38 protein-coding genes and 2 pseudogenes are annotated in these 43,503 nt (G+C 41.4%); 25 read left to right on the top strand and 15 right to left on the bottom strand.

Annotation, left to right across the window (positions count from 1 at the left end; all coding sequences use genetic code 11):
* The coding region (locus I8748_RS20765) for a transposase (RefSeq protein WP_198126454.1) at positions 1–810 on the top strand (810 nt) is incomplete at its 5' end.
* 200 nt (positions 811–1,010) lie between these two features.
* Here I8748_RS20765 and I8748_RS20770 read toward each other — a convergent pair.
* Positions 1,011–1,268, bottom strand: coding sequence for an AbrB/MazE/SpoVT family DNA-binding domain-containing protein (locus tag I8748_RS20770; protein ID WP_198126455.1), 258 nt, complete (start codon positions 1,266–1,268; stop codon positions 1,011–1,013).
* A gap of 236 nt (positions 1,269–1,504) precedes the next feature.
* Positions 1,505–4,765 carry an NACHT domain-containing protein gene (locus tag I8748_RS20775; RefSeq protein WP_214662684.1) on the bottom strand — a complete coding sequence of 1,087 codons (3,261 nt, stop codon included), beginning with the start codon at positions 4,763–4,765 and terminating at the stop codon, positions 1,505–1,507.
* 761 nt (positions 4,766–5,526) lie between these two features.
* Between I8748_RS20775 and bioU the strand changes: the two genes are divergently transcribed.
* Complete coding sequence (bioU, locus tag I8748_RS20780; protein WP_198126457.1) at positions 5,527–6,546, top strand: (S)-8-amino-7-oxononanoate synthase BioU; 1,020 nt, start codon at positions 5,527–5,529, stop codon at positions 6,544–6,546.
* A 233-nt stretch (positions 6,547–6,779) separates the two neighbouring features.
* Here the strand turns inward: bioU and I8748_RS20785 are convergent, their stop codons facing one another.
* The 4 genes from I8748_RS20785 to I8748_RS20800 form a co-directional block, all read right to left on the bottom strand.
* On the bottom strand, positions 6,780–7,340 hold the full coding sequence (locus I8748_RS20785; RefSeq protein ID WP_198126458.1) for a hypothetical protein: 561 nt from the start codon (positions 7,338–7,340) through the stop codon (positions 6,780–6,782).
* A 128-nt stretch (positions 7,341–7,468) separates the two neighbouring features.
* The gene (locus I8748_RS20790) at positions 7,469–8,692 is read right to left on the bottom strand and encodes a type II secretion system F family protein (RefSeq protein ID WP_198126459.1); all 1,224 of its coding nucleotides are present in this window, start codon (positions 8,690–8,692) and stop codon (positions 7,469–7,471) included.
* Between the two features lie 124 nt (positions 8,693–8,816).
* Positions 8,817–9,938: a type IV pilus twitching motility protein PilT gene (locus I8748_RS20795; RefSeq protein ID WP_198126460.1), complete on the bottom strand. Its 1,122-nt coding sequence runs from the start codon at positions 9,936–9,938 to the stop codon at positions 8,817–8,819.
* A gap of 86 nt (positions 9,939–10,024) precedes the next feature.
* Positions 10,025–12,040, bottom strand: coding sequence for a GspE/PulE family protein (locus I8748_RS20800; RefSeq protein WP_198126461.1), 2,016 nt, complete (start codon positions 12,038–12,040; stop codon positions 10,025–10,027).
* A 476-nt stretch (positions 12,041–12,516) separates the two neighbouring features.
* Between I8748_RS20800 and grpE the strand changes: the two genes are divergently transcribed.
* The 8 genes from grpE (at position 12,517) to I8748_RS20840 (ending at position 21,246) form a co-directional block, all read left to right on the top strand.
* Positions 12,517–13,263 (top strand): nucleotide exchange factor GrpE, encoded by a 747-nt coding sequence (gene grpE, locus I8748_RS20805; RefSeq protein WP_198126462.1) that lies wholly within the window; start codon positions 12,517–12,519, stop codon positions 13,261–13,263.
* 297 nt (positions 13,264–13,560) lie between these two features.
* Positions 13,561–15,522 (top strand): molecular chaperone DnaK, encoded by a 1,962-nt coding sequence (gene dnaK, locus I8748_RS20810; RefSeq protein WP_198126463.1) that lies wholly within the window; start codon positions 13,561–13,563, stop codon positions 15,520–15,522.
* 750 nt (positions 15,523–16,272) lie between these two features.
* Positions 16,273–17,403, top strand: coding sequence for a molecular chaperone DnaJ (gene dnaJ / locus I8748_RS20815; protein WP_198126464.1), 1,131 nt, complete (start codon positions 16,273–16,275; stop codon positions 17,401–17,403).
* Positions 17,403–17,657, top strand: coding sequence for a sulfurtransferase TusA family protein (locus tag I8748_RS20820; protein ID WP_198126465.1), 255 nt, complete (start codon positions 17,403–17,405; stop codon positions 17,655–17,657). The genes dnaJ and I8748_RS20820 overlap by 1 nt, the downstream gene beginning before the upstream one ends.
* Positions 17,657–18,796, top strand: a complete 1,140-nt coding sequence (gene rsgA, locus I8748_RS20825; RefSeq protein ID WP_198126466.1) for a small ribosomal subunit biogenesis GTPase RsgA — start codon at positions 17,657–17,659, stop codon at positions 18,794–18,796. Before I8748_RS20820 ends, rsgA begins: the two co-directional genes overlap by 1 nt.
* A gap of 257 nt (positions 18,797–19,053) precedes the next feature.
* Positions 19,054–20,643 carry a glycoside hydrolase family 57 protein gene (locus I8748_RS20830; protein ID WP_198126467.1) on the top strand — a complete coding sequence of 530 codons (1,590 nt, stop codon included), beginning with the start codon at positions 19,054–19,056 and terminating at the stop codon, positions 20,641–20,643.
* A 230-nt stretch (positions 20,644–20,873) separates the two neighbouring features.
* On the top strand, positions 20,874–21,065 hold the full coding sequence (locus tag I8748_RS20835; protein ID WP_404800341.1) for a DUF6888 family protein: 192 nt from the start codon (positions 20,874–20,876) through the stop codon (positions 21,063–21,065).
* Positions 21,049–21,246 (top strand): DUF6887 family protein, encoded by a 198-nt coding sequence (locus tag I8748_RS20840; RefSeq protein WP_198126469.1) that lies wholly within the window; start codon positions 21,049–21,051, stop codon positions 21,244–21,246. The genes I8748_RS20835 and I8748_RS20840 overlap by 17 nt, the downstream gene beginning before the upstream one ends.
* 98 nt (positions 21,247–21,344) lie before the next feature.
* Here I8748_RS20840 and I8748_RS20845 read toward each other — a convergent pair whose 3' ends face one another.
* The 6 genes from I8748_RS20845 to petC all read right to left on the bottom strand — a co-directional run bounded on the left by I8748_RS20845 (position 21,345) and on the right by petC (position 24,752).
* On the bottom strand, positions 21,345–21,572 hold the full coding sequence (locus I8748_RS20845) for a photosystem II protein, Psb35-related (protein WP_198126470.1): 228 nt from the start codon (positions 21,570–21,572) through the stop codon (positions 21,345–21,347).
* A 203-nt stretch (positions 21,573–21,775) separates the two neighbouring features.
* Positions 21,776–22,114, bottom strand: a complete 339-nt coding sequence (locus I8748_RS20850; RefSeq protein ID WP_198126471.1) for a cupin domain-containing protein — start codon at positions 22,112–22,114, stop codon at positions 21,776–21,778.
* Between the two features lie 46 nt (positions 22,115–22,160).
* Positions 22,161–22,628, bottom strand: a complete 468-nt coding sequence (locus I8748_RS20855; protein WP_198126472.1) for a type II toxin-antitoxin system YhaV family toxin — start codon at positions 22,626–22,628, stop codon at positions 22,161–22,163.
* A complete protein-coding gene (locus I8748_RS20860; RefSeq protein WP_198126473.1) occupies positions 22,625–22,948 on the bottom strand; it encodes a hypothetical protein in 324 nt (107 codons plus the stop codon). Before I8748_RS20860 ends, I8748_RS20855 begins: the two co-directional genes overlap by 4 nt.
* A 105-nt stretch (positions 22,949–23,053) precedes the next feature.
* Positions 23,054–24,055 carry a cytochrome f gene (gene petA / locus I8748_RS20865; RefSeq protein WP_198126474.1) on the bottom strand — a complete coding sequence of 334 codons (1,002 nt, stop codon included), beginning with the start codon at positions 24,053–24,055 and terminating at the stop codon, positions 23,054–23,056.
* A 157-nt stretch (positions 24,056–24,212) separates the two neighbouring features.
* Positions 24,213–24,752: a cytochrome b6-f complex iron-sulfur subunit gene (petC, locus tag I8748_RS20870; protein ID WP_198126475.1), complete on the bottom strand. Its 540-nt coding sequence runs from the start codon at positions 24,750–24,752 to the stop codon at positions 24,213–24,215.
* 228 nt (positions 24,753–24,980) lie between these two features.
* Between petC and I8748_RS20875 the strand changes: the two genes are divergently transcribed.
* From I8748_RS20875 to I8748_RS36485, 12 genes and pseudogenes are all read left to right on the top strand, one after another.
* A complete protein-coding gene (locus I8748_RS20875; protein ID WP_096557315.1) occupies positions 24,981–25,289 on the top strand; it encodes a DUF3067 family protein in 309 nt (102 codons plus the stop codon).
* Positions 25,290–25,597: 308 nt separating this feature from the next.
* Positions 25,598–26,027: pseudogene (locus I8748_RS36480) on the top strand (IS982 family transposase); the annotation flags it as partial.
* A 91-nt stretch (positions 26,028–26,118) separates the two neighbouring features.
* A complete protein-coding gene (locus I8748_RS20880) occupies positions 26,119–26,271 on the top strand; it encodes a hypothetical protein (RefSeq protein WP_198126476.1) in 153 nt (50 codons plus the stop codon).
* Positions 26,272–27,074: 803 nt separating this feature from the next.
* The gene (locus I8748_RS20885) at positions 27,075–27,656 is read left to right on the top strand and encodes a chorismate--pyruvate lyase family protein (protein WP_198126477.1); all 582 of its coding nucleotides are present in this window, start codon (positions 27,075–27,077) and stop codon (positions 27,654–27,656) included.
* Between the two features lie 24 nt (positions 27,657–27,680).
* On the top strand, positions 27,681–29,219 hold the full coding sequence (locus I8748_RS20890) for a class I adenylate-forming enzyme family protein (RefSeq protein WP_198126478.1): 1,539 nt from the start codon (positions 27,681–27,683) through the stop codon (positions 29,217–29,219).
* 38 nt (positions 29,220–29,257) lie between these two features.
* The gene (locus tag I8748_RS20895; RefSeq protein ID WP_198126479.1) at positions 29,258–29,509 is read left to right on the top strand and encodes an acyl carrier protein; all 252 of its coding nucleotides are present in this window, start codon (positions 29,258–29,260) and stop codon (positions 29,507–29,509) included.
* Positions 29,510–29,550: 41 nt separating this feature from the next.
* Positions 29,551–32,124 carry a condensation domain-containing protein gene (locus I8748_RS20900; RefSeq protein WP_198126480.1) on the top strand — a complete coding sequence of 858 codons (2,574 nt, stop codon included), beginning with the start codon at positions 29,551–29,553 and terminating at the stop codon, positions 32,122–32,124.
* Positions 32,125–32,152: 28 nt separating this feature from the next.
* Complete coding sequence (locus I8748_RS20905; protein ID WP_198126481.1) at positions 32,153–33,874, top strand: NAD(P)/FAD-dependent oxidoreductase; 1,722 nt, start codon at positions 32,153–32,155, stop codon at positions 33,872–33,874.
* A 557-nt stretch (positions 33,875–34,431) separates the two neighbouring features.
* The gene (locus I8748_RS20910; protein ID WP_198126482.1) at positions 34,432–35,514 is read left to right on the top strand and encodes an SGNH/GDSL hydrolase family protein; all 1,083 of its coding nucleotides are present in this window, start codon (positions 34,432–34,434) and stop codon (positions 35,512–35,514) included.
* Between the two features lie 23 nt (positions 35,515–35,537).
* Positions 35,538–36,740, top strand: coding sequence for a 4-hydroxybenzoate 3-monooxygenase (locus I8748_RS20915; RefSeq protein WP_198126483.1), 1,203 nt, complete (start codon positions 35,538–35,540; stop codon positions 36,738–36,740).
* 35 nt (positions 36,741–36,775) lie between these two features.
* Positions 36,776–37,765, top strand: coding sequence for a cupin domain-containing protein (locus tag I8748_RS20920; RefSeq protein ID WP_198126484.1), 990 nt, complete (start codon positions 36,776–36,778; stop codon positions 37,763–37,765).
* A 27-nt stretch (positions 37,766–37,792) separates the two neighbouring features.
* Positions 37,793–38,401 carry a glutathione S-transferase family protein gene (locus I8748_RS36485; RefSeq protein ID WP_198126485.1) on the top strand — a complete coding sequence of 203 codons (609 nt, stop codon included), beginning with the start codon at positions 37,793–37,795 and terminating at the stop codon, positions 38,399–38,401.
* Between the two features lie 169 nt (positions 38,402–38,570).
* Here the strand turns inward: I8748_RS36485 and I8748_RS20930 are convergent.
* The 3 genes and pseudogenes from I8748_RS20930 to I8748_RS20940 all read right to left on the bottom strand — a co-directional run.
* A pseudogene (locus tag I8748_RS20930) lies at positions 38,571–38,702 on the bottom strand (tRNA-binding protein); the annotation flags it as partial.
* Positions 38,699–39,493 carry a twin-arginine translocase subunit TatC gene (tatC, locus tag I8748_RS20935; protein WP_198126486.1) on the bottom strand — a complete coding sequence of 265 codons (795 nt, stop codon included), beginning with the start codon at positions 39,491–39,493 and terminating at the stop codon, positions 38,699–38,701. The gene tatC and the pseudogene I8748_RS20930, both read right to left, overlap by 4 nt.
* Positions 39,494–39,753: 260 nt before the next feature.
* Positions 39,754–39,891 carry a hypothetical protein gene (locus I8748_RS20940; protein WP_198126487.1) on the bottom strand — a complete coding sequence of 46 codons (138 nt, stop codon included), beginning with the start codon at positions 39,889–39,891 and terminating at the stop codon, positions 39,754–39,756.
* A 621-nt stretch (positions 39,892–40,512) separates the two neighbouring features.
* On the opposite strand from I8748_RS20940, the gene I8748_RS20945 reads away from it, so the two are divergent.
* The 3 genes from I8748_RS20945 to I8748_RS20955 all read left to right on the top strand — a co-directional run bounded on the left by I8748_RS20945 (position 40,513) and on the right by I8748_RS20955 (position 43,448).
* Positions 40,513–40,725, top strand: a complete 213-nt coding sequence (locus tag I8748_RS20945; protein ID WP_198126488.1) for a hypothetical protein — start codon at positions 40,513–40,515, stop codon at positions 40,723–40,725.
* Positions 40,726–41,334: 609 nt separating this feature from the next.
* A complete protein-coding gene (locus I8748_RS20950) occupies positions 41,335–42,672 on the top strand; it encodes a P-loop NTPase fold protein (protein ID WP_198126489.1) in 1,338 nt (445 codons plus the stop codon).
* A complete protein-coding gene (locus tag I8748_RS20955; protein ID WP_404800340.1) occupies positions 42,642–43,448 on the top strand; it encodes a hypothetical protein in 807 nt (268 codons plus the stop codon). The genes I8748_RS20950 and I8748_RS20955 overlap by 31 nt, the downstream gene beginning before the upstream one ends.
* The last annotated feature ends 55 nt before the right edge of the window (positions 43,449–43,503 follow it).

Raw genomic sequence — 43,503 nt, forward strand, 5'->3', positions numbered from 1 at the left:
CCTTTAGAAATTTGGTTTTGTGAAAATCCCCGAACTGCTGATACAAAATTTGAGACAAATATTTTAGAGTTAGTTCCACCTCAAACATTACTGTTATTAGATAGAGGGTTTTATCATTTTAACTTTTGGCTCCAATTAATTGCAAAAAAAGTTGATTTTATTACTCAATTAAAAAAGGGAGCAGCAATTCATGTAGAACAAGTATTTACAGATAGCTTTGCTCTGAAAGACTGTTTAATACATCTTGGTTCTGGCACAAAGAAGACTCCCTTTGTTACCCTACGTCTAGTTGAGATTCGTTCAGGCAAGACATGGCATTCTTATTTAACGAGTGTGCTTGACCCTACAGTTTTACCTCCTTATGTTGTAGCTGATTTATACCGCCGAAGATGGAGAATTGAAGATGCTTTTAATACTGTAAAGCGGCTCTTAGGTTTAAGTTATTTATGGACTGGTTCTGTTAATGGTGTTCAATTGCAGATTTGGGGTACTTGGTTATTTTATGCTGTATTAGTTGATTTAGGTGATGCTGTCGCCGACGAACTTTCTCTGCCTTTTGACTCCATTTCTTTAGAGATGATTTATCGCGGTCTTTATCATTTTTATGTTGCTCATCAAAAAGGTAAAGCAACTGACCCTATCAAGTATTTTGCTACACCAGAAAATCAAGATTTAGGTATTGTTAAACGACAACGAAAACCGAACATGAAATTAATCGTTGCGCCCTTCCCTGATCAACAACGAGGCACACCTGAATTTTTCTTTCAGCCATCTTCTCAAATCCCCTTGACAACTGCCTCACAACCTTAACTTGTGACCAATGATCGTTACCTAAGTTATCATCGCCAAAAAATTGTTTGTCTTCTTCTTTTTGGTTCATTTTTGACAAAAAGCCAACTTCATTACTAGTAAATATACAAACGACTACCGTATGATTACGAAGTCTGATTTACAAAAGTTAAAGCATAAACCGCAGTAATAGAAGCTAGTTTTTTGTGAAAAATTATCCGTCATTCCCATTCGACCTGATCCCAATCAGTTGTGCTAACGTCATCTAGCAAAACATCATCGTTTCGTTCTGTCATTGCTGCAAAAGCTTCCTCCCACCCAACCCGTAATTTTGGTGCAGCACTAATAATTAAATGATCGTTATGAACCTCTATTTCGACTTGTGTGTGGATACCGCTTTGTTCTAATAAGAGTTTGGGAATAAGAATACCTTGAGAATTACCAATTTGAACAACTCGGCTTTTAATAGCTGCGCTCATGTTTAAATAATTTTAGAAAGAGTTTGTAATTACAATGTAATTATGGACAGATAAATGGTCAAGTACAACAAAAAATAAATTTTGATTTTTAGAGAGCGATCACTTTATGCTTGATGTGATGCGATCGCTCTCTACACTACCACTTAGCAGTTACGATTTGAGGTGCTGAATCAGGTGATACTGGCTCGAAATGTAAGGCCATAAATTTTTCTGGACGTAAACCGACAGATTCGTGACTATGAGCGCTCAGAAACCTGTCTTTTAGCACGTAGTTGTTCTAAAAGAATATTAACTTCATCGAGGAACTCGCTACCAAGCTTTATAAATCGTCTTTTGTCTTTGAAAGTATATTGTTTCAACCAAGAATTGAAAAATTCTGAACCAGAATAAATATTTGCTGTTGTCATAGTCCGGGCTATTGGGGATTTTTTTGGCAATTGGTGGAATTTTATAAATAAAGCTTTAATGGCATAAATTGGATTTTTCAGAATCTTCTGCCACTTTTTCTGTCTTATATTTGCCTTCCGCTTCTCGAAGAATAGCGATCGTTCTAAGGCAAGAGCTAGTTCGTTTATTAAATCTTCTGATTCTTCTATTGCAGGCAACAGATTTCGTTCGTAGATTACAGTTGTCATGCGTTTACAGAATGCTGGATAGTGATATAGCTTGATTAGATTTAGTAGCTCTTGTCCTGTTATCTGCGATGGGCGATTTCTTATCCACTTTTGCCATTGAATTGAGTCTTTGACCCAGTAAAAAGAAGATTTACATCCTATATATAGTAAATATATACAGAAACAGGTTGTATAAATTATACTGAAATATAATCCTATTTGATTTATTGTAGATTCTGGATTATTAATCATAAAATCTCTGATTTTTATATATAAAATATAAAAAAAAGTAATTAAATATATCCAAATATTCTTTAAAATATAAATACAAATTTCTATAATTCTTTTGTAGTTATAAATAAGATATAGTAAAGGAAATATAACTAATAAAACCCAATATACTGGAGCAGTAAATTGCCCTGTATTAGCAGCTAATATAGCAAAAATAGACCAAAGCAGTGAAAAAACTAATATACAAATTATGGTCGACGTATTCCAAAACAATGTAAAAAACGCAAAACGAATAAACACAGATACAAAATTCAATTTAGAATCCCTTTTCTGTTGCGAAGGACGTTTTATTTGACCCCAAGGTAAGTTTAAATACAATATATTAGATTCGGCAAAATTTCCTAATGTAAGATGAGAAACAATCAAAACAGTAGCAATTAAAGTAGCGATGGTAATAGAAGGAACAAAGGTGATATTTCGCAACATTAAAATTCCAACCAGCCAGAGAAATAAAACAATGTGTAATATGAGATCAATAGGTTTAATCCATTGTAAAAGTCGCATGGTATTAATATACTTTCCCGCCTGATCCAACCGAGATAGATGTGCATGAGTAGCAAAACGCTCTTGGTACAAACGATTACGAGCAAATAGACTCAAAAGTGCCTTACGAATATCAGCAGCAACATCATCAGGAATCTTACCTAGTCGAGCTGTCTGCCGATAGGCAACTTCTTTCATCCATTGGCTTTCGCTAGCAAAGGCATGACGGAGTAGCCAAAGTAAAACTGGCTGAGGAGTAATTCCTGCCACTTCCAAACTCCATTTCTGATCAGAAAGAGTTCCTTGAGTGGTAGTTGATAATAGGAAACGTGCTACCTGTGTTTGAATGTCATCAGGTAAGTCTTTGATTCGACTTATAAAGCCATCTTGTAAAAGTCCTAACAAATGAAGTATGCCAAAAGGCCAAGAAAAAGGTTTAAGAATTGAGTTGTTTCTAGTGGGTGTCTTTCTATTAACGTATTCAACGGGGTCGTCAATAAGTCCTGAGAAGTTACCTAGTATTTCGTCAAGAAGAAGCCGTGCATCATCCAAAATGTGTGCAAAGACTTCTGGAGGCTGAGTGTGAAAGATGACGACAGTAGTTTCTCGCCATCGTCCATCAGTTAATAGCTGTCTAGGACTGATACGATGAGGCTCCCGAAGAACGACACAGGTTGCAAAATATTCCTGAAACCTACGATGAGCAAAAGTAAACAATTGAGCCTCACCTGGTATTGTTTCTGTCTCAGAGCGTGCTAGTTTGAGATACTCCAAAGCATTCAGAAGTTGCTCAAAATGCCCTGGTACTCTGAAGCCAAGGCGACCCATAGCACTCTGGATACTCTCACGAGTAGGACTTAGCCCCAAGCCTGGGTCTACCGACATACAAAAAGCAACCTTTTCTGCGTTAGCTCGCACCTCAGGAGGTTCGAGATTAAAACGCCTTTTTAGGCGCTCTTCGTCGCGTGTTAATCGCTTTTCTAAATAACTTTCAAATACGCTGTGGGTATTTTGAGGGAAAGGATTTCCACTTCGCATATTTTCGCATAAAATACCTAAAAACATCGGATTCCTAGACATTTCCAAGATTTCTTGGGGAGCAATTTCGAGTTGTCCGATGAGGTTCCTTTCTATGCTTTGTTCGAGTTCTGCTTTGTAAATCAGTTTTTTTAATCGGTCATTTTCTAATGGTAGAATGCGAAACCGAGGCCAACCCAAATGCTTGGGCCCACGAAATTGCCGAGAAGCGATAATTCCTCGGCATTGGTTAAATCCACTCAAAAAATCATCAATCGCTACAGCATAATTTCTGATCGCTTCATCTGCCTCAACAGAGCTTAATACTTCAGGCAATTCATCAAAGGAATCAAACAGAAATAACCAGGTTCCTTCCTTAATTCCTCGTTGAAATTCTTCTTCTAAAAATTCCTCAATATCCCGATCATTTACTCTGTTTAATTCTTGTTTTATAAAAGATTTTATTTGTTCACTGTCAATTTTGTCTTTAGAGGAACGTTCTAGTTTTTTGAGGTTAATATACAGGGGAATAATACTCTTGATACTCCGATTTTTCATGGCACGTTGAGCCATCTTCTCAGCAACATGTCGTAGAGCAACACTTTTTCCTGAACCTGGTTCACCTTCGGCCAAAATGAGTCTTTCTCTACTTAACTCAAGGGCTTTAGAAAGAGACTGTTCGCGACGTAATCCTTTCTGGGTTAGTTGAAAAAATGGCAATAGGGGAAATCCTTTTCGTTTTCCTTCTGCTTCGACCTCAGCTTCCAATTCAGTAAAGCGATAATCTTTCCACTCCTCACGATTGTTTAGCTGCCGAATCTCATGCTCTATGTATTGGGCAAATCGCTGTCGTTTACGACTGCGCCTTCTTTCCTCTTGGTTATAAAATATTGGCCAAAATTGTTCTACCCAAATTTTTTTGATTTGACTCAATATAAAAAGCAGTACCCAGACTACTATTAGAACAGATATAATAACTAAAAAATAGTCAGCTGTTCGAGATAGCCAGGTAGGTTCTTTTCCTTGAAAAAATCTTGTTGATATTAGCTTATTCAATTGATCAAAGAACTTTAGTATTTTTTCTGGATCCATACTTTTTTCTCTTTTTGCTTAGTTGAGTCTATATAAATTTATGGTTTTAGAGCTAGATGTGCTGTAATTTTTCAAATTAAGAATATAAATATTAACTAAATATTTTGAATTATTACAATTACTACCTTCCAGGTTCAAATTACCTATATTGATTCACTCCTCTCTCTGTGTCCTCTGCGCCTGAAGCGTTTAAAAATAGGTATTCTTCTGGCAGTAAGAGAGTAAATTTTTGTAACCTACTATTAAAAAATTTTCCATATAAATACTAAAAACTAGCTGTCAACCACTACATAAATTAATTAGAGGAATTATTGCAACTCTTGATTGTACAGAAAGTTTTTTATAATTACCAGGTATTGAAATAAACACTTTGGAAAGCGGAAGTTGAAAAACGGGTCTGTTATCATACATTTTGCTGACAGATTTGTAAATACACTTACAGCAAAACGGTTATGGTATCTTCATACTACAAGAGTTACTGTGATGCAACTATGTAAAAATAACAATAATTTACACCCATGTTCTGAACCACCGTACCCCTAGTGTTCGTAGTTCCATAGATTTTTGATGTGACGGTTCGTGAAAATTTGTCCAAGTCAAAGTACACTCAGTAAAAATTTCTGGTTAAAAACTGCTTGAAAAATGGAAGAACTCAGGATAATGAATCATAATTAACCTCTATAGATTTTCGCCATCAGCCATCAGTCATAATCTGAGATGCTGATTGCTGAAACCTTTTGATTCAACTTAACTAATTGACTATGAATTCAGAACAAGTCAAAGGTTCTCTCAATATTTCGCCAATACGTGTAGGTGTACTAGGCTTTGGCGGACTAGGACAAGCAGCCGCCAAGCTACTTGCTGGCAAACGGGAAATGATTTTAGTCGCAGTCGCAGATCAAAAAGGCTACGCTTACGCCGCAGAAGGTTTAAATATTCAACAATGCATTGCAACTTACCAGTCTCAAGGTTCAGTAGGTTATTTAGAACCAGTCGGGACATTAACAAATCGTAGTATTCAGGATTTACTCGATCGCACACAATCTGTAGACGGTTACTTTCTAGCTTTACCCAACCTACCTAACGACTTTATACCTTCTGTTGCCAAGCAATTTATCCAATCTGGTTGGCGTGGGGTGCTAGTGGATGCAATCAAGCGTACCAGCGCCGTAGAACAACTATTGGCAATGAAAAAGGAACTGGAAGCCGCAGGCATTACTTACATGACAGGATGCGGGGCGACACCTGGACTATTAACCGCCGCCGCCGCTTTAGCCGCCCAAAGCTACGCCGAAATTCATAAGGTTGAAATTACCTTTGGCGTGGGAATTGCCAATTGGGAAGCTTACCGGGCCACCGTCCGCGAAGACATTGGGCATATGCCTGGTTATACTGTGGAAACTGCCAGGGCAATGACTGATGCCGAAGTAGAAGCATTACTAGATAAAACAAATGGCGTGTTGACCTTGGAGAACATGGAACACGCCGATGATGTAATGTTAGAAGTAGCGGGAATAGTGGGGCGCGATCGCGTGACTGTTGGCGGCGTTGTTGATACCCGTAATCCTAAAAAGCCCCTCAGCACCAACGTTAAAGTCACTGGACGCACCTTTGAAGGTAAAATTTCCACCCATACCTTTACCTTGGGAGATGAAACCAGCATGGCGGCTAATGTTTGCGGCCCTGCCTTTGGCTATCTCAAAGCTGGTAGGCAATTGCACCAGCGCGGCATCTATGGCATATTCACTGCTGCTGAAATTATGCCCCAATTTGTTAAGTAATAGTTAGGAGTTTAGAGTTAGGAGTTGAGAGTTTGAATATCTTAAGTTGTCAAATTGCAATTTTTGATTTGACTCACAAATTCCAACTTCTAACTCTTCACTTTTAAACGGCAGTTGCTACCCTTCGGGTTCCGCGTTAGCGGTACAAGTCGGCAAAGCCTTTCGGCAGTCGCTCATGGGGGGAACCCCAAGACCGCGCTGCCTCACCAACGCACTGCCTCATCCTAACTATTCTAAACTTGGGGACTTTCTGAAGAACAAGAGTCAATTAAATTATCTTCAATTAACAATTGGGTTGTTTGCATAATAAATGGCAGTTCAGTACCCACAAGACCTCGTTGAATACGTTCTGATGTTTCAGGAAAAACTATAAACAAAGGATATATCGTATTAGCTCCCTCACTCAAAATATGACTGTGGCGGGGAGGCATTAGCCACTCATAATCTTGATCTAGACATACCTGGGTTTGTCGCCAGCGGCCCAACAAATCAGAAAAGTCTTCGTGGGGACGATGAATAAAAATCAAAATTTCAACACCCGTTTTGATTTTCCACTCTGGATCGCACATTAAAATTGCCACATCACAAGGTAGACAAGTCGCCTGTGGGGTTGTCGTCACAGTACTACGAAAGCGAACAATTGGCAAAGGGATAGTGATCACACTATCATCTGGACGGCGTAGACTGGGAATCATTTCCAAGTATGGTCGGTGTTGCTTGAGTAAAGCGATCGCGGCTAAATGATTGCTATACTCAGCCAAGCTCGCTTCGTAGTGAGATTTTTGTACAGGCATGGGTTATTAAATTAGTTAAGAGTGAAAAGTGAGTACTTAAAAATTAAATTTCATAATTGTTATAAATTAAGAGCTAGTAATTAACTATTTCAACTTCTAACTCCTAACTCATAACTCCTAACTTTTAATTATCCCAGCTTTTCAAATACCTTGAATAGAGGCAGATACATCGCTAGGATGATCGTACCAACCATGCCCCCTAGAACTATGATCATTATCGGTTCTAAAATACTAGTTAATGCTTTGACTGCTTGCTCAACTTCATCTTCATAAAAATCGGCAATTTTCATCAACATTGCATCTAATTCACCAGTTTCTTCACCGATACTAATCATCTGAATTGCCATAGCAGGAAAAACTTTATCTTTTTGCAAGGCAATACTAATCATGCCTCCTTGTTGAATTTCTGAACGCGCCCCATTTATAGCATTGGCAACGACTTGATTTCCCGATGTATCTCGCACAATTTCTAAAGAAGTAAGAATTGGTACACCTGAGCGAGTCAAAGCACCAAAAGTTCGGCTAAAGCGAGCTACTGAAGATTTTTGAATCAAGTCACCAAACAACGGCATCTTCAGAGAAAGACGGTCAATAGTTTCCTTACCAACGCGAGTCTTGTAATACTGTTTATAAGCAATTCCTGCACCTATGAGCGTAAAAACTATACCTACAGACCACCAACTTCTTAAGATTTCACTACAAGTCATCAAGAATTGAGTTAGAGCAGGCAATTCAGTTCCTAAATCTTTGAAAATACCAGCAAAAATCGGGATAAGAAAAACAGTCATACCGACAAAAATAGCGGTAGCTAAAAAACCAACAACAACTGGATAAGCTAGCGCTGATTTAATTTGGTTTTGTAATCGAGCAACATCTTCTAATAACTTGGCTAACCGAGCGAGTACTTCGTCAAGTACACCACCAACTTCGCCCGCTTGAATCATACTGACATACAAACCATCGAAGCAGTCGGGATGCTTACGCATAGCATCTGAAAGATTAACACCACTCTGTACATCATTACTAATATCGGTGAGAGCTTGTTTCAGTTTCGCATTAGTACACTGATCGGATAGCACCCCCAAACCTCTAACAATTGCTACTCCAGCATTTACCAAGGTAGCAAGTTGACGAGAAAAAACCGCTTTTTCCTTAACCGTAACCTTAACAAAAGAATTCTGGACTTTTTTCAAATCAAAGCTTGATTGAAAGCCTTGAAATTGTTTGAGTTCTTGGACTACAAAACCTTTATCCCTAAGATTAGTACGGGCTTGCGCTAAGGATTCGGCGCTAACTTTTTCTGTTCTAGTTTTTCCTTGTGAGTCCCGAACACGGGCAACAAATGTTGGCATGGATTCAGAAATTTAAAATTCAAATGTAGTAATTTAGCCCATAGTCCATAGTCTATAGTCCATAGTTATTACTAATAACTAGTGACCATTGACTATTAACTATTGACTCCGTTGATATTTAATGCTATCTGCTTGCTCCAACACCAGGTTTTGCACTTCCTGGCTGCGGTGCAGCACTACCAATAAGACGTTGAATTTCATCTGGTTTAGAAGTTTTAGACATCGCCGCTTCAAAGGAAATAGTTCCAGCTTTATATAAATCTGCTAAGACTTTCTCTAGAGTTTGCATCCCCAATTTGCCGCCTGTTTGAATAGCCGAGTAAATTTGAGATGTTTTGCCTTCTCGAATCAAGTTAGAAACAGCGGGAGTAACGATTAGAATTTCTTGAGCCATTATCCGACCATACTCGCCTGGTTTGGGATTTTTCTTCGGTACTAAAGTCTGGCTAAATACTGCTACTAGCGAGTTAGACAACTGTACCCGCACTTGGGTTTGTTTTTCATGGGGAAAAACATCGATAATCCGGTCAACAGTTTGTGCCGCAGAACTGGTGTGCAGTGTACCAAATACTAAGTGGCCTGTTTCTGCTGCTGAAATCGCCAAAGAAATCGTTTCCAAGTCCCGCATTTCCCCCACCAGAATAATATCTGGGTCTTCCCGCAAAGCTGCTTTCAAGGCATTAGCAAAACTCTTGGTATCTTCACCAAGTTGTCGTTGGTGAACTAAGCTTTTGATTGGTTCGTAAACAAATTCAATTGGGTCTTCCACCGTTAAGATATGCTCTGCCTTAGTGCGGTTAATCAAATCGATCATTGCCGCTAGAGTAGTTGTCTTTCCTGAACCTGTGGGGCCTGTCACCAGAATCAGTCCTCTAGGCTTGTCGGACATTTCCCGCACCACATCTGGCAAACCTAATTTTTCAAAGTTAGGAATTTTAGAACTTAATGCCCTTAAACAAGCAGCATAAGCACCACGTTCTTTATAGACATTGACCCGGAAACGAGCTAATCCCTTCACACCATAAGAACAATCTAATTCCCATGTCTGCTCTAAGGTTTTACGCTGGGTATTGTTCAGCATACTAAAAATCAGTCTTTGACACTGGTCAGCGGTCATTGGTTGGTCGCCGATAGGAGTGAGTTTGCCACTGATACGGAAGTAGGGAGGTAAACCAGCGGATAAATGCATATCCGAGCCACCCATTTCAATCAATTGTTCCATCAAGTCTTCAATCATCAATTCCATAGTTCTACTTCCTTGGTTAGTTGTTAGTTGTCAGTTGTCAGTAGTCAGTTGTTTAAAACCACTGACTACTGACCACTGACTATTGACTAATCTTGAAAACGAGGTGTCATACAGTAAGGACAATCTAGCCATTCCGGTTTTAATTCAGCACTACAAGTGCGACAGGTAAGACCACTCTTGCGTTTGGCTTTTAACTCTGCTTCCAAACCTGTGTCAGTAAAAGTCACCCGTTCTACTTCTTCGAGGGTGGTGGCTCCTTGGCTTACTAAGTCCAAACTATAGGCCAGTAAGGTTTTCATCCCCTCTTCAACAGCTACTTCTTTGATACGTTCTGTTGGTGCTTCTTCGTTAATTAGGGTTTGCAGGTTTTCGGTAACTCGCATGACTTCATAAACACCACAACGTCCTTTGTAGCCAACACCGTTACATGTTGGGCAAATCGAATGATTTTTGGCTTTGGCTTCATTTATAGCTTCTAATGTCAAAGTGTTAGCCTTGTAGAAAGTTATTCCTACATTTTGGGAAGCAGATAGACCATAGCGAGCTAGTTCTTCAGTAGTGGGAGTATAGGGAATGCGGCAATCCGAACATACACGCCGCACCAAGCGTTGGGCTAGAACACCAATCAAAGAACTAGAAACCATGAAAGGTTCAATACCCATTTCTCCCAAACGAGCGATCGCTCCTGGGGCATCATTGGTATGTAAGGTAGTTAATACTAAGTGACCAGTTAAAGCAGCTTCAATGGCTGTTTTTGCTGTTTCTTTATCCCGCGTTTCACCCACTAGCAGTACATCCGGGTCTTGTCGCAAGAAAGCTCGCAAAGCGGTGGCAAAATCTAGGCCTTTTTCCCGAATTACCTGTACTTGAGTAATCCCTGGCAAACTGTATTCAATTGGGTCTTCTACGGTACTAATATTAATTCCAGGAGAGTTCTTTTCTGCCAGTGCCGAATACAGCGAAGTTGTTTTACCAGAACCAGTAGGCCCAGTTACCAAAATCAACCCAAAGGGACGGCTTACCATCTCCTGAACAATCTGTAAAGTTTCCGGGTCAGTAATTAACTTATTCAATCCCAGTTGGGTGGAGGAGTTATCCAAAATCCGCAGTACTACCTTTTCCCCATAGCGACTGGGCAAGGTGTTCACACGGAAATCTACCTTCCGACCCTCAAATACCCGTCGAATACGACCGTCTTGAGGTAAACGTCGTTCGGCAATATCTAGATTAGAGATGATTTTGAATCGGGCTGTCACCGCCGGAATGATTTTTTTCGGGAGTTCAGGAAAAGCTTCCCGCAGTACCCCATCCTTACGAAAACGAATGCGTAAATTTTCTTCTTGCGGCTCAATGTGAATATCAGAAACCTTCTCGTGCAAAGCTTTTGCTAGAATTCTGTTGACAAGGCTGATGACTGGTGCATCCTCTGCACCCTTCATTGCTGCTCCTAAGTCAGCCTCCATATCATCAGGAGCATCTTCTAGGTCGAGATTCCCTAGATTTTCTAAATCCTGATTGATATCTGTAAATTTTTCTTGTTCTAGGTGCTTTTGGCGTACAGCCAATTCATCCAAATATTGGTTGATCAGCTGTTGATAATCTTCCTGTGTAATCACCATCCGCTGTAATGCTAAGCCTTGGGGGCGCAAAATGCGGTTCAAGTCGTCCGAAGCTTCTAGATTATCCGGATCGACCATTGCCACTAAAACACAGGGCGGATTTTGCTCTTCGTTTTTTGATAGTGGTACTAGGCGATGGCGACGACAAATATCTACGGGAATCAAGCTTTCAATCAGGTTCCCCACCATCGTGCTGCCAATGGTATTGACTTCCGGATCGAGGAATTCAACACCGTATAGTATCTTCAGTTCAAATAGCTGCTGTTTCTTGTATTGCCTGAGAAACTCAGGTGTTAGTTGTCGCCCAGTGATTGATTCCAGCACTTCTGTCAGGGGTCTGCCAGACTTGCGGCTTTCAATCAACGCCTGCCTCATCTGTTCGGTATTGACGTAGCCAGATTGTACTAGCTTGCTGCCAAAGGGTGAAAACTCTGTTCTAGTAGTTAGAGCGGTACTGCGCCGTTGTGGTGACGAGTAAGTCATAAATGAGCAATGAGTAGGGAAAACCTCTGGTTAAAGTATTCCCAGGCTGAAGCACAGAATTTTCATTTACACTGAGCAAATTCACTTTAGTGTTAGGACTTACGCAGCTAGATTATTTGTTGAGGTTGGGAATAGGGAATAGGGCATGGGGAGATGGGGAAACTAAGAGAATAATTTCTGTCTTGTGCCTCCTGTCTCCTGCCCCTGCCTCTTGTTATAACTAATGATAAGGGTGCGAAATATATCCAGCGCCACTCGTCTACAAGACCTATTCTTAAAGCTGTCCTGCTAGTTCGGCTTACCGTCCCTAGAGCGTTTACGCTAACGTGTTCACCATTTGTCACAATAAGAAGACGGTTACATCAGTTCCAGTCAAATTTTGGCAACAAAATCAGCTTTAGCTGCAAACCTTGTATAGCAATGGTTGCAAACTGGAGTTGCATACTGCCATCAACAGTATCTGGGATGAGTAAACAATGATCGACGACAATAAACAGGTAAACAATACAAGCCAGCAATTGGGTGAACCAACAGAGGTAAAGCAAGTAATTATGAGCGACTCCCCAACGCAAATAAACTCCAACGAATCTGGCAGCGAAGTTACTGAGCAAGTGGCAGCCCCAAAGAATGTATCGGGAGATACGACACTTACACCAGAAAATGGCGTCGCTGCACCTGAAAAGGCAGAAGTAGAAACAGCAGCTTTGGCAGCATTGACTCAACAAGTTGAGTTACTTAAAGCCCAACTAGAAGAACGTAGTACTCAATACATGCGGATTGCGGCAGATTTTGAGAATTACCGCAAACGCACCAGCAAAGAAAAAGAAGAACTAGACGCGCAAGTGAAGCGGAACACAATTCTGGAGTTACTGCCAGTGGTGGATAATTTTGAACGGGCGCGATCGCACCTGAAGCCGCAAACTGAAGGTGAGATGACTATCCACAAAAGTTATCAAGGCGTTTACAAACAATTAGTAGATTCCTTGAAGCGTTTAGGCGTATCACCAATGCGTCCTGAAGGTCAAGAATTTGATCCTAATCTCCATGAAGCAGTAATGCGGGAACCTACGGATGAACATCCGGAAGGAACAGTGTTAGAAGAGTTAGTACGCGGATATTATTTGGGCGATCGCGTGCTGCGCCATGCCATGGTCAAGGTGGCTGCTCCTAAGGAAGACACACCACCTGTACCGGAAGATCAGTCGAGTCCAACTGACAGTTAAGCTGTAGTTGCTCGCCTGATTCACCAAAAGTGCCTAGGTTCTAGCAAGGGCGAGCATCGCATATCTTCACAAAAATAGGGCTGTTGACGTTTTGCCGGACTTTAACAGCCCGTATTTTGATAGTAGCTAGTATGCGAAAAGCAGTTCTCTAACAATTAGCCTACCCTAGGGCAACAACGAAGTTTTTCTACTGTTCGCCACAGCAGATTCACTTTAGTTGCCGTACGCTTTAGCCCATACAAAAAAGATAACCCGCGAAACATCACGGCATTAGCACTCAGTAAAAATACTGTACGTATGGGAAAAGTTATTGGGATCGACTTAGGCACGACTAACAGTTGCGTCGCAGTTTTGGAAGGTGGTCAACCGATTGTGATCGCTAGTTCTGAAGGTGGACGAACCACTCCTAGTATTGTGGGATTTGGCAAGGGTGGCGATCGCTTGGTTGGTCAGCTGGCAAAGCGCCAAGCCGTAACTAATGCTGAGAACACAATCTACAGTATCAAGCGATTCATCGGTCGTCGCTGGGAAGATACTGACACCGAACGCGATCGTGTACCCTATAGCTGTGTCAAAGGTAGAGATGAGACTGTTGATGTCCACATTCGTGGACGTAACTACACACCCCAAGAAATATCGGCGATGATCCTGCAAAAACTCAAACAGGATGCTGAAAATTTCTTAGGTGAAACTGTTAGCCAGGCAGTAATTACCGTACCAGCATATTTCACAGACGCCCAAAGACAAGCAACTAAAGATGCTGGTACCATTGCAGGGTTAGAAGTCTTACGGATCATCAACGAACCAACTGCTGCTGCTTTAGCCTTCGGGTTGGATAAGCAAGACCAAGAGCAACTGATTTTAGTCTTTGACTTGGGAGGCGGTACTTTCGACGTATCCATCCTGCAACTAGGGGATGGAGTTTTTGAAGTTAAGGCAACTTGTGGTAATAACCAACTGGGTGGAGATGACTTTGATAACTGTATCGTTCGTTGGATGATTGAACGCTTCCAGCAAGAAGAGAAAATTGACCTTTCCCTAGATAAAATGGCACTGCAACGCCTGCGGGAAGCTGCGGAAAAGGCAAAAATTGAACTTTCCAACATGGCGAATACCTCCATTAACCTGCCGTTTATCACTGCCGATGAAACAGGCCCCAAGCACATGGAGATGGAACTCAGCCGCTCGAAATTTGAGGAACTGGCAGGACACTTAATCGAAGCTACCATTGAACCAATGATCCAGGCGCTGAAAGACGCGGATCTCAAACCACAAGATATAGACAGGATTATTTTAGTAGGTGGCTCTACTCGCATTCCCGCAGTTCAAAACGCCTTGATCAAGTTTTTCAATGGCAAAGCACCGGATCGCTCTGTCAATCCTGACGAAGCTGTAGCCCTAGGAGCTGCTATTCAAGCGGGAGTCCTAGGTGGCGAAGTTGATAATCTCCTTTTATTGGATGTCACGCCCTTGTCGTTAGGAATTGAAACTTTGGGAGAAGTGTTCACTAAAATCATTGAACGCAACACCACAATTCCTACCAGCAAGTCTCAAGTGTTTTCCACAGCAATTGATGGACAAACCTCAGTGGAAATTCACGTCCTCCAAGGTGAACGGGCAATGGCAAGGGATAATAAGAGTCTCGGCAAGTTCCTCTTGGCAGGAATTCCCCCAGCCCCTCGTGGCGTACCGCAAATCGAAGTATCTTTTGAAATCGATGTTAATGGTATTCTCAAGGTTGCTGCTCAAGATAAAGGCACGGGTAGGGAGCAAAGTATCCGCATTACTAACACCGGTGGCTTGAGTGCCAGTGAAGTAGAACGAATGCGGCAAGAGGCAGAAGTTTTTGCTGAAGAAGACAAAAAACGTAAAGAATTGGTTGAACTCAAAAACCAAGCTGATAATCTTTTGTCCAGCTATGAATCCACCATCAAGGATAATGGCAACTTGATTGGCGATCAGATCAAAGCCCTAGCCCAGGAAAAAGTTGCACAGCTCCAAGTTGTCAGGAATAATCCTGATATTTCTCTCCAAGAATTTCGACAGAACTTGGATGATTTCCAACAAACTCTGTTTGCCATTGGTGCTGATGTTTACAACAGAGCTAATGATCAAAACGGTGATCAAGGTGAAGAAGTTTCCGATAGTTCCTTGCCGTCAGACTTAGAGCATCCCATGAATGGAACCCTCATACCACAATTCAATTTTGATTTTGATGACGAAAGCACTGCACAGGTTGATTACGAGGCGATAGATTAGGAATTGGGCATTGGGAATTGGGAATTGGGCATTGGGAATTGGGAATTGGGAAAGATTTCCCCACTCCCTACTCCCCACTCCCTACTCCCCAGTACCCAAGTTTGCTAAATTGTAGAAGCAGATTGTCGTGGGCTAAACAGTGTCCAATACAAATACATGCAAATGCATATGGGGGGTTTTCCACACCTGATGGTGCGGCTAGCCCCTCTGGTTTATAAGTGGGGTTTTAGCATCCTACGTAGCACAATTGTAAAAGAGACAAGCTCAGGCGGTGAAAAATCCAAACGTCTATTTACTTTGCTCCTAGATTCGCTAGCTTTTTTCGGCTTCTACGAAGAAAGCATCTGTTGGTTAAAACTTATTAGTGATTTTTGTAAAGGCTAAAAGGTAAAATCAATTATTAATAAAAATTAACTTTTGCCTTCTATCTAGCCTCCGGCAAGCTGTCCTCCGAAACATACTGTCTTGTGAGAATTTCTCACTTTGTATGCGGAACCCCTTTGTGTAGGGTAGCAAGTATCCTTGGTGTCTACTACCCTACCCTGTGGTAACGCTGGAGAGCGAAAAAATGACGCTTAATTGCGTCAAAGATTGCCAGTCACTCATGGGAAAACCACGTTAATTGACGGCAGTCCGCTCAAGTCGGGAAACGCGCCCACACGGCTATTTCCTCTACTTGAGTAAGTGGCATCCCAAGACCCCCCTGGCTCACATAAGTGCCTTCTTCCTTCTAACTTTTACCTTTGTTATATGGCCCGCGACTACTACGAAATTCTGGGTGTCTCTCGTGACGCCGACAAAGAAGAAATTAAACAAGCCTATCGCCGTTTAGCCCGGAAGTATCACCCAGATGTCAACAAAGAACCGGGAGCGGAAGAACGCTTTAAGGAAATTAACCGCGCTTATGAAATACTTTCTGAGCCGGAAACCAGAGAGCGTTACAACCGTTTTGGTGAAGCAGGTGTCTCAGGTGGTGCTGGCGTCGGCTTTCAAGATATGGGTGACATGGGTGGCTTTGCCGATATCTTTGAAAGTATTTTCAGCGGCTTTGCTGGTGGCGGCGTCGGTGGTCAAACGCAAAGACGGCGCAGCGGCCCGGTACGCGGCGATGACTTACGGCTAGACCTGAAGTTAGATTTTCGAGAAGCAGTATTTGGTGGTGAAAAAGAAATTCGGATTTCACATTTAGAAACTTGTGAAGTCTGTAGCGGATCTGGCGCTAAACCAGGAACTCGCCCTCGCACTTGTGCAACTTGTAGCGGTTCGGGTCAAGTACGTCGTGTCACCAGAACGCCTTTTGGTAGCTTTACTCAAGTCTCGACTTGTCCCACCTGTAATGGTACAGGAATGGTAATTGAAGACAAATGTGAGTCTTGTGATGGTAAAGGTACAAATCAAGTCACCAAGAAACTGAAAATTACCATTCCAGCCGGGGTAGACAATGGTACGCGGTTGCGGATATCCCAAGAAGGAGATGCAGGTCAACGTGGTGGCCCTCCTGGGGATTTATACGTCTACTTGTTTGTGAATGAAGATGAAGAATTTCAACGGGATGGTATTAACGTTCTCTCAGAAATTAAAATAAGCTACTTACAAGCGGTTTTAGGTTGCCGTTTGGAAGTGGATACTGTAGATGGGCCAGTAGAATTAATTATTCCAGCGGGAACCCAACCAAATACGGTGATGAAGTTAGAAAATCGCGGTGTACCTCGCTTAGGAAATCCCGTGAGTCGGGGCGATCATCTGCTGACGGTGTTAATTGATATTCCTACTAAGGTGACCCCAGAGGAGAGAGAGTTGTTAGAAAAGCTAGCTAAAATTAAGGGAGACCGCACTGGTAAAGGTGGTCTAGAAGGATTCTTGGGTAATCTGTTTAAGTGATGAGTCTATCTTCCCTATCAACTCCCGATGCTCAACTAGATTTGCGCGGCACTCCTTGCCCGATTAATTTTGTACGGACAAAACTACGTCTGGAACAAATGCCACCAGGAAGTTTACTGGAAGTCTGGCTAGATGCTGGAGAGCCAATAGAGCAGGTACCTGATAGCCTGATAATGGCAGGTTATCAGGTAGAAAAAATTACAGACTGCGCTGGCTATTTTTCTTTGTTAATCCGCCGTCCTGCGATCGCCTAATGAAAGGGGAAGTTGATTATACTACTGAAGAGTTACTCGGTACGGTAGTAGCTGTACAAGCTAATTTTTACAAAGTACAGCTAGTTCAAGAGTATGGAAAGATGAGGGAGATGAGGGAGATGAGGGAGATAAGGGAGATGAGGGGGCAAAATCCTCCTCATCTTCCTCATCCTCCCCATCCCCCTATCCTTCTGTGTACTCGCAGAACACGGTTAAAAAAAATTGGACAACAGGTGATGGTGGGCGATCGCGTGGTGGTAGAAGAGCCAGATTGGGCTGGAGGGCGAGGAGCGATCGCTGATGTTCTCCCCCGTGAAACTCAGCTAGACCGCCCGCCAATCGCCAATACTAACCAAATCCTGTTGGTATTTGCTGTTGCTGACCCACCTTTAGAACCTTATCAACTCAGTCGATTTTTAGTGAAAGCTGAGTCTACTGATTTGGATGTAATTTTGTACCTCAATAAAAGCGATTTAGTCTCACCACAGGAACAACAACAAATTAGCGATCGCCTTTTGGCTTGGGGTTATCAACCGCTTTTTATCAGTGTCCAAAATCAAATAAATATTGACCAAGTAGCCAAATATCTCAACAACAAAATTACTGTGATTGCTGGGCCTTCCGGGGTGGGGAAATCTAGCCTGATTAATGCGCTGATTCCCAATGCCAACCTGCGAGTGGGGGAAGTTTCCGGCAAATTAGCTCGTGGTCGCCACACTACGCGCCATGTAGAATTATTTGAATTGCCAGGTGGTGGTTTACTGGCAGATACTCCCGGTTTTAATCAGCCTGACCTGGATTGCGCCCCAGAAGAATTAGTATATTATTTTCCAGAGGCTAGAAAGCGGTTAGTAGATGCTAGTTGTCGGTTCAGCGATTGTCTGCATCGAGATGAACCTGATTGTGTAGTGCGGGGAGACTGGGAGCGTTATCAACATTATTTGGAGTTTTTAGACGAAGCGATCGCCCGTCAAACTCAGCTTAATCAACAAGCCGATCCAGAATCTACCCTGAAGCTCAAAACTAAAGGCAAAGGGCAGAGTCAATACGAACCCAAACTTGAAAGTAAAAAATATCGTCGTGTTTCCCGACGGACTCAACTGCAAGCTTTACAAGATTTGTATAAGGACGAAGAATAGGGAATGGGTAATGGGTGATGGGTGATGGGTAATGGGTAATGGGTAATGGGTGATGGGTGATGGGTAATGGGTGATGGGTAAAGTAAAATCCAATCCCCAATTACCAATCCCCAATCCCCAGTACCCAATCCCCAGATATAGAATTGATTGTGAAAAAATTCCTAAACACTATAACAATTACGATTAAGTCTTAAAATATTGTTAATTTCTGCCACACTCCTCGACCTTCAACTCACAAGTACCACCCCAGAATTATTATGGCTATTGGCTACGTTGCGCTCGTACTCCATGCACATCTGCCCTTCGTCCGTCACCCAGAAAGTGATTATGTGCTGGAGGAAGAATGGCTCTATGAAGCTATCACTGAAACATACATTCCTTTATTAAAAGTATTTGAAGGCTTAAAGCGAGACGGCATCGACTTTAAAATCACGATGAGTATGACACCTCCTTTAGTGTCGATGCTCCGTGATCCGCTGCTGCAAGAACGCTATGACGCCCACTTAGCCAAATTAGAAGAACTTACAGAACTGGAAGTCGAGCATAATGCCCACAACGGTCATATTCGTTATTTAGCGGAACATTATGCTACTGAGTTTAATGAAGCACGTCAGATATGGGAAAGCTACCAAGGTGATTTGGTAACGGCTTTTAAGCAGTTCCAAGACACCAATAATCTGGAAATTATTACTTGCGGTGCTACCCACGGCTACTTACCGCTGATGAAAATGTATCCACAAGCTGTGTGGGCACAAATTCAAGTAGCTTGCGAACACTACGAGCAAACCTTTGGACAACCACCCAGAGGCATTTGGTTACCAGAATGCGCTTACTATGAAGGTTTAGAGCGGATGCTGGCGGATGCTGGGTTGCGCTACTTCCTCACTGATGGGCACGGAATCCTTTACGCCCGCCCTCGTCCACGCTTTGGTACTTATGCCCCAATTTTTACAGAAACAGGTGTTGCTGCTTTTGGTCGAGATCATGAATCTTCTCAGCAGGTGTGGTCTTCTGAAGTAGGCTATCCTGGCGCACCAGAATATCGGGAATTTTACAAAGATTTGGGCTGGGAAGCAGAATATGAGTATATCAAGCCCTACATCATGCCCAATGGTCAACGTAAAAATACGGGGATTAAGTATCACAAAATTACAGGGCGTGGTTTAGGACTTGCTGATAAGGCACTCTACGATCCTTATTGGGCAAGGGAAAAGGCAGCAGAACATGCTGCTAACTTTATGTATAATCGTGAGCGGCAATCTGAACACTTGTATGGTATAATGCAGCGTCGGCCGATTATTGTTTCGCCCTACGATGCAGAGTTATTCGGGCATTGGTGGTATGAAGGCCCTTGGTTTATTGATTACCTGTTCCGCAAATCATGGTATGACCAAGGAACTTATACAATGACCCATTTGGCTGATTATTTACGGGCAGAACCTACACAGCAAGTCTGCCATCCTTCTCAATCGAGTTGGGGTTACAAAGGTTTCCATGAGTATTGGTTGAATGAAACCAATGCTTGGATTTACCCACATTTGCACAAAGCCGCAGAACGCATGATTGAGATATCAACGCGGGAACCAGAGGATGAATTGCAGTTGCGATCGCTTAACCAAGCGGCGCGAGAATTACTGTTGGCGCAATCTTCTGACTGGGCGTTTATTATGCGGACAGGCACAATGGTACCTTATGCTGTTCGACGGACGCGATCGCACTTGATGCGTTTTAACAAGCTCTACGAAGACATTAAAATCGGTAAAGTCGATAGCGGCTGGCTAGAAAAAGTTGAATTGATGGATAATATCTTCCCCGAAATCAACTATCGGGTGTACCGTCCGTTGTAGTTGTAGGGTGGGCAATGCCCACCTGATATTTTAAAACTTAGGCATAAGTTATGGAATAACGAACCACTCCAGGCGCGGAGAACACAGTGAGACAGCGCTGCGGGAGGGTTTCCCTCCGCAGGCGACTGCGTTAGCGCAGCGTTAGCGAGCTTGCGAGCGTCACCCGAAGGGAGAAGTAAGAGTTTGAGAAATATTTGGCGTAAGTTCTATATTAGGAGTGAGGAGCATTTATTTTACCAACAACAGAGCAAGCCTTAAGCTGTGTACGGGTTTGTCAAATGTTGTCAAATCTATACAAAGACATCCGTTTATTTCGATTTGATGACAGAACAGGGGAAGTTTATATCCTTGCTGCGGATGAACTTCAAATTATTGTGTATCCCAATGGCGAATGGGAGTTTGTCAATGAACCCGAATTATGAGCAAATGAGTTTTACAGAATTAAGAGCTTATGTCATCGAAAACCGCGAAGATATTGAAGCTCTACGTTTTCTGATGAGTAAACGTGATCCTAACTCTCCAAAGTATCCCACTCCTTTAACAGAAGCCGATATGCAAGCACAGATGGAAATTATCAGGCGTAAGCTTAATGGTGAACTTTGAAGTGATTGTCTATTTCTGGATATTAAGCTCATACCCCCAAAAGCAAAACCCCCAGTAACGCTACTGGGGGTTATTTTTATCGACATGCTAGTAACCAGTTATTGGGGCAGAGTGCGGCTAGCATAAGCATCCATAGCATAGGCAGGAGTGCGATCGCTATAATCTATGTCTCTACCAGTAATGGACTTAGCCAATTTTTCAAAGGAATCAGAACGCCAGTTGCGCTCGTGGATAGGCTTGCTTTGCTCTCCCAGAAAGTAAGCTAGAGAACCTAAAACTGAAACAGCTACCCAACCTACAACTAATAATGCAATTAAGATAGTCATTGCAAACCTCGGTTTTAATTTTTATAACTTTATGTAAATAAATTTAACGTTTTTGCACTAAAACTTGCAAATCATCAGAAGGTGTGCATACCGATGGCATAGGTAGGGTATTCCACACTCAAGACAATTGAGTGATGATAACTGATGACTGATGACCCCTTCGGGGTGACGCTCCTTCTCCCCTTGGGAGAAGGGTAACAGAGCTAACTAATCAGAATCCGATCGCCATGACTAGGCGGTTGAGAAATCACCAAAAATTCTAAATCACAGTCCCCTTCATTGAATATCTGGTGAGGAACATTAGGCGAAACTTCTACGCCTTGGTGTTGAGAAAGCACTTGCCGCAAACCATTAATTTCTAATGTTGCTTTTCCAGATAAAATAAAAAAAAATTGGCGCGATCGCAGGTGATAATGTCTGACTTCAAATGTTCCTGGTGGCATCAGTTCTTGAATTACACTCAAATGTGGTTGTTTAACAAGATACCAACCATGACAATTATTACCCCATAGATAATGCTCGGCAGTCTCTTTATTAATCATTAAATTTATACTTATATTTGAGCTATCTTCGCAGTGTCTAATCTATTTAATCTTCGTTATTATCACCAGAATCATCTAACTCACATTCTGCACGCAGGTCATTTATACTATCAGGCAACTCTCCATTTTCAACTTTTTTTGTAAAAAATTGATAGCAATCTTTTTTATCGCCTTCTTTTCGAGGATAACCTAACCAAAGAATAATAATAATTTTTTGTTCTCTAAACGCTCTAAAAAATAATCGATATCGTTCAGTTAGCCCCATTTTTTTGAGACGACCGTACTTTTGCAAAGGTTTTTGTAAAACAAAGTAAGAAGTAAAGGGGTCTTGAGTAATCTTTTCTTTAATGCCAATATTCAAGGCTTTTAATAACTTTGCATCGGGATGTTGAATAAATTCTTGTTTTGGTAAATCGTTTTTTAAAATCCGAACTCTATTACGCAATTCTACCCATTGCTCATTAAACAATGGGTAGAAAAAAATTTGCCATCCATTACAATTGAATGCAGTCATTGGTCTATAACTACATCAGTCAGTAAATCATCCATTTCATCACTCATTTCTTGGGTATAAGCAACAAGCTCAGATGGATTTTGTATAGCATCTTTAATTAAAAAGTCAAGAAAAAGGCTCATCATAATACTTTCAGCTTCATCAGCTTCATCAGCATTATCAGTTTCTAGGCGAACTAAAAATGTATTCTCAGATAATACTTCAATGTAGCCTGAAGCATTGGCTAAATGAGGGTAGTCCTTGGAGAATGCACGGGGTAAGCGAAAGCCGTCTTGGTTCCCAACTTTTGCATGAGTTATAGGATAAATTTTGTCAGCCATTAGAATATCTAGATTTTATGTTATAACTATTGTTATAACATAATATAAAAATAAAAAAAGACAGGCGTCGCGCCTGTCTTATTAAGTAATAATTTGACAGAGATTTTAGAAATTCATTTCAGCAGCTTGAACTTTTTCAACTTGCTTTTTCTTCAGTACTAGCATTACTTGAGCCAGCATTACCAAGGCGATGAATGCAATCAACCATTGAACTCTAGATGGGTCTTGCAATACAATTTCTCCATCGTCTTGACCGAAACCGCCGACGTTGGGGTTATTGGTCAAAGCATCACCAGATTTTACTGCTTGTCCTTCAGAAACAATCAATTCTGGGCCTAAAGGAATTGTATCGGTGACTACTTCACCAGATTCGGTTTTGATGCTCAGGACATATTTAACGTTACCGTCTTCATCTTCCTCTTTGCCAATCTTGGTGATAGTGCCAGTTGCAGAAGCGGTGTAAACTGTGTTGTTGCTCTTTTCACCAGTTGGATAAACTTGTCCGCGTCCGCGGTTTCCACCTACGTGAACTGCATATTTGCCAAAGTGGATGTTTTTGTCAGTTGCGGGGTTAGGAGAAAGAACTGGAAAGACGATTTCCTGATATTGTTCACCAGGTAGAGGCCCGACGATGACGACGTTTTCTTTGTCTTCTCTGTAGGTTTGGAAGTAAGTGTCGCCGATTTCTTCTTTGAGTTCTTCAGGAATGCGGTCTTCTGGTGCAATCTTGAAGCCTTCTGGCAACATCAGCACAGCACCTACGTTCAAGCCAGTTTTTGAACCATCAGCACCAACCTGCTGCACGCTGGTATCGTAGGGAATTTTCACTACAGCTTTAAATACAGTGTCAGGCAGCACTGATTGGGGAACTTCCACTTCTGTAGGTTTGGCTGCTAGGTGGCAGTTCGCACAAACAATCCGTCCGGTAGGTTCACGGGGAGTTTCAGGGTAGGTTGCCTGTGCCCAAAAAGGATAGGCAGCAGCAGCTTGGGGAAGAGCTAGATCGCTGGTGAAGAAAAATGTCACGGTAGCGATCGCTACGAGCAATGTTTTTACCATCGCCCTAGCACTGCGAGTTAACCTCGCTGTTGTAAAAGCATTACTCATCTCAATAAGGACAACGATTCTCTGATGAATTGGTCATTAGTCATTAGTCATTAGTCATTAGTCATTAGTCATTAGTCAATGGTCATTTGTAAAGAGTCATTAGTTAACTCTGGATAAAGGACAAACGACAAAGGACAAATAACCAAGGACAAAATTATTAAGCCCACCAAGGTGCTTCGCCTGTACGAAAATCGGTTTCAGTCCAAGGAGTTAAGACGATTTTGTCGTCGTTGACATTGGCATGGGCTAAAGCCAAAGACAGTGGTGCTGGCCCCCTAACAACCTTACCAGTTGCATCGTATTGGGAACCGTGACAAGGGCATTTAAACTTGTTTTCAGCCACATTCCAAGGTACAACACAACCTAAGTGAGTACAGATAGCGTTAATGCCGTAATCGGCAATTGCCTCTTTGCTTTCTACCACAATGTAGGTTGGGTCGCCCTTTAGTCCTTGAACTAGGGAGCGATCGCCTGGGTTGTGGCTTTCTAGAAATTTACTGACGCTGACATCGTTGCCTAGCTCGTCTTTTGCTGTTGTCCCACCACCAGCGCCACCGCTAGCAGGTGGAATAAAGTAATTGACAACGGGATACAATGCACCCAGGGCTACTCCAGTCACAGTCCCAAAAGTGAGCAGATTCATGAACTGACGACGCCCCATATCGGGCACGTCTGCTGATTCAGAAAATTGAGCCATAATCTACGCGCTTTTTGTGTATTTTGTTAAGCATTCTGACAAGAGTAGCAATACTTGATCAACTCCTGTCGAGTCGAAATGCTAACGCCTGTAACGATGCTAAACTTCTCTGTTCCAAGATTCTTTTAGCATCCTTTCTGTTAGCATTACATTTCTTTATATCCCTATCATACTTGAGTTACGGAACTTAACATCATAACTAAATGTAAAATCTAATCGAGAAAAGCTATGACAGGACAGGAATTACGCAAGCTATTACTTGACAAATGGGGATATTCATACGATGTGCAGTTTAGGCGTACACAAGGCAAGATATTTTTACAAATCATGTGGAAGTATCTAGAGCAAGCTTCTTTTCCCTTAAGTGAGGAGGAGTACCAAGCCCATCTTGACAGCGTTGCTAACTATCTTCATGCGTTGGGTGGGGCAGTCCAGGTACAAACATTTATTACACAAACGCGCGATCGCCCCCGACTCGGCAAAGCTGTCAGCATACCTTTAGACTTAGGTGAACGCTCTTCTGAATGGATATTATGACTTGCCTGTACTGAAGTTACGTTTAATGTGAATTAAGTGTTGAAATCCTTGCAATTTCGTTGGTCATTCCAAAACTATGATTTTGGGCAGTTATCAAAATCCTTACGGTATGAGAGGTTTTTTAATTCACATCAGGCGTAAGTAAACGTGAGTTCGACGGGAGCGAAAAAGGCAAAAAGCTTGCTATCTGCGGATTTGCATAACTGGGCTTGAGCAGCGCGATCGGACTCGATTGATGGAAAATCGGTAAAATAGTCACAAAAAAAGCCGAGACTTACGAATATCTAACAAAAATGAGGGTCTCGGTCATGTCTAAAATTTTATCTCGCCTGGACATTACACAAATTTTATGCGACGTAGATGATTTCTGTAAGCGATGGCAGAAGATCTGGGAACAAGTACCTCAGCTGCCATCAATGAGCGGTGAACGCCGTAGTAGCTCCAGGATGCACATGAGCGAGGTTATAACTATCGCCATCGCTTTTCATGGCTCAGGCTACCGGACATTTAAGGAGTTCTATAAGCTGCACGTACTGCTCTCGTTGGCATAGTGCATTTCCAAATTTAGTCAGCTACACGCGATTTGTCAAGTTGATGCCGTGGTGCTTGATGCTATTGTGTTGTTTTTTGCATACGCGCACAGTATAAATTACTGGGATTAGTTTTATTGATTCTACTTCCATCAACGTTAATATAAACAGCTGTTATTATTGTCTAGTAAGGGTTTCAAGCTTATTTACATACATATTTAGCATAATAAGTAATGAAGAGCCAAAATTTTTAACTTAGTTATTAAGTTTGTTAAGTTCCTTAATTTGGGTTGTATAAGTTGAGTGAAACTTGCAAACTAACTTCAGTAGGAGAACGCAACTATGAGTTAGTTTACGAAGTTTGTTTGCAGTCTAGCTATTGTCAAGGAAGAAGAACGCCTAGCATTGGCAGCATATGCTTCCACAAAGTAGCGATCGCTTTACTGTATTAGCAATCAGTACCGTATACCAATTGGTAGTTTAGATGAACTACTACAAGCTTATGTTGCACGACGCAATTTGAAAAATACTGTCCTCCATCGTTGTTTAAGTTGTTTTCGTCGTTAATTTTTGTGACTCAGGCTGCTGTTCTGAATCCTCTTCTATTACCCCAAGGTAGTTTTTACCGCTTGCATTGGTCGAGCTTCACTTTACAATATCATGTCTCTCAAATTATCCTCTCTACTGCCTGATTTTTGAATATCTAGGCTTAAAAACCCCCTACTCCCCAGCCCTGATCTAGTTTCAGTACTTTCCGTGAAAATTCAAAATAAATTTCCTGAACAGTATTAACTTCAAGTTCAACTGACACAGCAAAAATCAGCTTTTTTGCGTTTTCTTTGGTTGAAATCACAATTTTTTTACTGTTACAACCCTTATTTAGCAAAAGTTTCAGCCATCACAAGGCAGCTTGTATTAACTTTGCTACTTCGAGTATTTGTAAAGTAATGTAACGAAAAAATTAGTCTTGGCGTAAAACTCCAAACTAGAAATGAATAATCAATAGACTTACTAATTCAAGCCCAAAACACTTCATTTTTTGTACAAAGGTAAATACATATTCAGTTCTCTTTGGAACGCTTTAAGTGTATTTCATAATGAAATTTGGCACTGATTTGAGGCTAATTGAGTAGTTCAGTTAAAAACTCTGCAATAGACAAGCAGCTATTTCAACTGACAATAATACTTAGTGTCAGTTGTCGATAATAGCTTTCTATATGCATATAAATAGTAATAACCTTAAAGAGGAATAAAGATGAACGGTAAAACGGCTGTAATAATCCCCAACTCTAATCGAAATGTATCATTTTCACAGAAATGCTATATTGACCCCATTGTATTAAGTATTTTTCAAAGAATTCTACTAACAAATAATGGCACAATTACCGATTTGATCGAAATATATACAAGTGAATCAATTAAGGTGAAAAAGGTGTCAGAGAACATTATGACATTAAATGATAAACTTCAGCCAATGCAGCTTAATGAAGGTGCAAAAGTCCTGGAGCGAAAAATTCTCTTAAGAGGTGGTATTAGTGGACGCAATTATGTATATGCAGAGTCAATAATTGCTTTGGAAAGGCTTGATGAACAAATGAGAGAAAGTCTATTAAATACTCAAAAACCCATTGGTAAAATTTGGCTTGAAAACAAGGTTGAGATTTTCAAAGAAACTCTCGAAACAGGTAAAATACCTGCTCAAGAATTAGGACATTATTTTGATATCGATCCTAAAGAAAACCTACTATTTAGGACATATTGTGTGATTTCTCATGGGAATTACACTATGATGATTACTGAAAAATTCCCTGAGAACTATTTTACACGGCAGTTTTAAATAAGTAAATATTGAGGAGTTAAGATGTTATTTCAACTGTTTCAAAAAACGGTAGAAAAATTTCCTAAAAAAACAGCGATAGTTTATGACAAATTAAAGATTAGTTATCAAGAACTTGACACGAATGTTGAGAGATTGAGTCAAGGATTAAGCAATTTAGGAATAACAAAAGGTAACTGTATCGCTGTTGTTCTGCCAAACTGTCCAGAATTTGTCTTTAGCTTTTATGCCATCGGTCAGTTAAATGCTATTATTCTTCCCTTAAATCATCTGTTTAAAGAGGAAGAATTAAGCTACTGTATCGCGGATAGTCAGGTAAAAGCCATCATTACCGATTATAAGCGGCTAGAAATTTGTACTCAAGCAATCGCCAAACTGAATCAAGAGATTGAAATTATTGTTGTGGATCGTGTGGTTTCTGGGACACACTTCTTTTATGACTTAGTAACCAAAGAAACAACCAGTGTCACAAGGCAGTCAAATGAAGTTTTTAGAGGAAATTTCCTTTATCAGTATTCATCTGGTTCGACAGGAAAACCGAAGCGAATTTGCCGCACCCAAGACAACTTATATCATGAGGCCAAAAACTTTGCTCAAACAACTCAAATTTCTGCAAACGATAAAATTTTATGTGCTGTTCCTCTGTACCACTCACATGGGTTAGGTAATTGTTTACTAGCTGCTACTTGTAATGGTGCAACCCTCGTCATTCTTGAACCTGTTTTACAAAAAGATGGCACACCTGTTGAGGTTCCCTTTGTCTTCCGCCGTCCGAGAATTTTGGAATTGATCAAAACTGAAAAAATCACCATTTTTCCAGGTGTTCCCTATATCTTTAACACAATGGCCGAAACTCCTGCTGATCAAAGTTTTGATCTATCTAGCTTGAGATTGTGTTTTTCAGCTGGAAATTTCTTATCTGAGGAGATTTTTGACAAATTTTTAGCCCGCTTTAACCAGCCTATTAGACAGCTTTATGGCTGTACAGAAGCAGGGGCTGTTGCGATTAATTCAGATATATATCCTCTACAAACTTGGACTTCTGTTGGTTTCCCTTTAATGAATGTCGAAATCAAAATTATCGATGAATCAGAGAATGAACTACCAGATGGCATGATTGGAGAAATTATGATCAAAAGCTTGTCTCTAACCAGTGGTTATGTAAATCAGCCTGAATTGAATCAGCAATCTTTTAAAGACAGTTGTTTCTTAACAGGGGATTTAGGAAAAAAAGATCACACTGGACGGCTTTATGTAACCGGTAGAAAAAAACTCTTGATTGATACAGGTGGTCGCAAAGTTGATTCCCTCGAAATTGAGGAAATTCTGATGAAGCACCCCAAAATTCAAGAAGCAGTGGTTGTAGGGGTCAAAGGCGAATATGCAGGAGAACTCATTAAAGCAGTTCTAGTCAAGAAGCCACAAGAAACCTGTGACAATTCAGAAATTATTTCTTTCTGTAAAACGCAAATGGCAGAATTTAAAATTCCTAAAATTCTGGAATTCCGTTCAGAAATTCCTAAAAGTCCTTTAGGTAAGATTCTTAGAAAAGAATTAGTTTAGTCCGCAAACACTTAGACAAAGGTAGCAAAACAATGATCATGACTGCAAGCAACACTAAACAACAAATCATCAGCGTAATTTTAGAAATTATTCCTGATATAACTTCAGAGGATTTACAAGATCATGTGGATATTTTCAACTTGGGTCTTGATTCCATTAACGCCATGACTCTCGTTGCTAATCTACAAGATGTCTTTGATATTCAGCTAGAGCCTAATGAAATTAGTTTCGAGAATTTTCAAAACATTGTAACAATTGCGGCGATGGTCGAGCAAAAGAAAAGCTTTTGAGCTTCCTGGCCCTTGATTTAATCTTGTGGAAATGAAAATTTATGGTTGGTCAACTTGAACCTGTCTCGCAAAAAGAAGCCATCAGCCAGACTGCAAAACAAAACCTGTGGCAAGCCATCCAGACCGTTATCAGTTGGCAGAATCAAGCACCGCCATTGGTTCGGGTTTCTCGTCAAGAGTTTCTTCCACTCTCGTTTTCCCAAGAACGTCTGTGGTTCCTCCATCAGTTAGAATCCACCAAGGCCTCGGCTTATAACATTGCCCTTACTTTTCGGATTACTGGCTTTCTTAACCATCAGATTCTAGAAAAAAGCCTCAACGAAATTCTTTGCCGCCATGAAGCCTTGCGAACCACCTTTAGCTGGGTCGAAGGGAAACCCATTCAGTTGATTCATCCACCTGTTCCTTTACCCTTGACGGTGATTGATTTACAACAATTACCAGTAATGCAGCGGGAAGCTAAGGCAATGCAACAGGTGAAAGAAGATATTCAGCAACCTTTTGACTTGCAAGATGTACCTCTGATACGAGGGACTCTCATCCAGCTTGAGCGTGAAGAACATATCCTTTTGCTAACGGTTCATCATATCGCTGTTGATGCTTGGTCAAAAGGCGTTCTCTTTCAAGAATTAGCAGCCCTTTACGAAGCTTTCTCCCAAGGCTTATCTTCTCCACTACCTGAACTGCCTATTCAGTACGCAGATTTTGCCGCTTGGCAACGGCAATGGTTGCAGGGAGATTTCTTACAAATTCTATTGAATTATTGGAAACAGCAACTAGGCAGCAACCTGCAAGAATTACAGCTACCAATTGACCACCCTCGACCCGCCACGCCAACCTGTCGTAGTGCCTCACAAAAGGTGAAACTACCGAAGGCATTAAGCCAAGCCCTCAAAACCTTGAGCCGTCAGGAAAAAGTAACTTTATTCGTGACCCTGTTGGCAGCTTTCAACGTGCTATTGCATCGTTACACCGAGCAAGAACAACTCTTTGTTTGCAGTCCCACAGCTAACCGGACTCGCAAAGAGATCAAAGGGTTAATGGGTTACTTTGTCAACTTACTGATTTTAAAAACTGATCTTTCTGGTAATCCCACCTTTCGAGAGTTTTTAGGTCGAGTCAGTCAGGTGGCTTCAGGAGCCTATGCTTACCAAGATTTGCCTGTTCAGCAGTTGTTGCGATCGCTCAATTTGCTGCAAGCACCACTTTCTCAAGTGATGTTTGCTCTGCAAAATACGACGATCCATCAGCTAGAACTACCTGGTTTAACGGTGAAAAATCTTGATGTAGATACCGGAACAGCCGATTTTGACTTATATCTGTATCTCATCGAAGAAGCGGGAACCCTAACAGCGGTTTTCAAATACAACACCGATTTGTTTGAAGCGACAACAATTCAGCAGATGCTACAACATTTTCAGACGATTCTGGAAAACATTGTCACCAATCCTGAGCAGTCGCTTTCATCCTTGTTGCCGTTGACTGAAACTGAACAACAACAGTTACATCAAAAAAGAGCAAAGCAGGAAAATTCCCAACCGGAAAAAGTTTATATCGCTCCTCAAAATGCTGTGGAACTAAAACTAACTCAGCTTTGGAGTGAGGTGTTAAACATCCCATCAATTGGTGTAAAAGATAACTTCTTTGAGTTGGGTGGACAATCGTTACTAGGAATGACGTTGTTTGCTCGCATTGAAGAGACTTTCGGTCAAACTCTACCCCTGACAACCTTACTTCAAGCACCGACGGTAGAGCAGTTGGCAAAACTACTAAAACAAGAAGCCGCGGCATCTTGGTCTTCCTTAGTCCCTCTGCAACCAAACGGTCACAAACCGCCTTTCTTTTGTATCCATGGCCAACAAGGCAGTGTTTTAAACTTGCGGGGCTTGGCCCACTATCTTGGCTCTGAACAACCCTTTTATGGCTTACAGTCCCGGGGACTCGACGGCAAACAAGCTCCGCATTTTCGGATAGAAGATATGGCTGCCCACTACATCCAAGAAATCCGCACTATTCAGCCAGAAGGCCCTTATTTCCTGGGGGGTAACTCGATGGGGGGAATAGTTGCTTTTGAGATGGCGCAGCAACTTCAACAACAAGGTCAGACGGTTGCTGCATTGGTGATGTTTGATACTTTTGGTCGAGGCTGTTTTCCTCGGCTCTCATTCCGGCAACAGCACTACTGGCCTTATCTTTGGCAACTCGGTCTATCGAAATCGCTGTGGCAAGAAATCAGGGAACTGTTACAGCGACGACAAGTCATGATGAGTCAGCTTTATTTAAATTTAGGGCATTCTCTGAACCAGGCTGACTCAAGAGCATTAGTGGCAGAAGCTAACATGCAAGCCAAAAAAGGTTATACCCCAAAAGTTTATCCCGGTCGGGTGACACTGTTTCGAGCTAGTGAGCCATCTACTTTTAACAAGTTGTATTTACCGACTCCTGAAGACTGGTCGAGTAGAGATCCTCAACATGGTTGGAGTGGACTAGCCAGTACAGGATTACAAATTCATGATGTTCCCGGCGATCATTTTTCCCTGTTTCTAGAGCCTCATGTGCAAGTTTTAGCTGAAAAATTAAAAGCTTGCCTCAATCAAGCACAAACAAATTGTTAGTAATTATCCAAGATAAAGGTTTACTCCAATGACGAAGATTTATGATGTTGCCATTTGCGGTTCCGGTTTAGCAGGTTTAACTTTAGCACGCCAATTAAAGCTGAAAATGCCTGATATTTCCATTGTCATGTTAGACAGGCTAGCTCGTCCTCTTCCAGAAGCAGGTTTTAAAGTCGGGGAATCAACAGTTGAAGTAGGTGCTTTTTATCTGTCTCAAGTTCTCCAGCTAACGGATTACTTTGAAGCACATCACTTTCATAAACTGGGCTTTCGTTATTTTTTAGGTGATACAACTGGCCCATTTCATCAGCGCCCTGAGATTGGACTTTCAGAATTTCATCAGCCAAACTCTTATCAAGTTGATAGAGGTTTGCTAGAGAATGATTTACGTCAATTCAATGAAGAAGCAGGGATTGAGTTACTTGAAGGCTGTCTGATCAAAGATATCAAATTAGCTTCTGAATCAGAGCAATTACATGAAGTAATTTATACCCATGGTTCTGATAAAACCAATCGCACAATTCAAGCGCGTTGGATTGTTGACTCCACAGGTCGCCGTCGAATTTTGCAAAAGAAATTGAATTTATGTAAGCCCTTTGAAACCAACTTTAGTGCTGTATGGTTCCGCGTAGAAGGCCGTTTTGATGTTGATGATTTTGTGCCTCAGACCGAGAGAGAATGGCATGAGCGAGTTCCAAATCAAATCCGCTATTTTTCGACGAATCATTTGTGTGGTGAAGGCTATTGGGTTTGGATTATTCCTTTATCAACGGGATTTACCAGTCTGGGAATTGTTACCAATGAAGACGTTCATCCTTTTAGTACCTACCATACCTATGAAAAAGCATTTCAGTGGTTAGAAAAATATGAACCTGCCGTAGCTAACCAACTAAGAAAGCAACAACCTGTAGATTTCATGAAATTGCCTGAATATACTTACTCATCAGAGCAGATTTTTTCTAGCGATCGCTGGGCTTGTGTTGGCGTGGCTGGTGTATTTGCTGACCCCTTCTATTCTCCTGGTACTGATTTAATTGGTTTTGGTAATTCCTTGATTACCCAGATGGTTGAACTTGATCGTCAGGGTCAACTGACTCCCAAAATCGTCGATGAGGCCAATCGTTTTCTCATCTCATATAACGAAAGTGTAACGGCCAATATTCACGCTACCTATCTGTGTTTCGGTAATCAGACAGTGATGTCTATGAAATTCTTGTGGGATGTTTTATCGGCATGGGCTTTTAGTGCGCCGTTAATGTTCAATTCTCTGTTTCTTGAGCCAAGTAAAAGAGCCAAAGTTCGCAAAGGAACTGGACAATTTTTCCTCTTATCCAACCGGATGAGCCAATTTTTCCGTGATTGGATTGCCAAGTCCCAGCGACGCGCTTCCTTTGAGTTTATAGATTATTTGACAATTCCTTTTGTCAGTGAATTACGCACTCGCAATCTAAAGGCTGATAAAACCGAACAAGAGTTAATAGACGATCATATCGCCAGTATCGAACGATTTGAAGAATTCGTTCAAGTGATCTTCCGCTTTGCTATCGAAGATACAATGCCGGAGCAATTAGCCAAGTTTCCCCCAGATCTTTGGTTAAATGCCTGGGCAATTAGTTTAGACCCCGAACGCTGGGAAGCTGATGGACTATTCCGACCCACCACGCAACCGCGCGATTTGCGTCCAATGACCGAACAACTGCGTAAACAGATTCGATTTAATACTACCGTTAAAGAACTGGCTGCTGTTTAAGTCACAACTGAAGCGTTAGCGATATTCGCGTAGTGTCTCCCCTTCGGAGAAGAAGCCTCACCCCGAAGGGGTTAATAATCTAAAAAAGCTTGATTATTGATTGTGGATTGTTGACAATTCTAATTTATATTTAGTGTGCTATTTGCGTAAGTCCTAAAGATTTTTGACCCAGAATATTACCTCTACCACAACTATTTGTGAGACATTAAAACACCATTAATTTTGTCAATTAGTAATTTTGCTGGAAATTTATAAAAACTTAATGTATGCAGTTAACTTCATAAGTTAACTCTTGTACTAAACTGATAGGGCAATAATAAAATAGGTGTATCAAAATTTAGCCTAGACGCGTTCAACGAAGTCCTTCTCAAACAGTAGCAGTTTGCCCTTGGGCATCGCTTGCCTAAAAATTGTGTTTTCAACCCCGATTTCCAGCCTAATTATTGTTTCTTGACAAATAAAATATAGTCTTAACCTCTCACGAATAAACCCCAATCCAGAGGTAGGCAATACTCTAGTTACTAGACAGATCAACAGTCCTTCAAAAATGGTGAATTATGGTAAGTCTTAATGAGATTTTTGACCAACAATACTACCTTAACCACAACCCAGATGTAGCCAATGCTATAGCTAGCGGACAAGTAAGTAGTGCATTGGATCATTATGTCAAGTTCGGTCAATTTGAAGGACGTAGCCCCCGTTCTCTATTCAGTGACTTCTATGTCTTTGGTGATAGCTTTTCGGATACTGGCAATGTTTTTGCATTAACGAAAGGTATATTTCCCGACTTTCCTAATTATCAAGGACGTTTCTCTAATGGTAAAATTTGGATAGAAACTCTAGCTGAGAAACTGTCAATAACAGCAAATCCTGCTTACAATTTTGCAGTAGGGGGAGCATCAGCTGGAACACAGAATATTCTGAATTTTCTTGACCCGAATAATCCTGGCAAGCCTGTTCCTATCTCTTACGACCCATTACCAGGTATTCAGACAACTATCGATACTTTTGTAGCGCAGACATCAAGTGCAGACCCGAACGCACTTTACGTGATCTGGGGTGGAAGTAATGACTATGTGGGTTTTGCTTCAACCGATGTAGAGACGACGGTGCATAACTTGGAGACATCGATCAACAAGTTAGCTGCTATTGGAGCAAAAAATTTTCTGGTACCAAATCTGTTTGACTTGGGAACGCTGCCTCTAGCTCGACAGAGTTCTTCTGATGTCAAGGAGAGATTAACCAAGGTTAGTCAAGAACACAATCAGGCTTTGTCCGAGGCTTTGATTGGTCTGGAGCAATCGAAAAAGGTCAACATTATTAATCTTGATGTCTCTTCTCTGTTTGATGACATCATTGCCGAGCCGGCTAAATATGGCTTTAGCAATGTAACGGATGATTTCTTGACCTCTGGCACGACGAATCCAGATCCTTATCTGTTCTGGAACATCATTCATCCGACAACTCTTGGACATGACTTGATTGCTGACGAGGCTGCTAAAGCGATTACGTCAGTTCCAGAGGTGTTAGAGATCGTCCAAGCGACTCGATCTGTTCCTGAACCTGAGATATCACTTTTGGGCTATGTTTTAGTCTTTGGTCTGGCTGTAACAGTCTTGCGGAAACTGAAATATTGCTGAAATCAACAAAGAGGGTTTAAAGCATGAATGACGAAACAGCAATAAAAACATCTGTTTGTATTTTAGGGTCAGGCCCGGCGGGCATCGTACTAGGCAATATCTTGCTACAGAATGGCATTGATTGCATAGTAATTGATCGCTACAATCGAGAAGAAATTTACGCCAGAGGAAGAGCAGGCGCAATTGAAAGTACAACGATCGCTCTCCTCAAAAAACACGGATTAGCTGATACGATTCTGCTCAAAGGATATCCACACGATCGCTGTGAATTTCGTTATCCCGATGATAGCTTTGTCTTGGAATATGGTAAGCTCAGCGACGGTGATGTACATTACTTTTATCCCCAAAGTGATCTCAACGAAGATCTCATTCAAAAATATATCGATGCCGGTGGTCAAATTCTCTTTCACCATGAAGGAATTCAGCTCACTCAAACTGATGATAGGATTATAGTTGAGTGTGAAAACAAAGATACTAACACAACACTCAAGATTAACGCTGATTTTGTTGCTGGATGTGATGGTTATCACGGATTAGCCCGTCAATCCGTTCCTGCTAACGCTGCCAAGGTTTATACCAAGGAGTACGGCTATCGTTGGCTAGCTATTTTAGCCGCTGCTCCCCCTGCATCCTCCCATACGCTTTATGGTATACATCCTGAAGGCTTTGCTGCTTACATGCGACGTAATAGTCACATTTCTCGCTATTACTTGCAAATTTCTGCTGATGATCAATTGGCAGACTGGTCAGATCAACGGGTCTGGGCAAGCTTGCGTCAGCGGTTGGCTAAACCAGAATGGATACTAAAACAAGGCAAGATCATCCAAAAGCAAATTATGGTCTTACGCAACTATGTCATTGAACCGCTTCGTTATCAACGATTACTCCTGGCAGGTGATGCTGCTCACATCATCACGCCAATGGGTGGCAAAGGGTTAAACCTAGCGGTACAAGATGCAGCTGTGTTGGCAGAAACTTTAATTGGTTATTACCTGGAAAGCCATGAGCTTTCTTATTTGGATCGCTACTCAGAAATTCGTCTACCTTACATTTGGCGTGCCCAGGAATTTTCTTATAGTTTGTTAAACATGGTGCATTTACCTGAAGGAAGTAACCCTGAAGATGTGCGTTTTCTATATAAATTGAGTGCTTCCAAATTGGCGCAATTAAGAACTTCAATAACATTTGCTAAAAACTTTGCCCGTAACTACGTTGGTATTGTTTAATAATCAAATCAACTTCTTTACATACACATTAAACTATGAAAGGAAATGTTTTTGGATTAGGTATTGCAAGTTCTTTACTATTTACAGTTGCGATGAACTCTCAAGTTCAAGCGCATACTTTTGATGATCTTCCCCCCATTCCAGATGATTTGATGGAGTATATTCATCTGGCGGAAGCGGGGACTTTACCTGACCCTCTCGATCCAAACAAGACACAGTTTTGGGTTGCTGGGGGACGCAATACCTATTTAAAAACCGGTGCGGATACAAACGGACAGTACTCACTGTTTGATTTGTATGTTCCACCTAATGTAGGCCCTCCTTTACACATCCACAATCGAGAAGCTGAGTGGTTTTATGTTGTTGATGGAAATCCCTCATTTCAGATGGACGATGAAGTAATCGCGGGGAGTACAGGTAGTTTGCTCTACGGGCCGCAAGGTCACTTGCACACTTTTAGAAACTTGACTGATACGCCCGTGAGGATGCTTCTATTCTATGAGCCTTCGGGAATCGAAAATTTCTTTACTGAGGTTGGTCAGCCTGTCACCGATCCGATCAATCCACCCTCTTTTTTGCCTGAAAAACTTCTAGTGGCGGGAGCAAAGTATGGATTAGAATTTCCCAGTACGTTTGTTTTTGCGTCTTCTCAATTTAGTTCTGATACAGGAGTCACTATTATCCGTACTGGAGATCCCAGTGAAGCAGTGGGCGTTACTTTACAAGTGGGAGACATCACGGATATTTTGGTCAACTTTGGCATTGGCGAAAGTCTAAAGACGCTAGACTTGTCTATTCCTCTAGGAAGTCCATCGCTAGATCTGCTTTTGAAATCTCCAACGAATGGAGCATACCTTGGACTTTTACAAAATCAGGCTACTTTTAATAGTGCTACTTCAGTCCCTGAAGGTTCTTTAACCTATGGATTATTGTCTTTGGGTGCTTTATGGCTTGGTTTCAAGCTTGCCCATCAGCAAAAATCGAATTCACAGAATAAATCTAACTCACATATCTTCAATTCATAGTTATCATTAAGATAACAGCAGTTGCTTATGATTGACCTATACACAGAAAATACTCCCAATGGTTACAAGATTTCGATTTGTCTAGAAGAACTGAATCTCCCCTACAACGTTAAGGTCGTGAATGTTCGCCAAGGAGAACAGTTCAAAGATGAATTTTTAGCTTTGAACCCAAATGCTAAAATTCCAGTAATTGTCGATCACGAAACGGGTCAGACTATTTTTGAGTCTTGTGCAATTCTGCTCTATTTAGCTGATAAAACTGGCAAATTAATTTCGACAAATCGATGGGAAGCGATTCAATGGCTCTTTTTCCAAGCGGCTAATATTGGGCCGATGTTTGGGCAAAGAGCGCATTTTACATTTTTTGCTCCCGAAAAAATATCTTATGCAATTGAACGTTACACCAAGGAAAGTGAGCGACTTTATGGTGTTTTAGAGGGACGGCTCAAAAAACGAGATTATCTGTGTGATGAATATTCGGTCGTTGATATTGCTCATTTTGGCTGGATACACACAGCTAAGCGTATGGGTTTTAGTTTTGAGCAGTATCCTAGCTTAGCCGCTTGGTATGAGCGCATTGCAGCTCGTCCTGCTGTAGCTAAAGGAATTACGATTCCGGCACCTTTGCCAATGTAAAATTTTCCGAGAAAGAATTGTTCAATTAGCATTTTTTTCATAACTTATGGATTCATATGGGTAGCCATCGTTGGATACCCATTTTCTTGTCTCGGCTCAACCCCTAATACCAATTGGTAATTCGTAATTATATCAAGTTCGGGTAATTGGTTATACACCCCTACTCATGTATATGTATATCGCCAAAGTCTATCCACAATTTGTCAGCTGGTTTTCGTGCTTGGGGGAAATATTCAACCTCAATCACTTTGCCAACAAGAATTTCAACTTTCTCAAAGTCGTTATCACTGATTTGTGTCATTTGCCTGTAAGCTTAACCAAACCAATACCACCAAAGTACAGTCCCAGTACTGCACCCGCTAAAAGACTTTGGGTGAGGGGGTCAGTAGAAGGTGTGAGAATCGCTCCCAAAACCACTGCGCCCATAATCACAAAACGCCAACCAGCTAGCATTTTTTGAGAAGAAACAATTCCCAAATTACCTAATAAAAGTTGAATTACAGGTATTTGAAATGCTAAGCCAGTACTAAATAACAACAGCAACACAAATTCAAAATATTTGTCAATCGACCACAGTTGTTCTACTACATCTGCTCCATAGCTGATGAAAAATTTCAAAGCCGCAGGAATTAGGAGCAAGTAGGCAAATACTAACCCAGCAACAAACAGCACACTCGACCCCAAAACTACAGGCCCTAGTAAGCGGCGTTCACGGCGAGTCAGCCCAGGAAGAACGAACTGGATAATTTGGTAAAGTATGAACGGACTAGAAAGTACTATGCCGGTGTAGCCTGCAACTTTAATAGAGACAAAGAAATATTCTCCAGGAGCAAGTTGGAGAAATTTTACTCCTTGGGCCGGGACTTCTAGTAGCTGCACAATTTGTTTAACGGCAAAAAAACAGCCAATAACACACACTGCTACAGCAATGAGAGAATAAAAAATCCGCTGTCGCAACTCTTCTAGGTGGTCGAAAAGGGACATTTCGACCTCTCCTGGTAACTCATCGAGAGGATCAATTTCTGAGTTGCCGTATCCTTCCAGGTCGATATCAGGAGTGGTTACAGCGTCTACATCTTGTGAAGGCGTCATGAGTCAGCTATAAGGCAACATTTGTTAACTATTTTATCTGGGGAAGCAGCGAGCAAGATACAACTTATCCATTGAAACATCAAATTAGGGGTGATGGTTAGTTGTTAGTTGTTAGGAGTGATTCTTTTTATCAACTTTGCTGGGAAGACCCCATACGCAGCGAAGCGAAGTATAGGGATGAAAGGCAGTAGTTTTTTGAATCCAAATCGGTAGAGCTTTTATTTCATTACTTTTCGCATCAACTTCACAAGGTTCTAAAATCAAGCCGCGATCGCCAGGGTAAATAAGTCTAGATACAATGGTAGGGTATAACGTTGACCAGCACGGCGACGGGAGTCTCTCAGCTCCACAAAAGCTTCGATAATTGCTGGTTGACTCATGGTAGTAGATACATTCATTTTTAGTGTTGCATCTTACCATACAACTTTTACATTTAGTATGAAAAAATATTGCTTTCTGTTTAACCCAAAAGCATCAAATCACAATATAGAAACAGATTGAAAAGAGAAATTAAGGAGTTAACACATATAGCTGGGGACTAGGGACTGGGTGAAAAGTCTTTTTGTGTCTAGGTTTTATCATCTGTTGATGTCCTAACACTACTGCCGACAGCTATATGTCTAACCTTTCGTCTAAATCTCCTGGTTGTTCTGGGTTAATTAGTGGAATATTCATTTTTTAATCATGGGGTTCCCCACACCCCACACCCTATGCCCTACACTCCCTTCATTTGCTTAACTTTTTCTGAATCTTCTGCTAATCACAGGTTTTTAGCTGCTGGGGGAGATTTTTGTCCTGATTTTTAGGGTGTCATTGTGCATAAGTTAGTGGGAGGCTATCTTGTAGGCTATGCCTATCCCCAAAAAAGGGTGGAACTGATATTTGATAACTCACGTCAGTTTCAGTAGTAGCATTGAGTAAATTGACGCAATATCAACATACAATGCTCAGTTTTTCAACTTTAGTTTATTAAGGTTGCGTCTGTATGGCGCGATCGCAAATTGTTTGCTGAGGTTTGTATGAATAGGACTATTTTGATTGGTCTGATGGCATTGCCTGTTTATTTACACAATACCTGTAATATAATACCATTTTTTCAACATCAAAACCCTATAGCAAGTGGGCTAATTATCCACGGCACAAATGCTCACTCACGCATAACGCCGTGGCAAATAGCTGCTAGAGATGACCAACTACCAGATTGCCTGCGCGATCGCACTTGTAGGGAATAGGGCGGGGAAGCGGGGGAGCAGGGGAGCAGAGGAGCAGAGGGAGCGGGGGAGCAGAAATTGTAATACTTTAAATCCAATTTAGTATTGGAACTGAAGCTGATTAGAACTGTAAGTTTTAACTCTGACCATAGAAAATTACTCGATAGTCAACAACATTGCAAAATTGTACTTCACAGTACCTTTTTATCTGCTGGATATTTTTAATATTCATAACAGTAACTTGTTTTATATCAAGATTTTTTGCTAATTCTCATAGTAGTATTCTTGCTTATTTAACGTCAGTTCGATGAACCTCTCCCTTCCAACCTCCCTCTCCTAAAAGGCAAGGGAGGATAAACGAAAAAATTACGATTTTACTCCCCTTTCCTCGTAGGAGAGGGGTTGGGGGAGAGGTCAAAACAGCACTTGTCGAACTCACGTTATTTCATAAATGGCTGTATTACTATGTACCTAAAAAAACGCATAATCTAGGATAAATCATCCTGAATGCTGCTAATTTTATTAGTAAGTTAATGGTAATGAACCTAGACTAAAGCATAAATTTCAGAAAATAAATATATTAATTCAGCAGATTTCATCTTTCCCCCTATTGAGTGAATTCGATTAGTTATGATCCTAGATTTAGCAAGATTTTATCAGGCTTGTAATCCAAGCAGACCTCTAATGGTGGGAAATGCTAGCGATCGCCAGTACTATATCGATTTTGCTGCGGTGCGGGGTGGCAAAATCATTGAGGCTTTGCAGCGTACTATTACTAGGATATCGCCGGATGCACCAACTTGTCAGCTATTTACAGGGCATCTCGGTTGTGGAAAATCAACGGAATTATTACGACTGCAAGCCGAGTTAGAGGAGCAGCAATTTCATGTAGTCTACTTTGAGTCTACCCATGTCTTAGAAATGGCAGATGTGGATGTGACTGATATTTTATTGGCCATCGCGGGTCAAGTCAGCGAAAGTTTAGAAGCGATGAAAATCCGCCTCAAACCCCGCTACTTTACTAAGTTGTTTGCTGAGGTGGTTGATTTTCTGCAAACGCCAATTGAACTTGGTTTAGAAGCAGAATTGTCTGTGGGCATTGGTAAAATTACCGCTAAGACCAAAGAAAGTCCACAATTGCGGCGCAGATTAAGAGATTATTTAGAACCACGCACCCAAAATATTTTGCAGTCGATTAATACTGAACTGCTAGAACGTGCTAACCAAGAACTGAAAGCTTTGGGTAAAAAAGGCTTAGTAGTAATTGTTGATAACTTGGATCGAGTAGCAATTCGGCCTTTACCATCAGGGCGATCGCTACCAGAATACTTGTTTATCGAGCGGGGTGAACAGTTACGCAAACTTGATTGTCATATAGTTTACACTATTCCCCTGGCTCTGACTTTCTCCAACGATAGCGCCGAACTACAACATCGCTTGGGGGGTGGAGTCGCGCCCAAAGTTTTACCGATGATACCTGTGCGTTTGCGTTCTGGCGAGGTTTTTACCGAAGGGCTGGAATTAATGCGACAAATGGTGTTGGCCAGAGCTTTTCCTGACATTTTGGCTAGCGATCGCTTAAGCTTAATTACAGAAGTGTTTGATAATTTGGAAACCTTAGATCGGTTATGCCTGATTAGTGGTGGTCATGTGCGTGATTTGCTAGGGTTGCTGTTTGACTGTCTGCGGGAACAAGACCCGCCATTTGACCGGGAGTGTATTGAATTAGTCATCCAAAGACAGCGGGACTATCGAGCTAATGCCATTGACCCTGAAGAATGGGAATTAATTTTTCAGGTGGTGCAACAGCAAAGAGTCCGAGGTGATATCGAATACCATACCCTGTTGCGGAGTTTATTTGTGTTTGAATATCGCGATCGCCAGGGAGCTTGGTTTGCCGTCAACCCAGTTTTAGAAGAAACGCCAAAATTTAGATCATGGTTGAACGACACCCACAAGCAGATATAAGAGCAGCTAATGAACGCGCTCTACAGAGTTTGGGGAGGGCAATTTCTCTCTCCAGCGGTCAATTTTCTCTGGTTTTGGCATGTTGTAATTATCGAGTTTTGCAAGAGGAAATGTTGCAAAGACTCGCAGAAATATTACAAGCAGAACATCTACAAAAAGTGGTTTTGCCCCGCAATGCTAGAAGTCTTTATCTCAACATCCATTTACAACTAGTGACTGAGGAAAAACCACCCTCAGCCTTGATGGTTTTGGGTTTAGAGGCTGTGGAGGCAATTGACGATTTACTCAGTTCAATTAATCATATTCGTGATGAATTTCGCAAAACTCACCCCTTTGCTTTCGTTTTGTGGGTGAATGAAGAAGTCTTGCAAAAAGTGGTACGTTTTGCACCAGATTTTGCTAGTTGGGCGGCTACACCAATTCGGTTTGAAATGACTACTCCCCAACTGCTGCAATTTTTGCAACAGGAAACTGACTCTTTGTTTGCCACAGTTTTACCAAAGGATGCTGCACAACACCAAGAACCGGAAAATTTAGACAATTATTCTACTCTCGAACAAGTTTGGCAGCATAACGATGAACTCCAGTTTGCCATTAAAGAATTGCAAGAGCGTGGTATTACTTTAGAGCCAGAATTACACGCTAGTTTAAAATTTGTTTTCGGTCTAGATAATTATGTGAGTGACCGCATCAATATCGCTTTAAGCCACTTGAGCCAGAAAACCGTAGTCACAAGCAAGTTGAATTTGACTGCCATAAGTTTGATGCAACTCTAAAGATTTTTGAGCAACAATTTGCAAATCTTCCCACTCTTGCATATGTTGCAAAACT

Source organism: Amazonocrinis nigriterrae CENA67 (assembly GCF_016056305.1).
Classification (GTDB): Bacteria; Cyanobacteriota; Cyanobacteriia; order Cyanobacteriales; family Nostocaceae; genus Amazonocrinis; species Amazonocrinis nigriterrae.

Bases quoted from the DNA above. Each gene is read 5' to 3' on its own strand.
- I8748_RS36485 (WP_198126485.1), top strand. From the start codon at position 37,793: ATGATTGACCTATACACAGAAAATACTCCCAATGGTTACAAGATTTCG.
- I8748_RS20890 (WP_198126478.1), top strand. From the start codon at position 27,681: ATGTTATTTCAACTGTTTCAAAAAACGGTAGAAAAATTTCCTAAAAAA.
- I8748_RS20955 (WP_404800340.1), top strand. From the start codon at position 42,642: ATGGTTGAACGACACCCACAAGCAGATATAAGAGCAGCTAATGAACGC.
- I8748_RS20950 (WP_198126489.1), top strand. From the start codon at position 41,335: ATGATCCTAGATTTAGCAAGATTTTATCAGGCTTGTAATCCAAGCAGA.
- grpE (WP_198126462.1), top strand. From the start codon at position 12,517: ATGATCGACGACAATAAACAGGTAAACAATACAAGCCAGCAATTGGGT.
- I8748_RS20915 (WP_198126483.1), top strand. From the start codon at position 35,538: ATGAATGACGAAACAGCAATAAAAACATCTGTTTGTATTTTAGGGTCA.
- dnaK (WP_198126463.1), top strand. From the start codon at position 13,561: ATGGGAAAAGTTATTGGGATCGACTTAGGCACGACTAACAGTTGCGTC.
- I8748_RS20855 (WP_198126472.1), bottom strand. From the start codon at position 22,628: ATGACTGCATTCAATTGTAATGGATGGCAAATTTTTTTCTACCCATTG.
- petC (WP_198126475.1), bottom strand. From the start codon at position 24,752: ATGGCTCAATTTTCTGAATCAGCAGACGTGCCCGATATGGGGCGTCGT.
- I8748_RS20770 (WP_198126455.1), bottom strand. From the start codon at position 1,268: ATGAGCGCAGCTATTAAAAGCCGAGTTGTTCAAATTGGTAATTCTCAA.
- I8748_RS20945 (WP_198126488.1), top strand. From the start codon at position 40,513: ATGAATAGGACTATTTTGATTGGTCTGATGGCATTGCCTGTTTATTTA.
- I8748_RS20900 (WP_198126480.1), top strand. From the start codon at position 29,551: ATGGTTGGTCAACTTGAACCTGTCTCGCAAAAAGAAGCCATCAGCCAG.
- I8748_RS20860 (WP_198126473.1), bottom strand. From the start codon at position 22,948: ATGGCTGACAAAATTTATCCTATAACTCATGCAAAAGTTGGGAACCAA.
- dnaJ (WP_198126464.1), top strand. From the start codon at position 16,273: ATGGCCCGCGACTACTACGAAATTCTGGGTGTCTCTCGTGACGCCGAC.
- I8748_RS20800 (WP_198126461.1), bottom strand. From the start codon at position 12,040: ATGACTTACTCGTCACCACAACGGCGCAGTACCGCTCTAACTACTAGA.
- bioU (WP_198126457.1), top strand. From the start codon at position 5,527: ATGAATTCAGAACAAGTCAAAGGTTCTCTCAATATTTCGCCAATACGT.
- I8748_RS20850 (WP_198126471.1), bottom strand. From the start codon at position 22,114: ATGATTAATAAAGAGACTGCCGAGCATTATCTATGGGGTAATAATTGT.
- I8748_RS20820 (WP_198126465.1), top strand. From the start codon at position 17,403: ATGAGTCTATCTTCCCTATCAACTCCCGATGCTCAACTAGATTTGCGC.
- I8748_RS20905 (WP_198126481.1), top strand. From the start codon at position 32,153: ATGACGAAGATTTATGATGTTGCCATTTGCGGTTCCGGTTTAGCAGGT.
- I8748_RS20875 (WP_096557315.1), top strand. From the start codon at position 24,981: ATGACAGGACAGGAATTACGCAAGCTATTACTTGACAAATGGGGATAT.
- rsgA (WP_198126466.1), top strand. From the start codon at position 17,657: ATGAAAGGGGAAGTTGATTATACTACTGAAGAGTTACTCGGTACGGTA.
- I8748_RS20920 (WP_198126484.1), top strand. From the start codon at position 36,776: ATGAAAGGAAATGTTTTTGGATTAGGTATTGCAAGTTCTTTACTATTT.
- petA (WP_198126474.1), bottom strand. From the start codon at position 24,055: ATGAGTAATGCTTTTACAACAGCGAGGTTAACTCGCAGTGCTAGGGCG.
- I8748_RS20795 (WP_198126460.1), bottom strand. From the start codon at position 9,938: ATGGAATTGATGATTGAAGACTTGATGGAACAATTGATTGAAATGGGT.
- I8748_RS20885 (WP_198126477.1), top strand. From the start codon at position 27,075: ATGAACGGTAAAACGGCTGTAATAATCCCCAACTCTAATCGAAATGTA.
- I8748_RS20910 (WP_198126482.1), top strand. From the start codon at position 34,432: ATGGTAAGTCTTAATGAGATTTTTGACCAACAATACTACCTTAACCAC.
- I8748_RS20785 (WP_198126458.1), bottom strand. From the start codon at position 7,340: ATGCCTGTACAAAAATCTCACTACGAAGCGAGCTTGGCTGAGTATAGC.
- I8748_RS20790 (WP_198126459.1), bottom strand. From the start codon at position 8,692: ATGCCAACATTTGTTGCCCGTGTTCGGGACTCACAAGGAAAAACTAGA.
- I8748_RS20940 (WP_198126487.1), bottom strand. From the start codon at position 39,891: ATGAATGTATCTACTACCATGAGTCAACCAGCAATTATCGAAGCTTTT.
- tatC (WP_198126486.1), bottom strand. From the start codon at position 39,493: ATGACGCCTTCACAAGATGTAGACGCTGTAACCACTCCTGATATCGAC.
- I8748_RS20830 (WP_198126467.1), top strand. From the start codon at position 19,054: ATGGCTATTGGCTACGTTGCGCTCGTACTCCATGCACATCTGCCCTTC.
- I8748_RS20840 (WP_198126469.1), top strand. From the start codon at position 21,049: ATGAACCCGAATTATGAGCAAATGAGTTTTACAGAATTAAGAGCTTAT.
- I8748_RS20845 (WP_198126470.1), bottom strand. From the start codon at position 21,572: ATGACTATCTTAATTGCATTATTAGTTGTAGGTTGGGTAGCTGTTTCA.
- I8748_RS20775 (WP_214662684.1), bottom strand. From the start codon at position 4,765: ATGGATCCAGAAAAAATACTAAAGTTCTTTGATCAATTGAATAAGCTA.
- I8748_RS20895 (WP_198126479.1), top strand. From the start codon at position 29,258: ATGACTGCAAGCAACACTAAACAACAAATCATCAGCGTAATTTTAGAA.